The sequence below is a fragment of the Plantactinospora sp. CNZ320 genome, assembly GCF_002846275.1.
Map to the genome: position 1 here is coordinate 1 of NZ_PJMP01000002.1, position 55,375 is coordinate 55,375.

Annotated in this window: 65 protein-coding genes (1 of these 65 cut by a window edge); 9 read left to right on the plus strand and 56 right to left on the minus strand. The window is 71.5% G+C overall.

What is annotated here, in order from left to right; all coding sequences use genetic code 11:
- The 11 genes from CLT71_RS35770 to CLT71_RS36820 all read right to left on the minus strand — a co-directional run.
- On the minus strand, window positions 1–1,358 hold a 1,358-nt coding region (locus CLT71_RS35770), incomplete at its 3' end, for a terminase large subunit (RefSeq protein ID WP_486483765.1).
- Window positions 1,355–1,966, minus strand: coding sequence for a hypothetical protein (locus tag CLT71_RS35775; RefSeq protein WP_101372073.1), 612 nt, complete (start codon window positions 1,964–1,966; stop codon window positions 1,355–1,357). The genes CLT71_RS35770 and CLT71_RS35775, both read right to left, overlap by 4 nt.
- 207 nt (window positions 1,967–2,173) lie before the next feature.
- Entirely contained in the window at window positions 2,174–2,518 is a 345-nt protein-coding gene (locus CLT71_RS35780) for a hypothetical protein (protein WP_101372074.1), read from the minus strand.
- Between the two features lie 141 nt (window positions 2,519–2,659).
- The gene (locus CLT71_RS35785; protein ID WP_101372075.1) at window positions 2,660–2,944 is read right to left on the minus strand and encodes a hypothetical protein; all 285 of its coding nucleotides are present in this window, start codon (window positions 2,942–2,944) and stop codon (window positions 2,660–2,662) included.
- A gap of 34 nt (window positions 2,945–2,978) precedes the next feature.
- Complete coding sequence (locus CLT71_RS35790) at window positions 2,979–3,326, minus strand: hypothetical protein (protein WP_101372076.1); 348 nt, start codon at window positions 3,324–3,326, stop codon at window positions 2,979–2,981.
- On the minus strand, window positions 3,323–3,874 hold the full coding sequence (locus CLT71_RS35795) for a hypothetical protein (protein ID WP_101372077.1): 552 nt from the start codon (window positions 3,872–3,874) through the stop codon (window positions 3,323–3,325). The genes CLT71_RS35790 and CLT71_RS35795 overlap by 4 nt, the downstream gene beginning before the upstream one ends.
- Window positions 3,871–5,001 carry a hypothetical protein gene (locus CLT71_RS35800; RefSeq protein ID WP_101372078.1) on the minus strand — a complete coding sequence of 377 codons (1,131 nt, stop codon included), beginning with the start codon at window positions 4,999–5,001 and terminating at the stop codon, window positions 3,871–3,873. Before CLT71_RS35800 ends, CLT71_RS35795 begins: the two co-directional genes overlap by 4 nt.
- A complete protein-coding gene (locus tag CLT71_RS35805) occupies window positions 4,998–5,375 on the minus strand; it encodes a hypothetical protein (RefSeq protein WP_101372079.1) in 378 nt (125 codons plus the stop codon). Before CLT71_RS35805 ends, CLT71_RS35800 begins: the two co-directional genes overlap by 4 nt.
- On the minus strand, window positions 5,368–6,072 hold the full coding sequence (locus CLT71_RS35810) for a hypothetical protein (RefSeq protein WP_101372080.1): 705 nt from the start codon (window positions 6,070–6,072) through the stop codon (window positions 5,368–5,370). Before CLT71_RS35810 ends, CLT71_RS35805 begins: the two co-directional genes overlap by 8 nt.
- Before the next feature lie 559 nt (window positions 6,073–6,631).
- A complete protein-coding gene (locus CLT71_RS36815) occupies window positions 6,632–7,681 on the minus strand; it encodes a site-specific integrase (RefSeq protein WP_143743841.1) in 1,050 nt (349 codons plus the stop codon).
- 449 nt (window positions 7,682–8,130) lie between these two features.
- Window positions 8,131–8,409, minus strand: coding sequence for a hypothetical protein (locus CLT71_RS36820; RefSeq protein ID WP_143743843.1), 279 nt, complete (start codon window positions 8,407–8,409; stop codon window positions 8,131–8,133).
- Window positions 8,410–8,836: 427 nt separating this feature from the next.
- Between CLT71_RS36820 and CLT71_RS35835 the strand changes: the two genes are divergently transcribed.
- Window positions 8,837–9,580: a GntR family transcriptional regulator gene (locus CLT71_RS35835; RefSeq protein ID WP_143743845.1), complete on the plus strand. Its 744-nt coding sequence runs from the start codon at window positions 8,837–8,839 to the stop codon at window positions 9,578–9,580.
- Window positions 9,577–9,951 carry a hypothetical protein gene (locus CLT71_RS35840; protein ID WP_101372086.1) on the plus strand — a complete coding sequence of 125 codons (375 nt, stop codon included), beginning with the start codon at window positions 9,577–9,579 and terminating at the stop codon, window positions 9,949–9,951. The genes CLT71_RS35835 and CLT71_RS35840 overlap by 4 nt, the downstream gene beginning before the upstream one ends.
- 57 nt (window positions 9,952–10,008) lie before the next feature.
- On the opposite strand, the gene CLT71_RS35845 is transcribed toward CLT71_RS35840, so the two are convergent.
- From CLT71_RS35845 to CLT71_RS35905, 13 genes are all read right to left on the minus strand, one after another.
- Window positions 10,009–10,422, minus strand: a complete 414-nt coding sequence (locus tag CLT71_RS35845; RefSeq protein ID WP_101372087.1) for a hypothetical protein — start codon at window positions 10,420–10,422, stop codon at window positions 10,009–10,011.
- Window positions 10,423–10,436: 14 nt separating this feature from the next.
- On the minus strand, window positions 10,437–11,381 hold the full coding sequence (locus CLT71_RS35850; RefSeq protein ID WP_101372088.1) for a hypothetical protein: 945 nt from the start codon (window positions 11,379–11,381) through the stop codon (window positions 10,437–10,439).
- Window positions 11,382–11,433: 52 nt separating this feature from the next.
- On the minus strand, window positions 11,434–12,123 hold the full coding sequence (locus CLT71_RS35855) for a hypothetical protein (RefSeq protein WP_101372089.1): 690 nt from the start codon (window positions 12,121–12,123) through the stop codon (window positions 11,434–11,436).
- Window positions 12,120–12,566, minus strand: a complete 447-nt coding sequence (locus CLT71_RS37680) for a DUF6283 family protein (RefSeq protein ID WP_199188012.1) — start codon at window positions 12,564–12,566, stop codon at window positions 12,120–12,122. The genes CLT71_RS35855 and CLT71_RS37680 overlap by 4 nt, the downstream gene beginning before the upstream one ends.
- Window positions 12,563–12,913 (minus strand): hypothetical protein, encoded by a 351-nt coding sequence (locus tag CLT71_RS36825; RefSeq protein WP_143743847.1) that lies wholly within the window; start codon window positions 12,911–12,913, stop codon window positions 12,563–12,565. The genes CLT71_RS37680 and CLT71_RS36825 overlap by 4 nt, the downstream gene beginning before the upstream one ends.
- A 67-nt stretch (window positions 12,914–12,980) precedes the next feature.
- Window positions 12,981–13,283 carry a hypothetical protein gene (locus CLT71_RS35870; protein WP_143743849.1) on the minus strand — a complete coding sequence of 101 codons (303 nt, stop codon included), beginning with the start codon at window positions 13,281–13,283 and terminating at the stop codon, window positions 12,981–12,983.
- 20 nt (window positions 13,284–13,303) lie between these two features.
- Complete coding sequence (locus tag CLT71_RS35875) at window positions 13,304–15,598, minus strand: hypothetical protein (protein ID WP_101372091.1); 2,295 nt, start codon at window positions 15,596–15,598, stop codon at window positions 13,304–13,306.
- A 46-nt stretch (window positions 15,599–15,644) separates the two neighbouring features.
- Window positions 15,645–17,906: a hypothetical protein gene (locus CLT71_RS35880; protein WP_143743851.1), complete on the minus strand. Its 2,262-nt coding sequence runs from the start codon at window positions 17,904–17,906 to the stop codon at window positions 15,645–15,647.
- Window positions 17,906–19,441, minus strand: a complete 1,536-nt coding sequence (locus CLT71_RS36830) for a hypothetical protein (protein WP_143743853.1) — start codon at window positions 19,439–19,441, stop codon at window positions 17,906–17,908. Before CLT71_RS36830 ends, CLT71_RS35880 begins: the two co-directional genes overlap by 1 nt.
- Window positions 19,442–19,852: 411 nt before the next feature.
- The gene (locus tag CLT71_RS38470; protein ID WP_486483766.1) at window positions 19,853–21,073 is read right to left on the minus strand and encodes a hypothetical protein; all 1,221 of its coding nucleotides are present in this window, start codon (window positions 21,071–21,073) and stop codon (window positions 19,853–19,855) included.
- 391 nt (window positions 21,074–21,464) lie between these two features.
- On the minus strand, window positions 21,465–22,091 hold the full coding sequence (locus tag CLT71_RS35895) for a hypothetical protein (protein ID WP_101372093.1): 627 nt from the start codon (window positions 22,089–22,091) through the stop codon (window positions 21,465–21,467).
- Entirely contained in the window at window positions 22,084–22,347 is a 264-nt protein-coding gene (locus CLT71_RS35900) for a hypothetical protein (protein WP_101372094.1), read from the minus strand. Before CLT71_RS35900 ends, CLT71_RS35895 begins: the two co-directional genes overlap by 8 nt.
- 98 nt (window positions 22,348–22,445) lie before the next feature.
- Window positions 22,446–23,213 (minus strand): hypothetical protein, encoded by a 768-nt coding sequence (locus CLT71_RS35905; RefSeq protein WP_143743855.1) that lies wholly within the window; start codon window positions 23,211–23,213, stop codon window positions 22,446–22,448.
- A 298-nt stretch (window positions 23,214–23,511) separates the two neighbouring features.
- Between CLT71_RS35905 and CLT71_RS35910 the strand changes: the two genes are divergently transcribed.
- Both CLT71_RS35910 and CLT71_RS37685 read left to right on the plus strand, forming a co-directional pair.
- Window positions 23,512–24,168, plus strand: coding sequence for a ParA family protein (locus CLT71_RS35910; RefSeq protein WP_101372096.1), 657 nt, complete (start codon window positions 23,512–23,514; stop codon window positions 24,166–24,168).
- Window positions 24,165–25,052 (plus strand): hypothetical protein, encoded by an 888-nt coding sequence (locus tag CLT71_RS37685; protein WP_199188013.1) that lies wholly within the window; start codon window positions 24,165–24,167, stop codon window positions 25,050–25,052. The genes CLT71_RS35910 and CLT71_RS37685 overlap by 4 nt, the downstream gene beginning before the upstream one ends.
- 130 nt (window positions 25,053–25,182) lie before the next feature.
- Here the strand turns inward: CLT71_RS37685 and CLT71_RS35920 are convergent, their stop codons facing one another.
- The 10 genes from CLT71_RS35920 to CLT71_RS35960 form a co-directional block, all read right to left on the minus strand.
- Entirely contained in the window at window positions 25,183–25,677 is a 495-nt protein-coding gene (locus CLT71_RS35920; protein ID WP_101372097.1) for a hypothetical protein, read from the minus strand.
- Window positions 25,674–27,065, minus strand: coding sequence for a hypothetical protein (locus CLT71_RS37290; RefSeq protein WP_158242398.1), 1,392 nt, complete (start codon window positions 27,063–27,065; stop codon window positions 25,674–25,676). Before CLT71_RS37290 ends, CLT71_RS35920 begins: the two co-directional genes overlap by 4 nt.
- 199 nt (window positions 27,066–27,264) lie before the next feature.
- Window positions 27,265–27,489 (minus strand): hypothetical protein, encoded by a 225-nt coding sequence (locus CLT71_RS35930; protein ID WP_101372098.1) that lies wholly within the window; start codon window positions 27,487–27,489, stop codon window positions 27,265–27,267.
- Between the two features lie 352 nt (window positions 27,490–27,841).
- Window positions 27,842–28,945, minus strand: coding sequence for a hypothetical protein (locus CLT71_RS37295; RefSeq protein WP_158242399.1), 1,104 nt, complete (start codon window positions 28,943–28,945; stop codon window positions 27,842–27,844).
- A gap of 2 nt (window positions 28,946–28,947) precedes the next feature.
- The gene (locus tag CLT71_RS35940; RefSeq protein WP_101372099.1) at window positions 28,948–29,952 is read right to left on the minus strand and encodes a YqaJ viral recombinase family protein; all 1,005 of its coding nucleotides are present in this window, start codon (window positions 29,950–29,952) and stop codon (window positions 28,948–28,950) included.
- Window positions 29,953–30,100: 148 nt separating this feature from the next.
- Window positions 30,101–30,610, minus strand: a complete 510-nt coding sequence (locus CLT71_RS35945) for a hypothetical protein (RefSeq protein WP_101372100.1) — start codon at window positions 30,608–30,610, stop codon at window positions 30,101–30,103.
- Between the two features lie 141 nt (window positions 30,611–30,751).
- Window positions 30,752–30,943, minus strand: coding sequence for a hypothetical protein (locus CLT71_RS35950; protein WP_101372101.1), 192 nt, complete (start codon window positions 30,941–30,943; stop codon window positions 30,752–30,754).
- Window positions 30,943–31,392 (minus strand): hypothetical protein, encoded by a 450-nt coding sequence (locus CLT71_RS35955; RefSeq protein WP_486483767.1) that lies wholly within the window; start codon window positions 31,390–31,392, stop codon window positions 30,943–30,945. The genes CLT71_RS35950 and CLT71_RS35955 overlap by 1 nt, the downstream gene beginning before the upstream one ends.
- 185 nt (window positions 31,393–31,577) lie before the next feature.
- Window positions 31,578–31,724, minus strand: a complete 147-nt coding sequence (locus CLT71_RS37300) for a hypothetical protein (RefSeq protein WP_158242400.1) — start codon at window positions 31,722–31,724, stop codon at window positions 31,578–31,580.
- Window positions 31,725–31,964: 240 nt separating this feature from the next.
- Entirely contained in the window at window positions 31,965–32,663 is a 699-nt protein-coding gene (locus tag CLT71_RS35960; protein ID WP_101372103.1) for a hypothetical protein, read from the minus strand.
- Between the two features lie 169 nt (window positions 32,664–32,832).
- On the opposite strand from CLT71_RS35960, the gene CLT71_RS35965 reads away from it, so the two are divergent.
- From CLT71_RS35965 to CLT71_RS37305, 5 genes are all read left to right on the plus strand, one after another.
- Window positions 32,833–33,819, plus strand: a complete 987-nt coding sequence (locus tag CLT71_RS35965; protein WP_101372104.1) for a hypothetical protein — start codon at window positions 32,833–32,835, stop codon at window positions 33,817–33,819.
- Window positions 33,820–33,961: 142 nt separating this feature from the next.
- On the plus strand, window positions 33,962–34,318 hold the full coding sequence (locus CLT71_RS35970) for a hypothetical protein (protein WP_143743861.1): 357 nt from the start codon (window positions 33,962–33,964) through the stop codon (window positions 34,316–34,318).
- 751 nt (window positions 34,319–35,069) lie between these two features.
- Entirely contained in the window at window positions 35,070–35,294 is a 225-nt protein-coding gene (locus tag CLT71_RS35975; RefSeq protein ID WP_101372106.1) for a hypothetical protein, read from the plus strand.
- Window positions 35,295–35,442: 148 nt separating this feature from the next.
- Window positions 35,443–35,634, plus strand: coding sequence for a hypothetical protein (locus tag CLT71_RS35980; RefSeq protein ID WP_101372107.1), 192 nt, complete (start codon window positions 35,443–35,445; stop codon window positions 35,632–35,634).
- 122 nt (window positions 35,635–35,756) lie between these two features.
- Window positions 35,757–35,927 carry a hypothetical protein gene (locus tag CLT71_RS37305; RefSeq protein WP_158242401.1) on the plus strand — a complete coding sequence of 57 codons (171 nt, stop codon included), beginning with the start codon at window positions 35,757–35,759 and terminating at the stop codon, window positions 35,925–35,927.
- Window positions 35,928–36,076: 149 nt separating this feature from the next.
- Here the strand turns inward: CLT71_RS37305 and CLT71_RS38475 are convergent, their stop codons facing one another.
- The 22 genes from CLT71_RS38475 to CLT71_RS36845 all read right to left on the minus strand — a co-directional run.
- On the minus strand, window positions 36,077–36,463 hold the full coding sequence (locus CLT71_RS38475; RefSeq protein WP_486483768.1) for a hypothetical protein: 387 nt from the start codon (window positions 36,461–36,463) through the stop codon (window positions 36,077–36,079).
- Between the two features lie 52 nt (window positions 36,464–36,515).
- Window positions 36,516–37,085, minus strand: coding sequence for a hypothetical protein (locus tag CLT71_RS37310; protein ID WP_158242402.1), 570 nt, complete (start codon window positions 37,083–37,085; stop codon window positions 36,516–36,518).
- A 22-nt stretch (window positions 37,086–37,107) separates the two neighbouring features.
- Window positions 37,108–37,431 carry a hypothetical protein gene (locus CLT71_RS35995; protein ID WP_101372108.1) on the minus strand — a complete coding sequence of 108 codons (324 nt, stop codon included), beginning with the start codon at window positions 37,429–37,431 and terminating at the stop codon, window positions 37,108–37,110.
- Window positions 37,432–37,482: 51 nt separating this feature from the next.
- Complete coding sequence (locus CLT71_RS36000) at window positions 37,483–38,475, minus strand: peptidoglycan recognition protein family protein (protein ID WP_101372109.1); 993 nt, start codon at window positions 38,473–38,475, stop codon at window positions 37,483–37,485.
- Window positions 38,450–38,752: a hypothetical protein gene (locus tag CLT71_RS36005; protein WP_143743863.1), complete on the minus strand. Its 303-nt coding sequence runs from the start codon at window positions 38,750–38,752 to the stop codon at window positions 38,450–38,452. The genes CLT71_RS36000 and CLT71_RS36005 overlap by 26 nt, the downstream gene beginning before the upstream one ends.
- Window positions 38,753–38,784: 32 nt before the next feature.
- Window positions 38,785–40,872, minus strand: coding sequence for a glycosyl hydrolase family 28-related protein (locus tag CLT71_RS36010; RefSeq protein WP_143743865.1), 2,088 nt, complete (start codon window positions 40,870–40,872; stop codon window positions 38,785–38,787).
- 72 nt (window positions 40,873–40,944) lie between these two features.
- A complete protein-coding gene (locus CLT71_RS36015; protein ID WP_143743867.1) occupies window positions 40,945–41,706 on the minus strand; it encodes a hypothetical protein in 762 nt (253 codons plus the stop codon).
- A gap of 183 nt (window positions 41,707–41,889) precedes the next feature.
- The gene (locus tag CLT71_RS36020) at window positions 41,890–43,050 is read right to left on the minus strand and encodes a Gp37-like protein (RefSeq protein WP_101372113.1); all 1,161 of its coding nucleotides are present in this window, start codon (window positions 43,048–43,050) and stop codon (window positions 41,890–41,892) included.
- A gap of 8 nt (window positions 43,051–43,058) precedes the next feature.
- Window positions 43,059–44,021: a phage tail family protein gene (locus CLT71_RS36025; RefSeq protein ID WP_143743869.1), complete on the minus strand. Its 963-nt coding sequence runs from the start codon at window positions 44,019–44,021 to the stop codon at window positions 43,059–43,061.
- Window positions 44,022–48,200 (minus strand): hypothetical protein, encoded by a 4,179-nt coding sequence (locus tag CLT71_RS36030; protein WP_158242403.1) that lies wholly within the window; start codon window positions 48,198–48,200, stop codon window positions 44,022–44,024.
- Window positions 48,201–48,235: 35 nt separating this feature from the next.
- Window positions 48,236–48,460, minus strand: a complete 225-nt coding sequence (locus CLT71_RS36040; RefSeq protein WP_143743872.1) for a hypothetical protein — start codon at window positions 48,458–48,460, stop codon at window positions 48,236–48,238.
- Between the two features lie 212 nt (window positions 48,461–48,672).
- A complete protein-coding gene (locus CLT71_RS38480; protein ID WP_486483769.1) occupies window positions 48,673–49,362 on the minus strand; it encodes a DUF2510 domain-containing protein in 690 nt (229 codons plus the stop codon).
- Between the two features lie 33 nt (window positions 49,363–49,395).
- Window positions 49,396–49,938, minus strand: a complete 543-nt coding sequence (locus CLT71_RS36050) for a phage tail tube protein (RefSeq protein WP_143743874.1) — start codon at window positions 49,936–49,938, stop codon at window positions 49,396–49,398.
- A gap of 162 nt (window positions 49,939–50,100) precedes the next feature.
- Window positions 50,101–50,577: a hypothetical protein gene (locus CLT71_RS36055; protein ID WP_101372119.1), complete on the minus strand. Its 477-nt coding sequence runs from the start codon at window positions 50,575–50,577 to the stop codon at window positions 50,101–50,103.
- An 8-nt stretch (window positions 50,578–50,585) separates the two neighbouring features.
- Complete coding sequence (locus CLT71_RS36060) at window positions 50,586–50,939, minus strand: hypothetical protein (RefSeq protein WP_101372120.1); 354 nt, start codon at window positions 50,937–50,939, stop codon at window positions 50,586–50,588.
- A 23-nt stretch (window positions 50,940–50,962) separates the two neighbouring features.
- Complete coding sequence (locus tag CLT71_RS36065; protein WP_101372121.1) at window positions 50,963–51,307, minus strand: hypothetical protein; 345 nt, start codon at window positions 51,305–51,307, stop codon at window positions 50,963–50,965.
- A complete protein-coding gene (locus CLT71_RS36070; protein WP_101372122.1) occupies window positions 51,307–51,969 on the minus strand; it encodes a hypothetical protein in 663 nt (220 codons plus the stop codon). Before CLT71_RS36070 ends, CLT71_RS36065 begins: the two co-directional genes overlap by 1 nt.
- Window positions 51,969–52,367, minus strand: coding sequence for a hypothetical protein (locus CLT71_RS36075; RefSeq protein ID WP_101372123.1), 399 nt, complete (start codon window positions 52,365–52,367; stop codon window positions 51,969–51,971). The genes CLT71_RS36070 and CLT71_RS36075 overlap by 1 nt, the downstream gene beginning before the upstream one ends.
- A 103-nt stretch (window positions 52,368–52,470) precedes the next feature.
- The gene (locus CLT71_RS36080) at window positions 52,471–52,863 is read right to left on the minus strand and encodes a hypothetical protein (RefSeq protein ID WP_101372124.1); all 393 of its coding nucleotides are present in this window, start codon (window positions 52,861–52,863) and stop codon (window positions 52,471–52,473) included.
- A gap of 11 nt (window positions 52,864–52,874) precedes the next feature.
- On the minus strand, window positions 52,875–53,711 hold the full coding sequence (locus tag CLT71_RS36085; protein WP_101372125.1) for a hypothetical protein: 837 nt from the start codon (window positions 53,709–53,711) through the stop codon (window positions 52,875–52,877).
- Window positions 53,712–53,797: 86 nt separating this feature from the next.
- Complete coding sequence (locus tag CLT71_RS36090; RefSeq protein ID WP_101372126.1) at window positions 53,798–54,703, minus strand: major capsid protein; 906 nt, start codon at window positions 54,701–54,703, stop codon at window positions 53,798–53,800.
- Window positions 54,704–54,723: 20 nt separating this feature from the next.
- On the minus strand, window positions 54,724–55,375 hold the 3' portion of the coding sequence (locus CLT71_RS36845) for a hypothetical protein (RefSeq protein WP_143743876.1). The gene runs 59 nt beyond the window's last position; only the last 652 of its 711 coding nucleotides appear in the window; the start codon falls outside the window, past its right edge; the stop codon is at window positions 54,724–54,726.

Consider the following 55,375-nt stretch of genomic DNA (forward strand, 5'->3'; position numbering starts at 1 on the left):
TCGGTGGTGTAGATGCCGTACCGCAGCGCGTCCAGGCTGTGATCGTCGGCCTTGATCGGCACGTCGTCGCCTTTCTGCGCCTTCTTGTCGTCCCAGGCGTAGCCGGGGAACTCGTCGATCAGCGCCCGGCATGACCGGTGGACCAGCAGCCGGCCCGTGGCCAGCAGTGACGCCACGGTTCGGATCCCGTCGAGCACCGAGTTACGGGCCCGGGTCGGAAGGATCACCCCGCCGTCGTTCAGTTCGGTGATGAACGACGCGGCCGACGGGTCGACGCACGTCCATTCCGGACTGACGCCACGGTGTTGCCGGGGCCGGCCGGTCAGCGGATCCGGGCCCGGGCTCGCCCCGGGGATCGGCACGTCGGCGAGCCATGCGGTGAGCGCGTCGGCGTACTGCCGGTCGGTCCGCTGCCGCAGCGTGCGGCGGGAGTCGTACCGGTACTCACTGACCACGTACAGCCGCCGGTCGACTCCCAGGCCGATCAGCACGGCAGCGAACGGGTTCGACGTGCCGTAGTCGACGCCGACGGACAGCCACCGCTCGATCAGCGGCAACTCGTGATCATCGACAATGTGCCGATCTTCGTCCCACATGTCATAGATCGCGCCTTCGGCGGCAACCCACAAGCCGAGAATGAACCGCTTATAGAACAAACCGGTAAATTGGGCTTTGTAGTTGGCCTTCTTCGCCGCCGACAGCACCGGGTTGTCATCGATCGTGAAGTGCCAGTGCCGCAGGTTCATCGCCGGCTCGTCGGCCCGCAGCAGGTAGTCCCGCCGCAGGTAGTGAGCCGGGTTGTCCGGGTTCGTCGTCGCAAAGATCTTCGCCGCGTCGACGCTCGTACGGCCGAGAAGCTGCACCCAGAACTCACGTGGGACTAGCGTCGCCTCGTCGACGTACGCGCCGACACAGGTCAGGCCACGCAACCGCGACTCTGACCGGGCGTCGTTCGCGCCGATCACGTCGACGACCCGGCCGAGGATGACCGCGACGTTCGCGCCCGGCGTGTAGTGCACTTCCGACGCGAGCGCGCCGAAGATCGCCGGGTCGGTGAGCACCGAGAACACGTTGCGGTTGAGCGTGTCTTTCGTCCGGCCGATCATGACGAGCCGGCCACCGGTCGGCGCGGTGCGGATGTAGAGCAGCCACCGCAGCAGCGACGCCACAGTCTTGCCGGACCGGATCGCCCCGGTCCACAGGTTGATCTGCGCCCGGGACTGGCGGATGGACGCGATCTGCGCCGGCGACAGCCGGGGCGCTTCGGCGGTAATCACCGGCTGGACGCGGGTGGTCGACCGGGGCCGGCCCGGTTGTACCGGGTGCCGGGCCGCCGCCGTGGTGGTGGCGGCCGTCACTGCCCGCCCCCGTCGATCGGCGGCGGGGTGTACCCGTCGTCGTCGCCCGGCTCGCCGGCGAGCTGCTCCGGCGTCGGCAGCGGCACCGGATAGCCGTCGTCGATGTCGGCCTCTCCGTCCGGGTGCAGACCGAGTCCGTAGACCAGGGCGTCGACGAGACTCAGCGCGCGCTGGTCGGCACCGTCCTTCGTGTCGAACCGGATCAGCGCCATGTGCTTATCGGCGGCGATCCCGGCGGCGGTGAGCGCCTGCCGGACCTCGGACAGCGGCGGCTCGTCCAGCTCGACCCGGTGCACGTCGTCTTTCGTCGCGACGTAGTACACGTATCGGGCGGTCGCCCGGGCGGCGATGTGCTCGGCGAGGTCGAGCATCGTTTGCGCGAGCCGGCCGCGCTGCGCCGCCATGTCGGCGACCCTCGCCCGCGTCGCGTTTTTGGTCTGGGCACGTGCGAACGCGTCCGGCAGGCCGATGTCCTTGGCGATGCGGCGCACGGTGGACGGGCTGACGCCGTGGTCGGCGGCGATGCCGCGACAGGAGGCGGTGCCGTTGCCGTCGCGTATGGCCTGCTCGATCGCGGCGCGGCGGTCGGGGTCGAGTGCTGCGGGCATGACGGTTCCACCCCCTGTGCAGCGTTTGGGGGCAGCGTTGGCCGTCGAGGTCGTGTGGCTTCGTGGCGCGGCCCGGTGCCCGACCGGGACAGCTCCCCGGCGCCTGGCCGGGTGCCGGATACGACGCAGCGCCCGGTGGTCGTTGGACACACTGCGGGCGCTGCGGATGGCGTTGGATTGACAGTTTGGTACGTGCGTGCCAACCCGTCAAGCTGCTACGGGTTCGGGCGGGTCGTGTCGTGTGGTGCGGGGTTGGCGGCCTCGGTGGCGGCCGACGCGGGCGCGGCGGGTGGCGGTTTCGACGCGGACGACGTCGTGCCAGCGGTAGACGTTTTCCGGGCCGCTGGTGCCTCTGGCCCGGGCGGGCTGGTCGGGGTCGATGTCGGCGGGTACGTGGTAGCCGAGGGCGGCGGCGAGTTCCCCGACGGTGACGGGGCGGATCTTCTCGCTGGCGACCCAGGTTCGGAGTAGGCCGGGGGTGATGTCGCCGTAGCCGGGTTCGTGGCGGATTTCTGAGGCGGTGAGGTAGCGGACGCCGTCGCGCTCGATCATGTTGCTGTCCCCCGTTGTGACTGTGTGTTACGGGTTTGCGGGGTGGTGCGGTGTTGGGCCGGTGATCCCGGCATCGAAACTGAGCGGTAACCGTGCAGGTTTCATGTTTGGTGGCTGTGTGTTATATCGACGGTCACGGTTCTAGTCGTGGTTGGGTGGGACGAGCGAGATAGCGGCGACCGGGGCGACCGGCGGGCGGCTGCCGCGCTCCAGCCATTCGGCGAACTGTTCGGCGACCGCGATCACGGCGCTGACCTGGTCCCCGTCGCTGGCGATCGCTGGCGGCCGGGGCGGGGCGCCTCTGCCCGGGGTGTAGGTCGCGTACGGGGCGCTGGGCCCGTCAACGACGAGTGTGGTCGCCATCTCCAGGGCGTGCATGCGGATGGCGAGGACCCGATCGGGCTGGTCGGTGGGGTGGTCGGTCATGCGGGGGCCTTCCTGTACCTGCGGGGGTGGATGGTCAGCGGCGTCGGCGTCGGCGCCGGCGGTGTCGGCTGTGCTGGCGGGGCCGGTAGAGGCGGTGCGCGTCCTGGATCCGGGCGGCCCGGTCGCGTAGGTGTCGGGATCGGAGCGGCAGGCCGCACAGGATCCGGATCGCGACGTGGGTCAGCAGGGATGCGCGGGTTACGCGGATCACGGCTCGGCGGCGGTAGAAGCCTCCCGGGGGCAGCTCGTCGGCCGGCGTCTCGGCGGGGAACCGCGGCCCGGGGTCGCCGGTGTATCCGACGTCGACGAACTCGCGGCCGACGTCGAGCGTCGTGGGCGGGTCGGCGCCGACGGGGCCGGCCCACACCCGGCCGGCGCTCACCGGTCGGCGCCGACGGTCGGCGCCGGCTCACCGGCGTGGAACCACGGCGGGCAGCACGGCCGCAGGTCCGGCAGCGCGGTAATCGCCTGCTCGGCCAGCCGGCGGATCCGGTCGGCCATCGGGTCGACGTCGGCGGCGGCGGCTTCGGTGACCAGTTCGTCGTATCCGGCTGTCGTGCGAACGTCGTACAGGGTCGGCTCCGCCCGTCCGGTGACCGACGCCGGCACCACCACCACGATCCGTACGGCGAAGTTGGGGAAGGTGAGGTTTACCGCCTGGAGGTTGTAGGCGGCGGCGGCGTCGCCGTCGAGGTGGTGCCCGCACGGGTGCAGGGTGAGCCGGTCGAGGTCCGGCGCACCGGCGACCGGACGCGGGGCGAGGCCGACGACGCCGGCAACCTGACTGGCCCGGGCGCGGAACCGGCCGACCGCCGGATCGGCACCGCCGAGCGGCTCATACTCGCCACCCTGGTCAAGGTCGGTCGTCTGGACCGGTCTTCCGCAGTCGGGACAGTCCGGAAATACATAGTTCGGGTTGCTCGATGTCACTGGTTGGGGTCCTTTCTCCGACGGCGGCGCGGTGGCGTGGCCTGCGGTTTCTTGTCGAGTTCAGCGGCCCGCCGGTCGTAGTCCCGGTTCATGGCGTGCGCTTCGGCGAGCACCTTCGGCCAGTCCCAGCGGCGGGTACCGGGCAGGGTCACACCGAGTCGCGCGGCGAGCCCGTCGGGGCCGTCCCAGCGGCGGGCCGGCCACACGTGCCGCCGACCCTCGCGGCGGGCGGTGCCGATCCCGCACGGGCATCCCCAGCCCAGGCAGTAGCAGTCGGGGCCCAGGCAGCGGATCGACCACTCCCGGCGTTTCGGTGAAGACACTTCCGCGTGCAGTTCCCGCGATCCGCACACCGGGCACTCTGGCGGGGTCGGGCCCGGAATCTGCCGCCGGTCGCGGCCGGCACCGGCCGCCGCTTCCGCCCGGTCGGCGGCCTCGTTGAGGACCGTTTCGACACCGGCGGCGGTCTCGACGTTGACGACGTCGACCAGGCCGACGAGGAGATCCAGGGACAGGCCGACGAGGAGATCGGTACGGTCGCAGCCGCACCAGCCGGCGGCGTAGCAGCCCGGGCAGCGGTTGCCGGTCGGCACCCGTCCGAGGTAGCAGCGGGGGCAGGCCGGCGGGTCGGCTGGCCACTCCCAGGACCAGCCGGCCGGCCGCTGTGTCACACCGGTGCCGGCGCACCAGTCGCACGGGACCACGACCGCCCGGGCCCGGTCGATGTCGATGTCGACGATCGCTCGGGCCCGGGCGGCGTCACCGGCCGGGCCCGGCCCGTGAACGTGGGTCCACAGCCGGTGGGCCAGGGTGGTGATCGCGTCCGCGATCCGCTGCCGGGCCTCGATGGCGTGCAGACGGGCCGGCGGCGGCCGGTCCCGGCCGGGCGCCATCCGCATACGGATCGACGCGGCGGCGGCGGCCCGGTCGGCGGCGAGCTGCTCGGCGAGCTGGCCAGCACGGCGGGCGGCGTCACGCGGCGGCGGCCGGTCAGCGGCCGGGCCGACCGGGCCCGGGATCCGGGCGTCGCCGAGCCACGACCACGCGGCCCGGAACCGGCCAGCGGCGGCGTGGACGTCGTCGGCCAGCCCGTCGGAGTACCCCCGGTCGGCGGCCGGCGCGGTCACCGGTGCGTCCGACCGACACGGCGGCGAATCAGCAGGCCACCCGTTCGTACATGTGTCCACACGTCACCGCCGGCGGATCGGAGCCGGAGCAGCGTGTCGGGGTCCGGGGCGTACCACTCCCAGCCGGGGTCGACCGGTACCCACGCCGGCCAGTCGGCGGGCCGGCCGATGGACCGGGCCCGGCCCACCTGGTCGACCGGCACGGCGGCGCAGCAGTCGGCGCGGCAGCCGATGACGGCCGGTACCCGGCCCTGGTCGACGTCGACGGTGATGGTGTAGCCGCCGCCCCGGTCGCACCGGTACGCGTCCAGCCGGCCGGCCTGAGGGGTGCGGTAGTGGCGGGGGTTGCGGCGCAGCCGGATCCGGTTACCCATCGACGCGTCCGGTCGCGCGCTGCCCGGCGCCGTACAGGCTGGCGAGGTACTGCCGCATCTGCGGTGCCAGGTGGGCGATCATCGCGGCCAGGACGTCGTCGACGGCCGACGGTGCGTCGACGGGCCGCCCGCCGACGAACCGGGCCCGGGCGGCCGTCGGTGCCGTCTCCGGTGGGGTGCAGCCACGGTAGGACCGGGGGGTGATGTCCCGCGACGGGACCGGCACCAGGCCGGCGGCCTTCGCCGCCGCGATCACCGCGGCGACTTCCTCCGGCCGGTCGTCCGGGTCGTACGCCAGGCCCCGAAACTGCTGGGCGATCACCTGCATGTCGGCGAGCAGGCCCGGGTTGATGTCGACCGGCGCCGGCGCCGGGGCGAGGTGGGCGGGGATGTCGCCGACCAGCAGCCCGGACAGGGTGTTGACGGTCTCAGCGAGCCGGATCCGGGTCTCCTCCTGGTCGACGCCGGCGTTACGCAGCGCGGCGTCGGCGACGGCCAGGACGTCGAGCAGCAGCAGCGCCGCATCCCGGATCCGGCCCGCGTGCAGCTCGACCATGCCGGCGGCGGCGTGCCAGACGTTGGCGGCCGGGCCGGTGCTGTCGCCGGCGCGGTCGGCTTCGGCGCGCATCGCGGCGGCCAGGCCGGCGATCGCACGCGGACCGGTGGGAGTGGTGGGTGGGGCGATGGTGGCGGTCACGGCGACGTGTCCTCTCGGGAGGGTTGCGGGGGTACGGTGCAGCGCCGGCCGGGCCGGCGCGGTTCCTCGGTGCGGAAGGCGGGGCAGGCGCAGCAGGACCACACGAGCCGACCAGCCTGAATCGCGGCGTGCCAGTGGTGCCGGCACCAGGTGACGTCGACGAGTCCGGCCCATGCGGCGCGGACGATGCCGAACAGTACGGCGATCGCGGCGTGGCCGGCGACGGCCAGCGAAAAGATCCGCTGGCCGGGCCGGTGCTTCCTGTGTCGACCTGCGCCGCTACCGGTGGACACGGAACGACCCGCCACGCCGGTACGGCGGTGGCGGGTCGACGGGCCCGGACATGCGGGCCGGGTGGATGGTGCGGACAGCCTCAACGGCGGCAGGGTGCATCGTGCGCTCCTGTAGGTAGTTCCCGATACCTACGACCACCCCGGCGGGTCACCGGCCGGGGTTGTGCCTCCCCGACCGGAACGCCTGTGCGAGCGTTCACCCGGCGGCGCGGTGTTCGATCACTGTAGCGCGCAACAGCCCGCCTGCCAGCGCGGAACCGGTGTGATCAGATGACCGGACGGTCAGGACGGGTCGCCGCTTCGATCTGCAACCGTTCGGCGCGTATCAGGTAGCCGGTCAGGGTCGCCGAGTTCGTCGACAGGCCGGCCTCGTCGGCGAGTTGGTCGATCGGCAGCCCGTTGACGCGGTTGCGGACGATCCCAGCGATCCGCAGCGACCGGAACTGGAACCGGCCGGGGTCGGTCACGCCGGCGCGGACCAGCATCGCGAGCAGGACATCCCACAGGCTTGCCTCGTTCATGCGGCCGTCGTCGGGCATCCCGCCGGCGCAGCGGTCGATGCCGCCAACGTTGCCGTTGCGGTCGATACCGCGTACCAGCCACGCCGCCCCGCCCTCGCCGCGTTCCTTCAGGTAGCGGATCCATTCGGCGGCCGCTTCGACCGGGCAGAGTTCGGGTCGGTGCTCGCCGGCAATCGTCCAGTGCGGAACCGTCACGTCCCTGTCTGGTATGCCGGTGCGGTGGTGCGGCACCTGGACGATCGACACGCCCGACCGGCCGATCGAGATTTGCCGGAGGCGGATCGACACCAGTTGTTTCCCGGTGAGCATGCCGGCGTAGGCGAGCAGCAGCACACAGGCATCGCGGCGGCCTCGGACGGTCGCCCGGTCGAGAGAGGCCAGGATGTTGATCGCTTCGCCGAGCTGCAACGCGTCGACGCGTCGTGGTTTCCAGCCGGCTCGGGCGAGGCTAGCCTGATGATCCTGTAGCACAGCGAGCGCGGGCACACCGTCGGGAACCGGTTGCCCATGCAGGCGATGCCACGCCCGTACCGACGCGATTTCGCGTTTGATGGTCGCGGGTGCCTTGCCCTGTTGTGCCAGGTGGCCGGCGTACAGGGCGAGGGTTTCGGAGGTGGCGGGGATGGCGGTCCAGCCTTCACCAGCAGCCCACGCCCGGAACTTGCCCCACCCGTCGGCGTACTTCTCGGCCGTCGACGCTGACCAGCGGTCGAGGACTTTCCGGGCTCGGACCGGTGTCGTTAGCGACAGGTCCAGGACAGAGATCACTCGCGCGTGGCCCATCGGAGCGGGCATTCCGGTTACCTCCTGATGTTGACCGGGGCAGCCTAACCCGTGGGAATAGCGGTTCCTAGGGGTTAGCGGCGACGGACACGCCTCCCGGCCTGCTGATATTTATTTTGGTGACTGGCTATTTTCCATGCAGGGTCACTGCCTAGCTCCGATGACGGGAGGGGCCGTGACTGTGCGTTACGTCTGGTGTCGGTTCAGGCCGCGCTCGGCTGACCGACGCACGATCAGTTCCGCCGTGGTGAGGAGCCAGCAGCCGCGACGGCTGCGGCGGAGCCAGCCGAAGCCGGTGGGGCGGCGGGCGATGGCGCAGAAATGGCACGTCGCGGGGTCATGTGATCGGCTGATGGCGTGGGCGGTGTCGATCACGTGTGCCTCTTTGGCGGCGTGGGCCGCCGCCGCGTCCACTTCGGATGTTGACGGTCGGGCCGGTGGTGGCGTCCGTCTCTCGCGGGTCACTGTGCTGGTCCGGGTGGCGTGGCCGGGCCGGGGATCGGCACGGTGGGGACGGCCGGCGCTGGTGGCGGCGGTGTGACGGGGCCGCCGAGGTCGGGCAGGTAGTGGCGGCCGGGCTCGGGTGGGAGTTCGGCGGCCAGGGCGAGCACGCGGATACGCGCGGCGTCCTGTTCGGCCTGCTGGATCTGAGCGCCGATGGCTTCGCCGTACTCGCGTAGCGCGTTGGCGTGGGCCGCGTCTATGGCTGCTCGTAGTCGTTGGGGCCAGTCCCACAGCATGTCGTCGACTCCCCTTGCCGGGCCGGTACCGGTGGGGCGGAGGGGGCGGCGGGCGAACACCACGAACGACGCCGCCGCTCCCCTCCGCGTCAGACTGCGGACGGTTCCGGCCGGCTCGTGGGGGGGCCTGGCCGGGACCGGCCGCAGCCAGTCTCGGGTGAGTGGCCGGGAGGGTGCCGCGCGGCTCGCACGGGGGTGCTGGTATCCCGCTCGCTGCCTAGGGGCCGTACGACGCGCGGCACCTTCCCGGGGCTTGTCTGGCTTGGCCACTGGTGCGACTGATCAGCCAAGCCGTACGATGAGACTAGAGTCGATGTGACGCGCGCAACAAGCGTCGACACGCAATGTATTCTGGTACGTACCAGGCGTACCGGGCAGACCATGCGAACCAGGCAGCCAGGCAGCCAGGGAGCCAGGGAGACCTACAGTGACTACTGCATTGCATGTCGATGTTGCTGATCAGCTCCGGCGCGCGATCGCCGACATGAAGCCGGGCGACCGGCTGCCGAGTGAGCCGGACCTCGCCGAGCGCCTCAAGGTGTCGCGGTACACGATCCGGACCGCGCTGACCACACTGGCCGACGAAGGGCTCATTCTGCCGCAGCCGGGTCGGGGTTGGCGGGTTCGTGAGCAGCACACGATGGTCTGGGTCGCCTCGCAGCCGGAACGTAACGAGGTCGTCGACGTCTCGCCGGCGGATGGCTGGTCGATGCAGATTCGGAGCCAGGGCGGCACGCCTCGGGAGGAGATCGCGGCAGAGCTGCTCCTCGCTGACGAACAGCACGCGGCGATGTTCGATGTTCCGGTGGGTGAGCCGTTGATCGTGCGGCGACGTCGGCGGTACGCCGACGAGCGGCTGCACGCGACCGCTGACACTTTGTTTCGGCGCTCGGACGTGACCGGGTCGCCGATCGAGCTACCCGCCGACATCCTGCCCGGCACGTACGCGGTCCTGGAGGAACGCGGGATCGGGTGGCGTACCTACCGGGACACGATGCGGTGGCGGCCAGCGAGCGTCGCCGAGCGGAATCTCTACAAGTGCGGCCCGGGGGTGGCCGTCGTAAGGCATCTGCGGATCCGGAAGACCGCAGAGGATCGGGTGGTAGCGGTGACGATCACGACACTGCCCGGCGATCGGAACGAAATCATCTACGAGGGAGTGTGGCAGTGAGGACCGAAGCGCACACGGGGACGCTGGTCGGCGAGTTAGTCACCGAATCGCACCGCACCGGCGACCACGCCGGTGACATCGGCTACGGGCTCCGGTTCGCGCCCGTGGGCCGGCCGGCCCGTAACGACGGGTGGAATCGGGCGTGGCTGAGTCGGGGCGAGGTGCGGCGGCTGGAGCACGACGGCACCGGCTGGCACATCACCGCCGATGGGTGGACCGACGGGCACGTGTACCGGCTGGCGGAGCCGCTTGACGGGCAGCTCGTCGACACGCTCCCGACGGCGGACGGCGAGGTCAGGTTGGAGCGCGGGCGGGTGTACGAGATCCGCGAGGTAGCGCCGATGGGCGAGTTTGGCCTCTACGTGCTCTGACCAGTACAGACAGACGGGCCCGGCCTGGGGAACGCCTCCCCCGGGCCGGGCCCGTCTCTACTGCTCGTCGCGGATCGTGATGATCTCGCGGGTCGGGTCGGTCGGGTCCGGGATGCGGATGAGCCGGTCGGGGTCGACCAGCCTTCCGGGGCCGAACTCTCCCGACTCGATCAGGTCCGCGATCCGCTGCGCGGCCGTCTCTTCTCCGCCGGCGACCGGTCGCTCTGCGACGTACTGCTCCATCTCGGCCACGGTGGCGGGCGTGATCCCGGCGGCGATCTGCGGCTCGGCCTCCTCCGGAAGGTAGCCGAGCCGGGCCCAAGCCGCCGCGACCGGTGCGGTGGCCTCGGGGCGTGTCAGCGACAGCAGGAACCAGCGAGCGCCGATGTCGGCGGTGCGGAGCTGGGTCGTGCTGGCGCGGTAGGTGTGCCAGTAGATGAGCCATTGTCGGGTGAGTGGCTGCTTGTCCATGCGGTCTCTCCCGGTCAGCGGCGGCCGTCGCGGATCTGGTAGATCCGGGCCTCGGATAGGTCGGCGTCGTCGGCAAGGGCCGACACGGGCACGTCGACGGCGTACGCGCGGCGGATCAGGTCATCCCGTCGCTTCGGCAGAGCCGCGATCAGGGCCGTGACGCGGCGGATCTCGGCGCGGAGGGTGCTCGGCTGCGTCATCCATTCGGCGTGCTGCTCCAGGGCCCGGCGGGCCGCTTCCCGCAGCACCGGTACGCCGTTGTACGCCTCGTCGCGGGGGGTGTAGGTGCCGGTCACGGCTCCGAGGCCGACCTGTTCGGGGCGGCCGGATCCGGGGGTGGAGGTCGTCGACCGGTCCCAGCGGATCGTGTCGGCCGGCCACTCCATGCGCGGGAAGGTGCTTTCGGTGGCCACGGCGTCGGGCAGGTAGTCGGCTCCGGTACCGGTCATCGGCTGCCACAGCACGTGCACGCCGTCGTCGTCCACGGTGGCGTCGAGAATGAGCGCGTCGAGCTTCTGCGTGTGCCAGCCGCCGTCGGCGAGCTGGTACGTGGCGGTGATCTGGTGGATGGAGCCCGGTCGGGGCAGGGTGATCGTGCTGGTCATGTTGGGATCCTTAGTCTTCGTCGTCGAAGTCGGGTTCGGTTCGCAGCATCCGTCCGTGCAGGGCAGGGAGTCGCCGCCGACCGAGCGCGCGAAGCGGTCGCCCTGGTAGGTGCGATGCGCCTCGGGGGCGTGATAGATGGCGATCTCGGCGGCGGCGGCCTGGTAAAGCGCCGTCGCGTACCCGTTGCCCTGGTGCTCGGCGGGGGTCTCGACCTGCACGATTTCGCCGGTCGCGGTCGACACCCACAGCTCGGAGACGGTGACACCGTCGATCGTGAGGGACCAGCGGTGACAGGGCTTGTCGTGGTCGCTGTATCGGGCGATGTCCCGGGTGATGGTGAACGTCTCCGCCATACACCCATCCTATAGCCCGCTATAGATTTGTCTCAAGCGCGCTATAGAGTGGTCAGTCGCGATCTTTGCCGAGCACGGCGGCGGCCCGCTGGAGCCAGACCAGCCGATCGACCTGGTGGCCATACCAAGCCTGCGCGGCGGCCTGCTCGTCGAGGCCGATAGCCCGGGCCTGATCCCTGTAGAGCCGGTACGCGAGCGGCTCATGCTGTACGTCGATCCGATCCCGGTAGTCGTCGAGCATGCTGATAGCCCGCTGCACCGGGTCGGGCTCGTCGGGCGACACGCCGTGACTGGCGGTCAGGTGGACGGACAGCAGACCGATCCGGTACGCGGCCGTCGACACGCCGGCCGGGTCGATCCCAACCGCGATCGCGACCGCGTCCAGCAGAACCCGCCGGTTCGTCCGGTCGAACGCGGCGACCACCCGGCCGAGCGTCACCGGACGTTCGTCGGCGAGGGAACAGGCGACGTCGACGACGTGCCCGGCTTCCGACTCAGCGGCCAGGCCGGCGGTCTCGGTGGCGAGATCCCGCCACTGGATATAGACACTGCCGCCCTTCCCGAACAGGTGCCGCCGGACCTGCGGCAGGTTGAGCAGGTCGCCGCGGTTGTAGCTGGTGAGGATGTGCACGGCCGCGCGGTGGCCGTCGTGGTCGTCCTGGACGGCTTCGCGGAGCAGCTCGGCGAGCTGGCCGGCCGGCAGGTCGCGTACGTCCTCCCGGCCGGTTGCCGGGGCGGTCACGGCTGCGCTCCGTCGCTCGGATCGTGTCGGCGGGCCTGCCGGGCGGCCATCTCGTCGTACGAGTCGAACAGCGGCGGCCAGTCCGGACCGGGTCGCATCGCCTCGCGTGGGAGTGCGCCGGTCGCAAGCATGAGGCGGATCCGTAGGTGATCGTTCGCGGCGCCGGACGCGAGCCAGCCGGCGCACGCGTACTCCGCCCCTTCCGGCGACTTGTGGCAGGCGAACATCGGCGTTTCCAGACCTGCATGCGTGATCTCGGCCGCCTGGGCGATCGCGGCCTCGGGGTCGGTGTGGTCGATCGGCGGCGGCCGGAACGGCGCGGACGTCGCGGCCAGGTGGTCGTACCGGTCGGCCGGGAACTGGCCGGGCTCGACGTCCTGCCGCCACGGACACTCGACGCACGGGCGGCGGGCCCGGGGCAGCTTCTCGGCCCGGCCGGTCATCGGGTCGGCTCCGGCCGAAGCTGCGCGGCGTCACGGTCGCAGCCGTGGCACGGGCCGCCGACCGGGTAGCCGTGCCCGCAGTGGCCGGCGTCGACGGCGGCGGTGTGTAGCCGGGCGAGGACGGCGGCCAGGTCGACGCCGGCGCGGCGGATCTGGCCGGCGGCCCGCTGCGCTCGGAGGCCGTCGACGGGACGGGCCTGCCGGCGGAATGCGTCGCTGTCGTGCAGCGCGGTAATCCGCTCGGCGACCTGGTGGGCGGCGACCGCGATCCGGTGCGCTTCGGCGAGGAAAGCCGTGGTGGTGGTGTCGTTGGTGACCGGCGTCAGGCCGAGCGCCGTGGTGGGCATGCGGGGTCTCCTCAGGGGTGCGGGGGTACAGCGGCCAGCGGACGGGCGCCTGACGGTCTGGTTCAGGCTAGGCGGTGGTCAATGTTTGGGCTACATGTTGTGTCGTCGGTGTGACAGCGATGGGGACCAGGTCGACGTACACCCGTTCCTCGCGGACGGCCAGGGGGCGGCCGTCGACGAGGTGGCCGGCGATGCTGGTGTGACCGGTGCTCGATCCGAGGATCGGTGAGACGGCGGTGACCCGGTACCGCTGGGCGGTACCGGTCAACCCGTTCTCGATGATCGGTGTCTCGCCGATCCGGGGTACGCGGCCGATCTGCGTGCACAGCTCGCCGCCGTCTACCCGATAGATGATCTCTGTCATGTCCACGATGGGTGTCCTTTCCGGACTTACCGCCAGTGGCGGGGGGTGTAGAGGAGAGCGCCGCGACCGCCGGCGGGGCGGACGAGTTGCCGCGCGTCTACCAGCTTGTTACACCATCCGTACGTCGTCGCGCGGTCGGGCATCAGGTCGCGCTGCGCCAGCGCGGCGTTGATGCCGGGCACGTCGATTCCGGCGGGGCCGGCGGCGTCGACGATCTCGACGATGGCCGGGGACACCGTCTCGAAGGTGATCGGGCGGCGGACCTCGACAATCGGGACCTGCGGCGCCGGCGGCGTGGTTCCGGTCGCCTCGCCGACGACCTGGGCGGCCCGGGCGGCGAGTTCCGCGCCGTTGACGTCGACGATCGCTTGGAACGCGGCGTCCGGGTCGACGGCGTCCTGTGCGAACGGGTTGTTTCGGAGGCGGTCGGTCAGGCCGAGGGTGTCGGCGGTCGTCTGTCGCGCCACGGTGGCCACCGGTGCGGCCGGTGCGGCCGGGGTGGCGGGTCGGTGGACGTACCAGCGGGTCAGCGGCCGGGCCGGGAGACGGCCGTACATCCACGCGGTGCGGTCGGGGTCGGTCCACCGGTCGCCGTAGCCGAATTGGGCGATCGCGGCGGCGGTGCCGGCGTCGCAGGTCGGCCGGTATTGGGTGTGCTCCCGCACCGCTTCCAGGATCAGGGCGTCGCGTTCCTCGTGCTTGCCGACGAACCAGATCTTGCCGGGCTCGCCGTCGCCGTAGCCGAATCCCTCGATGACGACGCTGCCGGGGTACTCCAGGGTGCCGGCCAGCGCGATGACCTCGGAGCTGGAGCCTTGGAGTACCTCGCCGGCCTCCGACGTCGACGCGACCGGCAGGATGATCCGGCCGCCGAACTGGGCTTTGGCGTCACCCGACGCGCCTTGGGTGACGGTGCCGCGCTGGTTAGCGGTCCAGAACCACACTCCCTCGCCGCCGCCGAGGCAGACACCCTGCGTCAGCAGGTTGGAGAGCTGCCCCGAGGTGGGGTCGTGGTCGTTGGACAGGGTGCTACCGGCGGCGTTCCCGACGACCTGCGACAGCTCGTCGGCGAAAACGAGGATCGCCGGGTGTTCGGGGGTGGCTCGCCACGACGAGCCGCCGAGGAGGCCGGGGCGGATCTTCGCGGCGTGGATCGCCGCCATCAGCATCCGCTCGTACTCGGTGCGCTCGATCGCCACCCAGTCGAACAGCGGCTTGGCGAGCGGCCGGCCGGTGTACGGGTCGGTGACCCGGTCGAGGTAGGGCCGCAGCCAGGATCGGACGGTTCGGCCGCCCTTGCCGTCGTACACCCACAGTAGGACGTCTTCACAGCGGGAAACCTGGTAGATCAGGACGTCGAGCAGGCTTGACTTGCCCTTACGGGTCTGCCCGACGATCATGGCGTGAATCTCGGCGAGGGTCAGGTAAATCAGGTCGCCGTCTGCGAATTCGCCAATCGGGAATGCATCGTGGATGGATAGCGGGCTGTGCTCGGCCGGGAGTTTGATCGTGTGCCGCAGAATGTCCCGAACGTCGAGACTGATGAATACCTCGGTGGTGATTTCCCGGCCCTCGCGGGTACGGGCCCGCTTCACCCGGACAGCGCCGGGCCGCAGCCCCCGGCCCTTGACCTCTTGCAGCCGCCGCCCGAACACCACTTCCAGCTTTGCCACGCAACCGCGCACGGTGTCGAACGTCGACGAGCCGTCATCGGGCAGCCGGAAATGGAGGCTGAAGCCGGCCCGGGTCGGGATCCGGTCGATGAACTCCAGGTTCTTCGCACCGGCGAGCGCCAGCATTCCTTCCCACCGGGCCCGCTCGCGTTCTTCCTCGGTCGGCTCCGGCTCCGGCTCCGGCTCCGGCTCGGGTTCGGGGTCGGATCCGTACTGGATTTCGTATTCGTGGTCGATCTGCGTCTGGCGGGTGACCCACCACAGCACGGTGTAGACGCCGAGCAGGATCAGCCAGCACAGCCACGCGACCGGCCCCGACCACAGCCCGTCGACGCCGGTCACGACCGTGGTCCACACGCCGAGCAGGAACCCACAGGTCACCATGTAGCCGCGCGCCATCGGGCTGTAGAAACGGCCGGCGGTCACCGCGGCGCCGAGCCCGGCCAGCAGCAGCGTGACGACGGCGCCGACCAGCCAGAGCCAGCCGGCGGCGACGGTCAGCAGGCCGTACCGGCGGGCCTCGTGCGCGGCGACAGCGGCCACGGCGGCGGATGCCCAGGCGATGACCGGGGGCAGCCACGCGTGGGCCGTCCACGGCCGTCCAAGGACGGTCAGCGGTTCGTACGTGTCGTCGGTGTCGCGGGCCATGGCGGGGTGTCCTCCGTCAGCGGGGGGGGTGGCGGGGGTGGTCGGGTCAGACGTTGGTGACGTCGGCCCACTGCTCGTTTACGCGGGGCGCCCGGCGACGCATGACGTCGTGCGGGTTACGGCGCTCGTAGCCGGCGGCCAGCTCGGCGGCCTGGTCGGCGAGGTGCGCGTACCGGCCGGCGAACGCGTAGTAGTAGTCATGGGTGCGGACGTCGATCGGGTAGGCGGTGACGAGGTGCTCGGCAAACGTCATCATGTGCTCTGCCCGTAGCACCATCGCGGGGCCGAGCGTCTCCAAGAACGCCATGAGGTCGGCGACCGCGTCGTCATCGGCGGCGAAGTCGGCACCGGGGTCGTAGGCGCCGAAGTAGACGCGGTACGCCTCCGACATCGCGGCGTGGTGCTCGTGCATGACGTCGCCACCGTCGATGGTGGGGCCGGTGACGGCGCCGCGTCGGACGACGTCGGCCTTTTCCTCGTGCACGCGCGGGTTTTCGTGCCGGTCGATGTCGCCCTTGTGCAGGTCCCGGTACGCCTGGTGCAGCCCGTGGGCGGGTGCGGCCATCTCCCGGTAGGCGCGGGTGAAGTTGTGGAAGTACTCGTGCACCAGGACGGCGCCGGGGAACGACGCGGCGAGCCGGTCGGCCAGGCCGTCGATGATCTCGGCCCGGTTCGTCAGGGCGGCCGGCTGCGACCGTAGGTACCGCTCCAGGTCCGGGATCGACCGGGGTTGGAAGCCGGCGACGTACACCGCTGAGATCTCGTTGACCCGGTCCAGGACCGGATGAAGGACGACGTTCGGGGACATGCGGGGTGCTCCTGTCTGTGCTGGCGCCGGCCGGGGCCGGGTGGTCGCCGGGGTGGGTCGGATGAGTCGGGACGGTTCCGGGCGGTGCAGGGTGCCGAGCGGCGGATCGGTGTCGCGCTCGTCGTCGTGCTCGTCGACGGGCGTGGTCGGCCGCCGTGGCGGGGCGGCGCGGTGGCGGGGCGCGGTGGCGGGTGCCCAGACCCAGCCAGCAAGTGTCGACCGGAAGAACGTGGCGACGGCGGCGACCGCGGCGACCCAGAACGCGGCCCAGGCGGCCCGCTGGCCGTGCGCGACCGCCAGGCGGCGCAGCTCGCGGTACCAGCCGGGGGTGAGTCGTGCGAGCAGGGCCCGCCATGCGGCGGGGGCGCCGTACGCGGCCAGCCAGCGGCGGCGGATGTACGCCCAGCGGGCGATCCGGCGGCCGGGAAGCACGATGGTGCGGTGGTACAGCCAGTCGATCGGCCGGATCGTGAGCGTGTAGGTGAGGTTCGCGACCCGCTGTGCGAGGTTGGACCACCACACGTCGAGCTGCCAGGTGTCGCGGCCGACCGCGCGGGCCGCCCGGCCGGCGGCGGCGGCGCCGCGTCCCATGGCGACGGCGCCGCGACCGGTGACCCGGGCGGCCCGGCCCAGGCCACGGGCGGCGCGGCGGATGCGGCCGGGGCTCGTCGACTGGCCGTGGCCGTGCATGGCTGCGCGGCGGGCTGCTGCCCGGGCCTGTCCGGGCGTGCGGCGGCCGAACAGGCCGCCGAGCAGGCCGCCGACGCGGCGGGGCCGACCGCCGCCGAAGACGGCGCCACCGGAGCGGGCGCGGCCAGCTCGCGGCAGACCGGTCCCGCCGGCACGGCGGCCGGTGCCGCCGCGTCCGGTCTTCGGAAGGCCGCCGGACCGGGCGGCGGCGACGCGTCGGCCGCCGCCGGCGGACAGGCCGCGTCGGCCGCCGCCGGTGCCGCCGAGTTTCGGTAGCCGGAGCCCGCCGCCCCGGCCGGGGCGGCGGCCGGTGCTGGAGAGGCCGCCCCGGCCGCCCCGGCCGCCCCGGCCGCTGCCGAGCCGGCGGCCGGGGCGGTCGGTGCGGAGGATTCGGCGGCCGGCGAGGTACAGCACGACGCCGCCGGCGGTGGACACCGCGAGGACGATCGGGCCGAGGAAGTGCAGGACGACGCCGGCGCCGAGGCCGCCGAGGACCAGGGTGGTCGCGCGTTGGGTGGCGCGGCCGGCCGGGGCGGGCTGCTCCGGCCGGGGCGGCTCGTCGACGTCGTCCAGGTCGTCGACGTCGGCGGGGTCGACGTCGACGGCCGGGGCGGGGCGGGGCGCGGCCGGGGCGGCCGGGGTGGGGCGTTCGACGGCCGGGCGGGCGGCCGGGGCGGCCCGGCCGCTGCTCCGGCCGGGGCGGCGGCCGGGCGCGGGTTCGGGGCGCGGTGGTGGAGTCACCGCGACCCGCTCGGCCGCGCCGTCGTACGTCACCGCGTACGCGTCCTCTTTGATGTCGGGGCGGTTCATCACGCCTCCCGGGCGTCGTCGGTCGGGGCGGCGCTGGTGGCCGTCCACGGCACCGTGTCGGGGCCTTCAAGCGCTGCCTTGATCGTTTCCCGGCGGGTGCCGGTGGCTTGCTCGATCTTTCGGAGGCTGAGCCGGCGATCCTGGAGTGCCTGCCGGAACTCCTCCCATGAGGCGTAGGTGGTGCGGTACTGCTCGACGATCTTTGTCAGGGCGGCGATCCGGGCCCGGCGGGCTTGCGTGATCTGGGAGACGTTCGACCGCTCGACCGGGGCGGGGCGGGGCGGGGCCGACCGGGGCGGGGCGGGGCGGACCGGGGCGGGACGGACCGGGGCGGGACGCTCGGCCGGAGCGGACCGGGGCGGGGCGGGGCGCTCGACCACCGGGGCGGGGTGCTCGGCCACCGGGGCAGCCGGGGCGACCGGGGCGGGGTGCTCGGCCACCGGGGCAGCCGGGGCGGCCGGGGCAGCCGGGGCGGCCGGGGCGAGGTGCGCGGGCAGCAGGCCGGGCAGGACGTAGTCCCCGATGCCGGACAGCGCGCGATCCTGCGCAGCCCGGACGGGGCCGCGTACCGACCAGCGGCGCCACCAGCCACGGTCGCGGGTCAGGGTCCGGTACGCCCACCGGGCGTCGTCGCTGATCTCGATACCGAGCAGGCCACCGACCCGCCATGCACCGAACGTCTCTTGCGGGCTACCGATGATCGGCAGCCAGTCGACCAGCGGGAACACGGGCCGGCGGCTGCCGTCGCCGGCGGCGCCGCGCACGAGCCGCTCTGCCCACTTGAGCGCGCTGTGCAGGATCATCGGGCCGATCAGGGACATGACCGGCAGGAACCAGGCCGCGTCACCGGGGGCGCCCGGGCGGCTGCCGTATGAATGGGTGGCGTACGCCGTGGCGCCGGCGAACAGCCACACGTAAAGCCGGAAAACTCCGGCCTTGGTGTGCGTGACAGCGCTGTAGACGCAGATCAGGACGCAGACGGCGGCCGACGCGTCCAGGGCGAGGAATGCGAACCAGGCCCATCCGGCGGAGAGGCCCAGGCCGGCGGCAGGGCTGTCCGTCCGGGCCCAGGCGATGACCTCGTGGGCGGAGAGCGCCGGCGGGGCTGCGATCACGAAGGCGAGGCCGACCCCCACGGTGACGAGCAGGGCCCCGAGTGCGAAGCGAGCGACCGGGCCGCGGTTCAGGGTGAGCTTGCCCCACTGTTCCGCGACGCCGGGGCGGGGCGGGGCGGGGCGCTCGACCACCGGGGCGACCGGGGCGGCCGGGGCGGGGCGCTCGACCGGGGCGGCCGGGGCGGGGCGCTCGACCGGGGCGGCCGGGGCGGGGCGCTCGACCGGTGCGACCGGGGCGGGGCGGCGAGTCCGGGGAAGCCACTGCCGGAGAAACAGCCGCCCCGGGGCGGGGCGCTCGACCGGGGCGGGGCGCTCGACCGGGGCGCGCTCGACCGGGGCGGGGCGCTCGGCCACCGGGGCGGCCGGGCGAAGCGGCGACACGGCCGGCTCGCGACGCGCGGGCGGGGCGAGGTTATCCACGGTGCTTCTCTCCTTCTGGACGTCCAGGGCGCCAGCACGCCCGGGAGTGAGTACACGCTACACCGCTGACAATCTTTGGGCTACATGTTGTGTACCAGGCGGGCCGGGGCGGCGAGCGTGAATGGCCTTTCGGCGTGCCGAGCGAGTCACCCGGTACGGGCCCGACGGGCCGGATGGCGACCCCGCGCGCCGCCTACTGAGCGTGAGATCGGTCGTTGTTGTCGTCGTTGTTGTTGTCGCGGTAGATGGGGTGCCGAATCGCCTTATGCAGGTTGGATAGGGCCCGTAGGGAGTGGCAACAACAACGACAACAACAACCAGTTACGTGACTGTCAGTGTTGTTCGTCTGGCGCCCGGACAGCACTCCGCCCCCCGACCATCGGCCGGGGGGCGAAAGTTCGGGGCGGTGAGCTACCGGCGGGCCGCCGCGTGCCCGTCGCGGTCGTCCTGCTCGGCCAGGCAGCGCGGGCAGGTCACGACGGCACGGTCACTCTCTACCGGCCCGGACGGGACGTGCACCGGCAGTCCGCATGCGGTCACGCCCTCGCCGGGGTGGCGCGCGTAGTGCGTCGGCTCGCCGCAGTCCGTGTCGGCGCCGTCGCCCTCGATCTGCCGCACGACATCGGCGAACGTCGCGTAACCCCGCTCCGGCACGATCGGGCCGCCGTGGCGGCGGGTGCCGCGCCAGCCGTAGCCGTCGCACTCGGCGGCCAAGCCGAGGTAGTCGCCGGCGTCGTTGTAGACGCGGATCGTCGCTGCGGCGCTGCGGCGGCTGTGGCTGAGGCGGTACCGGGTGCAGTTGTCGTCAATGCTCAGGCCCATGGCGCGGGCCAGGATGCGGCCGGCGATCGCGCCGGTCGGGTCGGACGTGGCGGAGACCTGCGACCAGGTGGGCGCGATGGTGATCGAGTGGCGCCGCTCCCAGCCGCAGCCGCTCCGCTGCTCCGCCTCCCAGGTGTACCGGCTGGCTTCGACGTAGATCTCCCCGTCGGACCGGACGGTGATCGAGAAGGCGTAGCGGTTGCCGTTGATCGTCCGAGTCCATGACCGGGTCTGCGCGTGGCCGCGAAGCTTGAGCCAGGATCCGCCGGCAACGGTGCCCCGGGGCCCGACGGTGAACCGGACGGCCTGTGCCTGCTGGTCGGGGTGGGCCGGGGCGGCCTGCTCGACGAGCGGGGCGACCGGGGCGGGACGGTTGCGGGGACGCTGCGGGCATGCCTGGCAGAACACGCCGTAGATCGAGCGCTCGACCTTCGCCGCCGTGAGCTGAGGACTGCCGCCCAGCGGAATCGATCGACGGCACGCCGCGTGCGGGGCGTCGGCCGGACCGGCAACCAGGTGGTACGTCAGGCTGTACGTCCCCGCCTTGCGGGCGTACATCGCCGGCGCCTGCTCGACCGGGGCGGCCTGCTCGACCGGGGCGGCCTGCTCGACCGGGGCGGCCTGCTCGACCGGGGCGGCCTGCTCGACCGGGGCGGCCTGCTCGACCGGGGCGGCCTGCTCGACCGGGGCGGCCTGCTCGACCGGGGCGGCCTGCTCGACCGGGGCGGCCTGCTCGACCGGGGCGGCCGGGGCCGGCGCCTGGCCGTCAATCTCGGCCAGCGCGGAACGACCCTCGTTGGTGATTCGCACTCGCTGGAAGCAGGGCTCCGTCCCACGCCGCCCGGCCAGAGGTCGCGCGCACGTCACAGGCTGCCCGTATTCAGCGGTTGCGCACGGCTCACACCGCGCGACCCTTTCCAGCATTCCGGACCGCACGAGCGCGTCTGCGCTGTGCGGGTGGAAGCCGCCGCCCTGGCCCGCGTGGCCGTTCGCCTCGCCGCCCTTGGCGACTACGAATCGGAGCGTGTTGACCTGTGCGGGGGACAGCTTGCGGCTGCTCGGCATCGGTGCCTCCTGTGTCGTCGTTCCGTGGTGTCATCAGACTAGACCGATCACAATCTTTGGTCAACATGATGTTGCGCAAAGATTCGGGGCGGGTGGAAACCCGCAGGTCCCCACCCGCCCCCCCGGGGCGAACGATCTATCGGCGCCGGCGGAGCCGCTGCCGGTCCGCGTGCGCGGCCACCATCACCGCGACCAGCACGACGACACCGGCGGCGAGCAGCGACAGCAGCGACCACTGTTGAGCCCGCGCGAGTTCGCCGGACAGCATCACGGCCGGGACGATCGCCAACGCGGCGGCGATGAACCGCCGCCGTAGCCGCCGGTCCAGGTCGCGCGGGTCGATCGGTTCCGGGACGATCGTCGGCAGGCTCTCCGGCAGCGGCCCGTACCGGTTGACCCACCACCCGGTAAGCAGCGCGAAGTCACGCGGGTCCAGCAGGTCGACCACCAGAACCGCGAAGCCGATATCGGTAGCCGACGCAGGCAGAAGGCGCCGCACCGACCGACCCGGCCCGTCGACGCCGACCACCTGATCGTCTCCGTTGCCTCGCTCCAGTACCCGGCCCGTGCCGTAGGCGAGCGCCATTGCGTACGCGGCGACTCGCCGGTACCGGCCGGACTGTGCCCGTAGGTAGCCGGTGCGCATGACGTCGCGCTGCACCTCGTCGAGCGCGGCGGCCTGGTCGACCAGCTCGATATAGGCGGCGAGGATCGCGGCCGGTGCCGGCGCTGGCCGGTGCTCGTCGATCCGGCGGTTACGCATCGCGCGGCCCCCGCCGGGCGGTGCTGCACAACGCGGCGGCGAGCGCGACCGCAGCGGCGGCCACCGTGGCGATGATCGCGGCGAGCTGGACCGTGCCGACGGTGCGGAACACGACGGCCAGGCCGACCGGGACGGGCGCGACGGCGGCGGCGGCGGATCGGAGCAAGGTCTGTCGCCAGCGGTCGGCGGGCGGGGCGGCGACCGCTACGGCGGAGGGGCGCCGGACGAGCGTGCCCGGCGGGTTGACGGACGGCATAGGGGGTGTCCCTTCTGGTATCGCCCGGGTGCCAGCACACCCGGGCAGGTTGGAACCAGAGTAGACACCATGCCGTAATTGGTCTACATGTTGTTCACTTATCTATGTGCGGTGTTCGGTTCGGTCAGGTCGGCGGCGGTGGCCGGATCGGCGGCGTCGGCGATGCCGGTCAACCAGGGCAGCACCACCGGTGCCCGGATGGTGTGTTCGGCGCCGGCGGCGCGTAGCCGGTAGGCGCGGGCCCGGGCCGCTTCGGTCGCGTCGAGCGGGGCGAGCAGCTCGACTAGACCTCGCTCGTGTGCCAGGGCGACAGCGCGAACCCGAGTGATGCCGGCGGGCTCGGGTGGGGCGTGTGCCGGCGGGGCGACCGGGGCGCCTTCCCGGTCGACGGCGGGCACGCTGCGGACGTCCCAGCGACGGCCGAGCCCGGCCATCATCTGATCTGCCATCTTGAGCGATAGCGAGCCAGCCCGGCCGAACCGGAGCGCCGCGGCGATCGCGCCACGGGTGCGGCCGGTTCGTTCGGCGAGCTTGACGACGCCGATCCCGGCCTGCTCCATGGCGTACCGAATCTGCATCCGGCATTGATCCTCCAGCGACGGTGTAACCAGGACTGACCGGATGTCGGCGAGCTGGTCGGCGTCGCCGGCCGGCCGGGGTTGCTCGGCGAGCTGGCGGCCGATGGTGTAGCCGTCGTGCCATGCCTGCATCCCGTCGAGTGGGTACACGCGGCGGTGGCGGGTGGTCTCGACGACGTACCCGGATCCGTCGCCGGCCTGCCCGTGGTACCGGTAGGCGCCGGCGTTGTCGTCGGCGGTCAGTGCCCGCACAAGCCGAGTTGCCGGCGGCTCGGCGGTGCCTGTCATCTGGCCACCGATGGGGTTGGCGGGGCGGTGGTGGACCGTTCGGGCGTGGGAAGCGCCGACTTGATCACGGATTGCACCCTCTCTAGCTGTCGTTCGTGGCTCGCTCACATTACGGCCCTGCCCTGGTCAGGACATGAATGGTGCGCCGAAACGTCGCCTACCAGCGGTAAACGATGGTCTGCGGCTTCGTGACGCGCGGTGACTGTCGGCGGGGTGGGTGGACCGGGCGTGGCCTGGTCAAGGACGATGCGCGCAGGAAATCTGTTCACCCCCGCGCAGGTACGAAAGGACGTAGCTAATGAAATTGACCATTGGCGGCCTAAAGGGTGGTATCGGTAAAACCACCTCTGCCGCCTTCATCGCCTCGGTGCTGGCCGAGGATGGGCCGACGCTCGCGATCGACGCCGACCCGCAGTCACAATCGCTGTGGGACTGGTACAACCTCGCGACCAACGCCGGCGAGGAGATCGCGTGGCAGTGTCAGCCGTGGTCGACGAACGACCTTGCCGACCGGGTCCGCGCCGTCGAGTCGCAATATCGACACATTGTGATCGATGTCGGCGGTGAGACGGCAAGGATGTTCCGGACGGCACTCACGGTCGCAAACGAGTTGATCATCCCGTCCAGGCCAAACAGGATCGAGATTCGGCGTCTGCCGGGCACCTTGGACGCGGCGGCCGAGGTGCAGCAGTTGACGCAGCGGCCGGTGTATCCCCGGGTCATGCTCGTGTCCGTCAACTCGGCCGCATCGGACGAGGCGGAGGTACGAAAGGCGTTCGACCAGGGGATTCCGAACGATAACGGCGACCTGGTGCAGATTCCTTGCATGAAGGCTCACATCCGTCAGGGTGTGCTGTACTCCCGCGCGTTCGGTCATGATCCACGGCCGGAGTTCGGGGATTACGTTGCTGCGGTCGCGGAGATCCGAGCGGACGTCGAGGAAGCGGCGGCATGAGCACTGGGAAGGCGTCGAGGTCGAAGCCGAGGCGGGCCAGCGCGGCGGACTTCACGTTTCGACAGTCAACACCGGTCTACCGCGACACTCCCCCGGGCCCCGTCGCAGACCCGGCCGCAGACCCGGGCACGGACGCCGGCACCGGCACGGACGCCGGCACCGGCACGGACGCCGGCACCGGCACGGACGCCGGCACCGGCACGGGCACCGGCACCGGCCCGGGCACGGACGCCGGCACCGGCACCGGCACGGGCACGGACGCCGGCACCGGCACGGGCACTGGCACGGACGCCGGCACCGGCACGGGCACTGGCCCGGGCACGGGCACTGGCACGGGCACCGGCACCGGCCCGGGCACGGACGCCGGCACCGGCACGGACGCCGGCACCGGCACGGGCACTGGCACGGACGCCGGCACCGGCACGGGCACGGGCACTGGCACTGGCACGGGCACCGGCACCGGCCCGGGCACGGACGCCGGCACCGGCACCGGCACGGGCACTGGCACGGACGCCGGCACCGGCACGGGCACAGGCACGGGCACGGGCACGGGCACGGGCACGGACGCCGGCACCGGCACGGGCACAGGCACGGGCGCGCGCCCGGGCGCGCGCGCGTATACGCGCCCGAGCCGGCGCGCGCAACGCGGCGCGCAGCCCGGCGACGGCCCGGACCCGGACGTGATCGCGGCTGCCAACCGCGACGTCGACCTAGCCGCACGCGGGTACGCCGCGATCGCCGGGAAGGTCGCAGAGCGACTCGGCGAGCTGGCCGCCGCCGTGTCGGCAGCGCGAAAAGTCGGCGTTGACGGACGGCAGCTCCACGCCGCGCTGATCATCGCGGGTGTCGACGACGCGACGATCACGGAGGTGCTCGCCGAGTAGCCCGGCCCCGACCAACAGCACGGCCCGGCTTCCCGTCGCTTGTGGCGAGTGGGAAGCCGGGCCGGGTGCTGTCTGCGCGGGGTGGGCGCGGCCGACGAAAGGAACGACCGTCAAACCCTACCATCGACCGTCATTGGTCAACATGCATGGCCCGCCGAAGCGCGGGCTGCCAGCGGGCGACGGCCTCCGACATGCAGCCGGGGCACAGCGGCGACCCGCCGGGGCCGAAGCGGTCCGGGTGGTAGCTCCAGCACTTCGCGCACCGGCCGGCCTGTGTGTCCTGCCGGATCGGTGGCAGTTCGGCCCGGGGGTCGGCCCGGGCCTTGACGTCGACGTACAGGCCGGGGTTGGGGCAGGTCGTCCAGTGGACGTCGTACCGGGGCCGGTCGGCCCGGTCGCGGCCGGGCACGTACGCCCGGGCCGACCAGGTGCCGTCACGCGGGGCGCGGTCGAGCACCACCAGCCCGTCGGGGTTCCGGGCGGCGTTGACCGGGATCCGGACACCGGCGTACGACGGCACCCACCGGATCCCACCCTGGCAGCCGTACGCGTTGCAGCCCTGCACCAGGTAGAGCGGTTCGGCGCCGACCGTGCCGGGCGGCCGGGGTACCGGGGCGGCGGTCATGACGCGGAAGCCAGGTCAGCGCCGGCCAGCTCTGCCGGCGGGGGTACGGCCGGCGCCGGGTGGGCGAGTTCGGCGACGGCCTGATTCAGCGCGGCGAGTCCCCGACGGCCGGGCTTGACGTCGCGTCGGTTGCGGCTCGCCGCTGCCCGGGCGACGGCGCGGGCGACGGCTTGCGGGTCAACGGCCCGGCCGGGAGCTTCCGGGGCGTCGGCGACGTCGGCCACGTCGGCCACGTCGGCCGCGTCGGCGGCGTCGAGCGGCGTCGCGAGTCGGGCGGCTTCGCCGTCGTCGACGGGCCGGCCGGGGACGTACGGCGGCGGGGCCGGCGGGCGAGGGCGCGGCGGCGGCGGCGGAGCGCCGAGATTGGTGATCCGATGCCGGAGGGTGCCGTACACCGTGTCGACGTCCTCCATGGATGGCGACAGCGCGTCGACCAGGTGCGCGCGGTGCCATCCGGCGTCGAGGCGTTCGACGACCAGGGCGACGAGCCGCTGTCGCAGCTTGCCGCCGACGCGTCGGGCCGGCCGAACGTGGGCGGCGGCCTGGACCTCGTCCAGGACCCGCCCCGCGATCGCCTCGGATGATTCGCCGGCCGAGTCGTCGAGGAGATCAGCGGAGTGGCTCCGTTGACCGGCCTCAGGCGTCGCTGGAGCGCCCGGCGGGGGTTCTTGAGGGGTTCCGGATGGGTCCGAGAATTCTCCCCCTCCTCCGTCCACCGTGCCGGGGTTGTCGGGTGACTGCCGGTCGGGCCCTGGGTGGTGGTGTTTCTGATCTTCTGGTTCTTCTAAAAGCTGGTTCTTCTCTTCCTTATATAGGAGCCCTGAATCACCAAGCCCTGGTTCACCAAGCCCTGAATCACCATGCCCTGAGTGACCGGGCCCTGAAAATCCGGGCGTGGTCTGACCTGCGGTTTTCCTGGAACCTCGTCCATGCCCTGAAAATCCGGGCGTGGTCTGACCTGCGGTTTTCTTGGCTTCGCGAGGTTTCTTCGGTTGCAGTCGGTCGCGTTCCTCCGGCGGCAGCGGGTCGTGGTAGAACCCGATTTCGTAGAAGAGTTGACCGCCGATCGACCGGCCGTCGTCGTCGAAGGTGCCGGCCGGGTAGTGGCTCTGCTCCATGGTCATGAAACCGCGCTCGCGCAGCTCACGGCGAATCGCCTCGTGCTTGTCGCGGCCGACCTCGGACAGCCACCCCTCGATCTTGTCCAGGGTGGTATCCCATGCGTCCTTACACCCGAGACCGGCACCGAGGATGAGCCGCGAGTATCCGCTCAGTCCCGCATAGACGCCCGTGCCTCGGTGCAGGTCTTGCGACAGGATCGTGTACCGGTCTTCGAGGTTGCGCCGGTGCACACGTACGCGGACGGAACTAGGGGTTTTCCTGCCCATGATGTTGTTGCCTCGCTCGCTCGGTGCGTGGCGAGCGGGCCAGGCGGTACACTGACCGCAGGACCCGCGCGCATAAGTGTTTGCCTCACTCGTGGTGCTGGTTTCGACGCTGCCGGCTGGTTAGCCCCGTGACCGGTCGTCGATGGTGGTCCGTATCGGCCCGTCGCGCGGGAACGCGGCGGGCCGAGGTCTTTCCCGGCTAGGACGCGCGGGCGAGCTGGTCGGCGTCGGGGATCCCCTCGCGGCTCGCGGCCTCCAGGATCAGCGTTCGGAGCACCGCGGCATCGGATAGCCCACGACCACGGCGGTTGAGGTACGCCGTCCACAGGTCGTGCTCGTCAGGGCTGAGAGTCGTCTTGGCCTCGTGGATTCGGCGGGGGCGGGTTGACCGCCGCGAGCGCTTCGGCCGAGGTGCTGCGTCCATGGGGGTGATCCCTCCCGGGATTGATCACGTATAACTTGGCCCAACTTAGCCGTTCGGTGTCCTGCTGTCGATCTTCCCGGCGTCGTCGGCGTGTCGGCTGTGCCGGTATGCTCGACCGTGCCCCGTGCGATCGTGCCGACGCTCGCCGTGGCGTGTTGGTGTGCGCTTGCTCGTTGTGCCAGTTAGCGCCCTTTACGCGGCCGGTGGTTCCCAAACCTGACCCGGTCTGCGGCACGCCTGGTGAGATCCACAGTCGCCGGAACCGGGCCCGGCCGATCGATCTGATCGGCCGGGCCCGGTGCCTTTCCGGGGTGCCTACTCGCCGCCGGCGGCGGGGAGCTGGGCCGGCTGGTCAGCCACGACGGCCACCCTCCGGACGCGTCTCGGTCGGCGTCGACCGGCCGGGCGCCTCGTCGGCGGCGACCACCACGGCGTCGGCCGGCGGCGTCGCCTGGTACGCGGCCGGCGGCGGCCCGTCCGGCTCGGCGCCGGCGCGCGGTTCGACGACGGACGACACCCGGGCGGTCGCCGGGTCGAACTTCATCACGTGCGTGAGCAGCCATTCCAGGTCGAATTCCCGGCCGAAACGCTCCGGGGTGACCTCGACGGCCCGGCCGCCGCCCCGACCGTTCGGGCCCGGCGGCTGGATCCCGCCCCCCACCCGCCGCAGGCCGGTGATCGTCGGGTGGTGGTCGACGGAGAGCCGAACCGTCGCCGTCGTCGAGTACGGCAACATCCGTTGACACTCGATCTTGTAGATGCGGTTCTTCGTCGGCTGCCCGTTGACCATCTCGACGACGTCCTTTGCCCGGGCGGTCGCGACGACGACGGCCGGCATCGTGACGCACCGGGTGACCAGCCGTTGATGCCGCTTGTTCGCCGGCGTCCAGTACACGGGGTGCGTGTCGGGCTCGTCGTTCGGGTCCTGCTCCAGCTTGGCCCGGTTCGCCGGCGCCGACCGGGCCCGGTTCTCGGCCCACTCGGACAGCAGCTCCCAAATCTTCGTCATGGACTCGATGATGAACAGGATCGGCTTTTCGCCGGCGTCGATCGCGGCCTGGGCCTGCTCGGCCGCATACTCGACGCATCCCCAGATCTGGTGCCACGTCCCGTCGTGCGGCAGCACCTCGAAGTCCGGGTTCAGTGCGCCGAACTCGTCGACGTCCTCCCCGACGGCCAGGACCAGCACGCGGGAGAACATCGACGACGCGGACAGATTGAACACGGCCGTCGACTTGCCGGAGTACTCGCCGCCCTCGACGAGGATGAACGGCCAGCGGGTGCCGCCGAGCGGCTTACGCGGCACCGGCCGATACTGCGGCAGCGGATCGCGGCGGGCCAGGGCCCGGCGGGCCGGCGTCTCGCCGGCGGGCGGCTCGCTGGCCCCGTGCAGCCAGTCGTCGTCAGCGACCGGCCGGGCCTTCGCCGGGGCGGGTGCGGTTGCGGTAGAGGTCATGATCAGTCCTTCGGTGGTTTGCCGAAACGTCGGTGCTTCTGGTCTCCGTAGGGCGTCCACGCCAGCACGGGCACGCCCTGGTCGGTTGCGGTCACCGCGCCGAGCAGGCCGGCGCGGAACTCGTTTTCAATCAAGTTGATCTCTTCTTGCGGCTCCTTCGTCAGCTTGTTGATCTCCGAGATTCGGGCCTTCAACTCGGCCCGGCGGGCGGCGAGCTTCGCCGACCCGGGAATCTCGGCCGTCTTCGCGAGCTGGCCGGCCGGCCGGCTCGAAGCCTTGAGCGCCTTCGTGGTGGCGTCGGACGCGTCGACGTCCGGCGGCATCCCTTCGGCGACGTGCCACCACCACCAGCGGGCCGCCCGGGTGACGATCCACGACAGCCGCGCCTCATGGCGGTCGACCCGCCACCAGCGAAGCCCGTCAGTGCAGCCGTCGGCGACGACGTACCAGTGCGGGCAGCCGGTCACGGCCATGCACCATTCGGCTTGGACGACGGCGTGCACGGCCGGCCCGTACTTCCAGTGCTCGCCCCAGTCGTCGGGGTCGGGCGCTTTGAACTCGACGCCGCCGCCGTCGCTGGTGAACCGGTCCGGGTTGCAGCGCATCCAACCCGGCACCGTTGAGTCGGTCACCGGGTCGTACTCGGGTACCGCCCACGTACCTGTCTTGCGCAGTGCAAGGCCGGTTTCGTCGGCGAACCACTGCGCGAGCATCAGCTCTGCGTACCGGCCCCGGGTCATCATCGGCGTCTCGTCGACCGGCGGCCGGGCGCCCGTCTTGGTCAGCCACAACCCGTACTCCGTCTCCCAGTTGACGAGTCCGAGGATCGCCGCGATGTCCGACCCGCCGATCCCGTCGAGCCGGGCATCCCGCCACCGGTCATACATCGTTCGGGCCGCGTCGGCCGGCAGGATCTCCACCGCGTCGACCGGCACAGGCCAGCCACCGTCAGCGACGGTCGCCAGCGCAGCCGGTGACGGGGTATGGTGTCCGGTCAAGAGGTTCATTGACGTGACTCTCCGCGCTCGTCGTGGGTGTCCTGTCGGTGTTTCCTTCTGGTAGATGCGCCTCCGGTCCAAGGCACGCACCCTTCGCGGGTGCAGACGTCCAGCAACGTCGCCGCGGATACCGGGGGCGTGTCGTTTCTCAGACCGCCTATCCCGCGTCCGTGTCGGCCGGCTTCGGCATACGCGGGCCGAGCTTGCCCGGGCCGGGCTTCGGCCGGCCGCCGGGCGTGGGAAAGAAATCCTCGTCGGTGCGACCCCACCGGGCGAGCCAGCGGCGGACGTCACCGGCGCGATAGAGCGGCTGGTCGGACCCGCGACCGCCGGTGTCACCGGGCCGCTTGACGTCGGCGGTCGCCTCGTTCGCCGGCGGGATCATCGTCATGGGGCCCTGAGGCTGGCCGTTGAGGTAGTTGTTTCGGAGCCGGTTGTACGCGGCCCGGGACGGGTAGCCGCCAGCCTTGATGACCTTCGCTGCGCTCCACAGCGCGTCGTCGCCGGCGAGCCGGTCGCGGCGGAGCTGGCGCGACCGTTCCGGCAGGGCGGCGACGGCTACACGGGACATGTCCGCGAGCTGCGCAAGCGACGCCTGCTGGATCCGGTCGTGCACCTCCTCCGTGCTCATGTCGCCGATCTGATCGGCGGTCAGCGTGGCTGTCACTGGTCTACTCCTCCGGTTGTTGACGGGTGATGCCGTCGGATGCGTTCACGGTAGGCAGACCACAAACTTTAGTCAACATGTTGTTGCGCATGTGTTGGCCGCCGACGGAACCGGCTGTGTCCCGCCGGCGGCCCCTTGCGACTACCGGGTCAGTACGGCGGCGCCGACCACCGCGCCGACAACGAGCGCGGCGAGCACGACCAGGCCGACCGCGCGGGCGAGCGCGTCGACGACCTCGCCGAGCCACTCGACCACGTCTTGCCAGAACAGGCCGACACCGAGGCCGGCGGCTGTGCCCGCGACGGCGACCGCGACCCATTCGACGGTGCCCATCACCGCAGGCCCGTAGCGGTCGGGTCCAGCACCGTCACGATGACGACGACCAGGCCGCCGGGCCCGTACCGGGGGCGGGCGACCGGCTCGCCGATCGTGATGTGTTCCCCGTCCAGGTGCTCATCCGAGTCGTCGACCAGCAGCCCGTACCCGGGTGCGATCCCGGCCGGTACGGTCCGCCGGCCGCCGCCCGGCGCCGACCGCATGATCGGCTTCGGCGGGCCGAGCCCGTCAACGACCGGCTTGGTCGTGGCCCGGTAGTTCAGCCGGTCGCGGTGCGCCCGGTCGCAGAAGTGGAGCACGATGTCGATCCGGACTCGTAGCAGCCCTTTCGGGAGTCGGGTCGGCCGGCCGCCGGGCGTCGAGGCCGGGCCGCGCCATGCCTGCGCGGCCTGGCAGGCAGCGGCCCGCCATGCCCGTTTCTGAGACCAGTGCCCGGCCTGGTTCATCGACAGGATCGGCACCCCTGGTGGAGGGATCCGCAGTTCGTATCGGGTGCCCGGCGGCGGCTGTGTCGCTGGCCGAGAGGGTGACGTACCCATGGTGACCTTTCGCAGCAGGGAAGGCTGTCCACGTGGGGCGGCGACCGCCTACCCCGCCGGTCGGGCGGGGTAGGCGGTCGCCGCCCGATTCGCTACCGGGACTCCGGCCGGCGCTCGCCGGCGCGGTCCGCTGCGCGGGCCAGCTCGCTTCGCTCGAAGTCGTCCGAGAGGCGGCGAAGCTGCGCGGTCATCAGGTCGGGTACGGGCGCGTGCGGCGGCGGTGTGGGGTTGCTGTCCATCGGTCCTCCTGGCTGTCGCGGCCCAGCAGCCACGACGATTGATCGGAAAGTCCACGCTACCCCTACCCAAATCTTTGGGCAACATGTTGTTGCTTGTTCCGTCGCCATTCGGCCGCCGACGGAACGCGGAACGGCGGAAGAACGGAACGGCGGAAGAACGGCGACCGGCGACGAAAGCGCGGAACAACGAACGGGCCCCGACCGGGTGTACCGGTCGGGGCCCGTCAGGCGTCCGAAACTCTACTCTCGGCAGCAGGTAAGGCAGCAGTCGACGTCGCCGGACCCTCCGCACCGGTCGCCACCGGTCGGCAACGCCACCTCTGCGCACCGGTTGTACGGCCGGTGCCCGCACTCGGCCGGCTCCGGCAGCCCGCAAAACCTGTGCCGGGCCGGGTCCGGGCACGGCTGGCCGATCATCCCCTGCCCGTACGTGTAGCACTCCGCGCACACGTCCAGGTGGCCGAGCCGGCCCGTCGACGTCACCACGGCGATTACACCACCGCAGACGCAACGGGCGTCGGCGTCGTCGCCCAGGCCGAGCCCGGCGAGCCGCATGTGGATGGCAAGCAACCGCTGTCCCTCGCCCCGCTCGACGATCGGGCCCCACGCCGCCGCGTACGCGGCGGTCCGGAACCGGGCCAGCAGCCCGCCGGCCGTCTGCCGCCGCGCGTCGTCGAGGCGGCCGGTCAGCATGGTCTGACCGGTCGGGATCAGCTCGATCGTCCACGTGGTGCCGTCGTCATCGTTGCGGACGTAGCGCCACAACCCGTCGGCGCTGGTCGCCTCCCAGACCTCCGGCCGGGTGACGCCGCCGGGGTCGGTGACCGGCCGGACGTACGTGGGGCGGTTGGTGGTGGTCCCGAGCGGTGTCAACGGTCCCAGCGGGCGAGGTGCAGGCAGCCGGGCGCCGCGCGGCAGCACGGTGTACGTGGTCGTCACGGTGGTTTCCTCCTGGTCTGTCGGGCCCAGCAGCCCGACGTGATCAACCTAACCCGCCCCAAATCTTTACGCAACATGTTGTTGATTAAACCCATGCCTCGGGTTAGCGTGATGGCATCTGTTCCCGCAGAGAGTGAGGCAACCCTTGACCGAAACGATCATTGGCGGTGTGCGCGCGTACGGCGACGAGGCGCCACGCCCCGAGCGGTGGGCGGCAGTCATCACGATGCCTGTCGATCCGGATCCGACCGTGCCCGCGCTGGTGCGCCGCGTCGGCCCGTACAGCAACAGCGTCACCGCGCACAACGCCTGTTACCGGCTCGCCTGGCTGGCCGGCACCGCCGCGCCGGCCGGGACGACCATCGAACTCGCCTTGTACGACCCGACGCAGCCGCACCTGTCGCCCCGGCCGGCGCTGGCTACCGAGGAACTCGCCGAGGAACTGCGCCGAGAGCCGGCATCGGATGGCTTCTACAACTTCCCGTCCCTGTATCACCGGCTGCTGCTCACCCACGGGGAGTCGGCCGCCGAGGAGGCGTGGCGGGCGGTGCGCAGCTACGTCAGCGCCGAGGAGGAGGCGGCGGCGGAACGGCGGAAAAAGGCCGACAGCGAAGCGGTGCGGCTCGCCCCGTACCGGGCCGAGATCGCCCGGGCGGCGGCGGCCCGCCGTACGCTGGTCGCCGCGCCGATCCTCAACGCCGCCGCCGCCATGTTCGCCGACCTGCTCGACGTCTCCGACCGGCACGGCGCGGCCCGGGACCTCTGGCCGCGCGTGGCGAATCTGCCGATGGCCTGCCTCATGCTGGCCGAAGACGCGATCGTGGGCGGCAGCGGCCCGGACGGCGCCGACCCGGCGGCGATCCGGCTGGTAACCGAGGTGGTCGAGAGGTGCCACGCACGGGGTATCCGGGTCCGGTGGAGCGGCTCCAGCGCGTTGATCGCCCGGCCGGGTGGTGGGCATCAGCCCGGCCCGACCGGGCCCCTGGCGCTCGCGCTCGGTACGCGAGGCTGGCGGTTGAGCCTGCACGAGTCGTCGGCGGAGCCGGCCGCGATCCTGGCGACGTACGACGAGGCGGGCGCCGCCGCCGTCGTCGACGTCCTGGCGGCCCTGCTCGCCGGAGAGGTCCCCGACCCGTTCGGCGGCCGACTCGGCTGAGCAGCAGTCTCGGGGCCCCGGTCGATTCGCTCGACCGGGGCCCCAATCTTTGGGCAACATGTTGTTGACTAAAGATGCTGTGAAGGTTAGTCTGATCTCGTTCGGGGCGACGCTGGCGCCCCAACGGACCAGGGGAGACGCCATGAAGGTTGAAATGAGCGAAGCGCAGTACGACGCGATGACGGCGGTACTCAACCGCCGGGGTAACACCGTGATCCGGTACACCGACGCGACCGTCTCCACCATGCTCGCCATGAAGCGGCGCAACTGGGTCGACCTCGTGTGGATCACGACGGACGGAAAGCGCCGGATCCTCTCGGCCAAGGTCCGCCCGCAGGGCCTCGCCGCCTACGACCGCGAGACCGTGCGCCGCGAGGCCGAGGAGAAGCGCCGGGCCCGTCTGGCGGCGGTGCTGGCCACGACCGGCAAGCCGTCGCTGACCGCGCAGGTCGACGCGTTCTCGCTGGTCAAGACGCGCGAACTCGCAATCCCGTTCTGATCGGCGAGACAGTGCGGCCGGGGTGACACCCCGGCCGCACTGTCGTTTCTGGCCTGACCCCCGAACGGCCTACAAGCCCCGTCGGCGGGACCGGGCTAAAAGTTGGGTTAAGTTTGGCGCCGACCAGCGCGGAAGCGCCGTTCGTGGGGGGTACGCTCACGCCACGCGGCCGGGCGCCGCCGACTCCCATGGCGGCTGGACCGCCGGGCCAAGGTGGTACCGCTCGCGTTACCCGTTCGACGTCGATGTCACGTGGACCGCTGTCGTAGCCCCGGCAGCGGAGGCCGCGCGCTGGTGCGCGCGGCCTCCGGCCCCCCGGGCGATCGCGACAGCCCGTCTCGCGGCCGGTGTCGCGATCGACGGCGGCGGGGGCGAGGTTGCCGTTAGCCCCGTGCGCCTGCCCCCGCCGCCTGCCCCCTCAAACCGTCTGTGGTCGGCTCGGCCGGCTGTCCGCCCGCCGGTCGCCTGTGCGCGCCACGAACGCTAACCCGCCGGCCGGCCGGCTCGTTAGTGTCTGTCTGGTCACTACTCGATCATCCCAAACGTCGTCATATCGGCGATTGCGCATCGTCTATGACGGTCTGCGCAGGTACCGGCCCGTGCCGGCCGACACTGTTTCACCCGGATGGATCGCTGGAAGGCCCGTTGCCGCAACAACTATTTTCAACTTTGGTACACAACATGTTGCCTAAAGATGGGTTGGCGGTTAGGCTCAATACAACACCACGGACACGAGCAAGGGAGCAGCGACATGCAGGCGATGCAGGCGAACATCTTCGGCGAGCTGACCGACGTCACCCCGGCCGCCCGGCCGGCGAAGCCCGTCAAGCCGGCCCGGCCCGCCGCCGAACCGCTGACCCTGTTCGCGCTCGAAGGCGACCAGTTCGCCGGCCAGACCGTCGCACTCGGCCACGGCTGGGATATGGCGATCGCCGCCCCCGGAACCGAGGTCCGCAGCAACGTCACCGCCATCTGAGCGGTACCAACCCACCGAGAGGAGGTGCACGCCAACAAGACGGGCGCGGCCAGCGGTCCACATCCGCCAGCCGCGCCCGCCGCCTACCAACACCCGGGACCGCCGCCGCAAACGGCATCCCGGGCCGATCGGAAGTGGAGCCCCGATCATGTCCAGTTTCCCAGACCTCGCCGCACGCTGGCGGGCAGCCACCGAAGCGGCCCGCACCGGCAGCCGCGACGCCCAACGCGAAGCCGAGCAACTCGCCCGCGAGCTGCACGACTCGCCCGAGGTAGCACACGCACGGCGCGTCATCGCGAGCGCCGGCAACGGCGGCCGACCCCCGGCCGGACTGTCCTAACCCGACCCGCACCACCCCGCCCCGCTGGTCACCACGCCAGCGGGGCGCACTCTTTTCGCCGTCCGGCCGCTACCGTGTGCCGCAGACACATACGAGCGCGTACCGCTGGGAAAGGGCAGACCATGACCACCGACACCCCGACGGCCGGTACCCGCCGGCACGCTGCCGGCGCACTGTACCGACCAGGCCGGGCACGCCGGCTGTCCCTGCTCGGCCACGGCCTACGCGGCGCCGCGGTGCTCCTCGCCGCTACAGCCGCACTCGTCATCGCGTGGGTACTGACCATCCGGTGACAGCCGGCGACGGAGTCTGAAACGACGGAAGGATGCCCGCACCCCCCGGCGGGGAGGTACGGGCATCCGAGGCGAACAGTCCGGGGAGACATTCGGGGTGGGGCGGACCGTCCACCACGCCACCCGCTAGGGGTCGGGCGGCGAGCTGCTCATTCCGTGCGGATACCGCCGCCCGGCAGCAGCACCCGTACCGCCTCGTCCGGCGCCGCGTACACCGGCCGGCCCTTGACCAGGCCGAGCGCCAGCAGCAGCCGGCCGACGCGCGGCCACCGCCGCTCGACGAGCCGGACCAGCGTGTAATAGCCGGCGATCGCGGCACCGGTGGCGAGCACAACCAGGGTGCTCGACGCATCCTCGGGGATCACGATGTTCCAGTTCGCCGCCGCCCACGCGATCGCGGCACCGACAGCGACCGGCACCCACGTACGGATCGTCGACTCGGCGACACCGGGCGGCAGGAACCGGGACAGCAGCCGCACGAGGAACCCGCGCGGGTCCTGCGACGGGTCAGGAGCATCTAGATACGGGTCGGACATGGGGAGACCTCCAGTCACGCGTTTCCGGCCACCAGCGCGGCGGCCAGCAGGGTTAGAGCACGCATCCGAGTAGCGGCAGGCACAGATCCACGCCGCCGGGTGGCGATGACGCCGGCGGCCCGGTCGGACCGGGCGGCCCGGTCGGACCCGGCCGGCCCGGTGGCCCGGGCCGACCCGCCGCCGGCGGCCGTGGCGCCGGCGGCGGCCTGGTCGTCGTCGACGAGCTGCCCGGCCGCCGCTGCGTCGGCGACGTCGACGACGGCCCACCACCGTCCGCCGGCGACGTCGACGACGGACGGGGCGCGGGTGGGGCGGTGCAGCCGTACCGGGCGCGGAGCTGCTCGACCACCGCGTCACGCGGCACCCGGTCGGCCAGCACGCACACGTCACGCCGCTGGCCGGCGTCGACCTCTGCCCGGGCGGCCCGCCGCTCCGCTAGGTCGGCCTCCAGCGCGCCGATCCGCCGCTCGGTGTGCGCGTTAGCGGCCGTCTCGGCGAGCGTGTACGCGATCCACGCACCGGCAGCAGCGCAGATCAGCGGCAGCAGCGCGTACAGCGCCAGGATCCGCGAGAGCTGCCGTCGCGGCCGGTGGATCAAGAGTCCCGGCTCATCGGACAGCACGGGGTATGGGGTGGTGGGCGGGTCACTTGGCACGGGGTTTCTCCGGTTGCAGGTCGTCAGGGTCGAGGCCCTTACCGATGACGGCCAGGCGCAGAAGGTGGTACATCTCTCGATACCTGTCCCGCTCCGCCGTCATCGCGTCGAGCCGCGTCTCAGCGGCGGTTAGCCGCTCGTCGATCCGTCGGTCGAAATCGGCCTCTCGCTGCGCGTCGGCCGACCGGAGTACGCCACGCGAGCCGAGCCACGCGGCGATGGCCGACGAGACCAGGGCGATGACGGCGGCGACAATCGTGGACGTTGGTATCTGCTCGCCGGCCCCCGCCGCGATCCAGTCCGCCAGCCACACCCGATGTACCTCCTACCGGTACCGACGGCGGGCCCCCGTGGCCACGCCGCGTCAGGCCGGATCCGGCCCGGCCTGCACCCCGGCCGCACCGGCCGCACCGGCCGCCGCGTACATGGCCAGCTCGCGGGCGATCGCCTCGCCGATCTGGTCGGCCTGCGCCTCGGGTCCGAGGTGCTCGACAACGCTCGCGGCGAGCCCGGGCGCGATCTCGCCGAGGTGCGCCAGCAGCGCCGCCCGGGTCTGGTCACCCTGAGCCCGGATCTCGGCCATGACCGCCTCGTGATCGCCGCCGGCGTTGACGGCGGCGAGGATCGCCGCCTGCCCGGTCCGGATCTCGCCGAGCAGCGCGGCCAGACGGCTGACCTGCTCCCATGTGTACTCGGCGAGCGCCCGCTGACTCACGTTGCCCCAACCGCCGGACTTGGCCCACGCGCCGACTCCCGCCGACTGGAACGGCTGCGCGGTCCGCAGACCGTCGACTACCTGCTCTTTACTCACACCGGGCCCCTTACTGATCATGTCGGCGACGTCGCGCCGGAAGGTGTTCATATTGAAACTGGGATCGGTTTTCACTGATGCGTGGCCGTAGCCGCCCGGCTGGTGTTCCTTGTGGCCGGCGACGCCCCACCCGGTGCGCTTCTTCAAGGCCGCGACGCCGCGCACGTAGGAGTCGTACTGCCGATCGGTCCACGGCTCGCCTAGGGCGTGCTGCGCCTCGATCCCGAGCAGGCCAGTGTTGCCGACCCCCTTGAACGGGCCGGCCCAGCCGGTACGGACGTGGTTGCACCGCCCGGCCGCGATCACGTGCCAATGACCCGTCCTAGACAGGTAGAGCTGCGCGATTGGCGGCGGTGCCGTTTGCGACCCGTTCAGCAGTACGTGGATCTCACCGGCGTCAGTCGAGCGGATCGACCCCCGCGTCTCGTGACACATGATGCCGCGCGGCTCGAACGTCGCCGACCCGCGCGTCTTCCACCCGCTGACCTCGTGCACGGTCAGCCCGGCGGCCCGCAGGCAGTCAGCCAGCCACGTCTGTCGGCCCATCGCCGCCTCCCCCCATGATCGGTGTCGCGGTGTACCGCGACGGGTCGCCCGGGTCCTGGACGACGTCGTACCCCTCCGGACCGGTGACCGGCCCGTACGTGATGTGCGGGGCGACCTGCGTTGACGCCTGCCAGGTAATCGGGGTGGCCAGCGCCGTCAGGGAGCCCGAGAACGTCACCGGCCGTTGCTCCGTGCCCGGTCCGGTGACCTGCACCTGCAACCCGATGACCTCATGCGGCAAATAGACAGATTTGTCGAAAACGATGAGTACGTTCACGTGCGGGTCCTGTTCCGGGATCGATACGGGCATCAGGGAGCGACCGCCGCCCAGAACGCGAACCCAATCGTCGCGTTGCTGCCCGGAGTGAGCGGGCTAGGCAGACTCGTCCGCCCGGTTCCGTTCGTCGCGAACCGGTAGCGGCCCGGCGTCGACAGTCCGAGGTTGGCCAGCGGCCCGGTCAGTTCGCTGCTCCGGTAGATCGTCGGCGGCGTGCTGGCGTTGAACAGGAACGCGACCCAGTACATGCCCCGGGTCAAGACGACCTCGGTAAACGAGGTCGTCTTGACGCCGGTCGTCGTGATCACCGAGTCGACACCGACCGCCGCGAGTCGCACCCCGGCCGAGTTGTACAGGCCGACGAAGTTCTGCCCAGCGGTCACCCCGGCGGCGGCGGTGAAAACCCCCCAGTAGATGCGTGTGCACGGCGCCGCGTCGTCGGGCACGTACACCGCCGCCAGGTACAGAGTCCCGCCGACCGTCACCCGACCGGCGCCGATCAGCGCCGGATCGCAGGTCCACGCGATCACGTCATGCGCCGCCCGTGGGGTCGGCACCCCGACCACCGGCCCCGACAGAGCGAGCCCGGCCCGGGACTCCGACACCGGAGCGTTGAACGGGCCCGACACCAGCGTCACCGCCGAGCCCCGATGTACCAGCCCCAGCGTGCCCGTCTGCGCCCACGGCTGCACCGCAGAATGGATGTAGCCGGACGCCACGACCACATGGCCCGCGTCGGCGATGTCGACGCCACGCTCAGGGCTGAGTACTCCCGTGCCGTCGTCCTCCACCCCGGGCAGCACCGTCAGCCCGTCGACCAGCACAGGGCTTTCTCCCCACACGGTCAGCGCCGCCAGCTCGTTACCGCCAACGCCGCCGTACAGACCGTCGCGGCGTAGCGTCACGTTCGACAGGTGGATCGGTGCGTTCCCCTCGCTGTCGATCGATATGCCGTACGTGAAGCTGCCGTCGGTTGAGCATCCCGACAGCGACAGCCCGGCGCCGCCGTACGTGCCGGTGACCTCGAAGCCGTAGCCGCCGGACCGTTCGGCGTGACACCCGACCAGCCGCGAGCCGACCGAGTCCAGCAGGTAAAAGCCCGTGTTGTCCGGCCGGACCGCCCGACAGTTGATCAACGTCATGGCGGAGGTGCTGCCGAGGTTGAACCCGTCCATTTCGGCGTCGATGACCGTGCAGTTCGTGATGGTCCAGCGCGACGGCTGGTGCACAGAGTCGTCGATCCGCGTGTGCTGGCCGAAGTAGAACCCGTCATAGGCCGTGCCCACCACGGTGACCGAGTCGATGACGACGCCGGTCACAGAACCCCGGCCGGTGATGCCGTCGCAGTTCGCCGCCGACGCGTTGAGCGTCACGTCGACCAGCCGCGCCCCCGTGTGCTCGACGGCGTACCCGCCGATCTCCCGGTCGACGAGCGCGACCATGCCCCGCGAGTCGGATCCGTCCGAGTCGTCCCAGGAGGCCAGGGCGACGATGACGGACGGCGTCCCGTCGACGGCGGAGCCGCCGACGTGCGAGCCCCGCAGCGTGACCGACGGCGGCAACAGCAGCGGCTCCGTGACCGCGTACCGGCCCGGCGGCAGGAACACCACCCCGCCGGCCGAACACGCGTTCAGCGCCGCCTGGATCGCTCCGGCGTCGTCGGTGACCCCGTCACCGGCGGCACCGAAAGCGCGGACGGACAGCCAGCCGAGCGCCGTCCCGGTCACCCCGCCGACCGTCAGCGGCCCCGGCATGCTCACCGCATCGCCGAACGTTGCCGGCCCGCCGACGTCGAGCGACCCATTGACTTGCAGCGGCCCGTCGATGATCTCCTCGGACGACACCACGGCGATCGCCGTCAGCAGCACCCGGGGCCCGCCCTGCGCCGAAATCCAGAGTTCCTTGACCCAGTCAGGGCCGGCGAACCGGGGAATCTGGCCGTACGCGTCGTCGCCGGTCTCGTCGGCCGAAACAATCTCGGTGACCGGTGCGCCCGTGTCGTCGAGCAGGTCAACGATCTGCGTACCGCCGACCTTCGCCGTGTACGCCCTGATGGTGATGCCGCCGACGACGACCGCCGCCCGGCCGGTGATCTGGTTGGGCACCTCGCCGACCACCACGTTCGCGCCATGCGCGAGCGTCCAATCGGCGGGCCCTCCGCCGAACCAATACCGCGTCACAGATCCCCCTGGTCAGCCGTTGGTCGGGTACGTAATCGCGGCGAGCATCACGTGTTTTCCGTACGCAACACCGGTTGCGAAGTTCCCGTGAATGACACCGTTTGTGTGGATAGTGACGTCGCAGGTTCCGCCGCCCTGGACGACACCGACCGTCCACGTCTGTTGAGTCGGCCGGTACCCGGCCGGAATCACACCGACCTGCACCGACGAGCCGGCGGGAAGGTTGATCGTCGGGCGAGAGAACGTCAGCGTCAGGGCCGCGAAACCGTTGCGGCGATAGACCCGGTTGATGATCCCTTCCCAGTTCGTGCCGAGCGCGACGTTTGCCGGTCCGACGTCCTCCCCGATCGTCAGCCAGCGGGTACCGTCCGACACCGACACCCGTTGCGCGGTCGGCGTATCCGGGTTGACCTCGATCGCGATCAGGGCAGGCTGCGGCGGCGGCAGCGACCCGTACGGCACCACCACCGGCGGCCGGCCGGCGTACCGGGCCACCGGCTTGACGTCCGACGGCAGGATCGTCGACACGCCGCTCCCGACTCGGACCTCCGCGATCGGGATCTCCCAAATCCCGTCGCCGGCGGCCTCCGAATCCGGCTGCTGGACCGGCGTCGGCGCCGCGCCGCCCGGGCTACCGGCCCGGACCTTCATCGTGGCCGACCAGTCGGACCGATCGAGCCGCAGCACCACCAGATCGACCCGGGTAGCGCCCGAGTTCGCGCCGATCGACAGAGTCAGCCCGTTCTCGTCGGTGCGCCAGCCGTGGCCGCGCACCGCGCCGGCGACGTTCGGCCGTACCTTGACGTGCATCCCGGTCGCGTCGGCGTACACCGGCGTCGTCGACGTCGGATAGCCGTACAGCCCGTCACCGGTGAGCGTCGCCATGAGCTGCTCAAACTGGATATCGTCGACCGCGCGCCCGGTGGCCGGTAGCGGCCAAGACGTTTCACCCATGGGTTAGTTCCTCTCCTGCCGGCCGAGCCGGCGCATCAGTTCGCGGACCAGCGCGACGAGCGTGGTATCGGTGGTCGGCTCGCCGGCGCCGATCGTCGGCGTCACCACCGCCCCCTCATTCGGGGTTGCCTGCACCCGGACGGCCGTGACCCGGTCGACGAGCGTCACGCCGCTGGCCAGCTCGACCGGGACCAGGTCGCCGAGTTCGTAATGGAGCCCGTACCGGACGCCGCCGGCGTCGATCGCCGTCGCGGTCAGCCCGGTCTTGGCCGCCTTGTCGGCGAGCGCCTCATCGCCGTACAGCTCCAGCCCGGCCGCGGAGTCGACCCCGGACTGGTTGACGAACATCTCCATTCGCCGGTACGGGCTGGTCGCGGCCCGCTCGACGAGCAGCCGGCCGGCGCCCTCACCCGCGCCGCCGACGATTGCGACCGTCGCGACCGGGGCGGTCGGATCCGTCGACAGGGCCCGCAGGTTCCCGCGCGACCGCCCAAACCGGGCATTGTTGCGGACCAGCGGCGCCGCGACCTCGAACAGCAGCGACCCGGCCCCGGTGTCCCGGATCCGGAACGTCAGGTCACCGCCGACAGTCGCGCAGTACCGCAGCACGTCCAGCAGCGGATCGAAGCGAGTGGTGACGTCGATGAGCCCGCCGACGCCGGCGGCCGGGCCGAGCGCCAGCTCTTGCACCCGCCGTACCGGCAGCGCGCCCGGACCGGCGTTCAGGTTGACGAGCTGCCGCATCACGGTCTCGGCGTTGATGCTCGTGACCGTGTACGCGTCGACGTCCTGGTCGGCCGCGTCCGTCGCCGGGTCCGGGTAGGTGATCCGCTCGCCGAGATAGGCGAGGTTGTCGGCAAACCCGATATTGACCATGCCCGGGCCGGCGTCCTCGCCCGGCTCGGCTGACCACCGGTACGCGCCCGGCCGCTCGATTGGTCCGGAGATCAGCACCCGCCCCGGGGCGAGTGGTGTTGGCTGCTGCACCACCTGGATCCGGTGGTTGGGCTCGGCTACTGCGGTGAGGATGTCGCGGCGGGCCGGTAGTTGCACCACTCCGGACCCGACCGCGTTGTGCCGCAGGACGACGTCGAGACTTGTCCACGGCAGCGGGTGGGTAGCCGGCCGCAGGTCCGGCGCAGTGATCAGGACGACGTACGACACCGGCCCCCCTACGCGGTCTCATAGAGGCCGTAAAACTCGGCGTACAGGCTGGTCTGGCCGGGCTCGGCGCCGGTGACGGTGAACGCGACTTGTGACGGGCCCGGGTCGAGCGGCCACAGCACCGACGTGGTCCAGTCGACGGCGCCCGCCCACGTCGAGCCGTCCGGGCCGATCACCGCCCCGGTCTCGGTCTCGATCACGATGGTCTCGCCGGCGCCAAGCGCCGCGCCGTGGTGGGCGAAGATGTCGAGCGTCCACGACTCGCCGCGCCGGTGGTTGACCGCGATGACCTCGGTCGCCGGGCCGGTGACCGTCCAGACTGGCCACGCCAGCACCCCGCCGGGGTTGACCACCACCGTGCTTCCGAGGCTCTGCGAGCTGGACACGGTCGGGAACGGGGCCAGGAACGATGACGGTTCTTCCGACGCCGACCGGATGATCGGTGTCGGGGACGGGTCGCGCCAGTACCCGTCAGGGCACCACAGGGTCAACGCGGCCAGGTCCCACCGGATCCCGGCCGCCGGCTGGCCCTCGTACCCGTCTTGGAAGAAGGCGAGGATCTCCCGAGCGGTTCCGTCCGGGCGACCGACCCGAAACCGGCCGGGCCGGCCGCTGTGAAACGTGCTTTTGAACGCGTCGGCGAGCCGCCGCCACCTGCCGAGAAACTCGGCATGGTTACGACCTTCCACGAACAGCGGAAGGATGATCACCTTCGGTTCCGCCTGCTGGTGGTGCAGGTCGGCGCCGCCCCGAGCCCTGGGCAGTGTGACCAGGGAGATCGGGGCGGCGCCGAGCCCGGACGGGCCTGGTGATGGCGAGAACCAGCCGGCGTCGAGCCGCGTAAGGGGAATCTCCTCGTTGTACGGCGTGATCCACGACAGCGACGGATAGTCGGCCGGTACCACCGGTGGCGGCGGCGGGCCGGGCGGGATTTCCGGGATCGACAACAACGAGCCGATAGCGACCGGCATCTATTCCTGCCTTCCGATTCGCGACAGCATGTCGTGCTTCGCGGTGATGCCCTGTAGCTGCCGCTCGTCCAGCGTCGCCACCCGGGGATAGATGTTGTACGTCGTCGACGAGCCTGCCGACCCGCCGCCGCCGGACAGCCGGGCCTGGATCCGATCCCAGTCCGGACCGGTCAGGATCCGCTCAGGCCGGCCGGTGCCGTTGTAGGCGACCGTCAGACCCGGCAGCAACCAGCCGCCGGAGTCGTACACCGCGTGACCCATCCGGGCGAAGTCGCCGACCGGCGTGGCGTCCCGGCCGACGACCACCCCGTCACTACCCCGCGACTCGAAGCCGAGCCCGGCGAGGTTCGCTGCGGTGTGCCCCACCGACCCGCCGCCGCGCTCGCCGGCGTGCGCCCACCCGGCGGTGAGCAGTCCCCACCCCGGGCCGGGGAAGAATGGCGCCTGGTTGTGGGTGGTGAACACCCGCGAGTGCGGCGACCGGCCCCTCATCAGGTTGTAGACGGCGCCGACCATGCCGGAGCAGTCGTAGCCGCCCGGGCCGACACCGGCCCACACGTACGGTTTCCCGTCCTGCTGCCGGATCCACTGCTGGATCCCGGCCGTCCGCTCCGACACCGGCCCCTGGTAGCCACCCGAGAAGACATCGGTGACCTTCTCGCGGATCGCGTCGATCACCGTGCCGAGCGCCGACCGGGCGAACCCGGTCACGACGTCGCGTAGCGCCCCGCCGCCGGGGATCTTCCCGATCAGGTCGACGACCTGCGACCGCACCCAGCCGATCGGGTCGGTAAGCGTGTTCCACACACTGGAGATCCGGCCGACGAACCCGCCATCGGCGAAGGCGAGCCCTTCGGAGCCGTCACCCGGCCGGCCGACCTGCGGCCCGGCTGTCCGCGTCTTGCCGATCAGCCAGTCGAAGAACGAGACACCCATCCGGGCCACGATGTGCGCCGGGATGACGTACTCCCCGTTGGACAGCCGGGCCAAGATCGAATCTGTGCGCGGCCCGCCCGGGCCGGTGACGAACCCACCAGTCGCGAACCCCTGCGGCAGCGGAATCTGTACGTTGTCGGGCTTGACCCCGAACATGCTGGCGATCTTGTTATAGGCGGCGAGCAAGCCCTGATTCAGTACCGTCTGCACGACGAACCTGACGGGAACCTTGGCGACGTCCTGCACCGCCCGCCAAGCGGTCTCGATGGCCGAGACACCACGGCGGAACGCCGGCGCCACCCAGGTTTCGATGAATCCGCCGAACGCCTCGAACACCGGCCGGATCAGGCTTTCCCACACGAACGACACCACCGAGGCGATGCCCCGAAACGCCGGTTCGATCGCGTTCCGCCATAGCCAGCTCGCGACGGCGCCGACCGCCCGGAACGCGATTTGCCACAGGCCGAAGATCACTTGCACGGCGGCCCACGCAATCGAAATCGCGAGTTGGATCCCCTGAAACGCGGGGACGACGACACTCCGCCACAGCGCCATGATCACCGGCATGACAAAGTTCGTGATCACGGCCGAGACGGCGTTGAAGACCGGCTCAGTGACGTTGGTCCACCACCACATCACGACGGCGGCAATCGCGTTGAATGCCGGCATCCAGACCTCGACCCACAGCCACGTCACCACGGCGGCGACGGCCGCGATCGCCGCGGCGATCGCGGTGAACGTCGGCATCAAGATCGTTTGCCAGAGCCAGACGGCCGCGACTCCCACGGCGTCGAGCGCCGTCGTGACGACCTGCCGGAAGCCCTCGAACCGGTTCCACGCGAACACCACGGCGGCGACCAGGGCGACGACGCCGGCGACGATCAGCGCCAGCGGCCCGCCGGCCGCCAGGGCCAGCGCGGCACCGATCGCACCGATCCCGCCGACGATCAGCGCCAGCCACGACGGGTCGAGCGCCGCCAGCCATGACAGCGTGGCGTTGGCGATATCGAGGATGATCGCTCCGAGTGGGGCGAACACGATCCCGAGCCGGATAGCGAACAAGATCAGGTTGCCGATCAAGGCCAGGACGTCGGGCCCGGTCTCGATCACGTAGTCGATGAAGGACTCGAAGCCCTCACTACCGGCGAGCCCGGCGGCCCACTCGGCGAAGCTGTCCGCCATGTCGGCCAGCCCGTCGCCCATCTGCTGCGACAGCGGCATGAAGGCAACCATCAGCGACGCGAACCCACGCGCCAGCCCACCGATGATGTCGCCGAAGGTCTGGAACGCCGGCCCGGCGAACCGGCCGAGCAGGTCGAAGAAGTCGACCCAGAACGGCGCGGTCAGCGCGGCCCCGGCCCGGGCGAACAGGTCACCGATCGCGGTAGACACCCGACTGACGAACAAGATCACAAGCGGGAGCACAGGTAGGAAGGCTTCGATGCCCTCCTGGACGCCGGGCAGTAGCCCGGCCTCCGCCGCCTGCCGCACAAGCCGGAACTCATCACGGAGCCCGACCAGGAACAACGCGAACTCGCGACCCGCCGGCGACAGCCCGGAAAGCGCTTCCTTCACCCGGTCGACGGCGGCGACACCGGCCGCCCCCGTCTGCTGGTGCGCCTGCGCCATCGACCGCTGAGCGTTGATCACGGCCTGCTGCGCCTGCGCGATCGAAAACGCCGCTTGCCGCTCCTGCGTCGCCTGGTTCGCCCGGGCCTCCGCAACGGCCCGCTGCGCGGCGGCGACCCGCTCGTCAGCCTCGGCGATCCGCTCCCGGGCCGCCCGTACCTGCTCCGACCCCTCGATCCCGGCCCGGTTCGCCGCCTCCTGCTCGGCGGTCAGCCGCTCCTGCCGGATCCGGAGATCCTCGACCTGCTGCACCGCCTGGTCGTAGTTGAGCTGCGCCCGCTCCCGCTCCAGATCCGTCGCCGTCGGGTCGGCGAGCACGTCGTCGAGCCGGGCCCGCGCCTCCTCCAGGTTGAGCAGCGCCCCCCGCTGCGCGAGCGCACCGTTAGCGACCGCCGACGCGAGATCCTCTTGAGCCCGGCGGGCGTCTTCCTGCGCCCGGGTCAGGTCCGCCCGGGCCCGGGCCGCCGCCTCCTCCGCATCGCGTAGCTGGTCGACCGCCTGCCGCACCTGCTCCGCCGACCGGCGGACCTGGTCGGCCGCGTTCGCCCGCGTGTTCGCCAACGACCTTTCGGCGGATTCGACCTGCGACGCCGCCGACGCTATCCGGGCCTGCTGGCCGGCCAGACTGGCCGCTGACCGGCCCGCCTGCCCCTGCGCCTGGTTGAGCGCTTGTACCGCCCCGAGCACGCCGGAGAACGCCAGCACGAGCACGCCGATACCGGCGACGCCGGCGATCGCGGCCGGGCCGATCGCGGCGAGGCCGGCCGCCGCCGCTGCCGCAGCCGGAACGATGACCGGTCCGATCAGCGCGGCGACGGAGAGTAGGACCTGAATCCCGCCGGCGGACGCGACCGACGCCGCACCCATCGCGGCGAGGTTCGCCATCGCACCCTGAGTATTTACATCGACGTCGATCTCAACGTCTTGTGCTCCGACAGCCCGGGCAGTGGCCGCGACCGTCGTCAGCCCGGTCTGCGCCGCCGTGGTGTCGGCGGTGACCCGCACGTTCGCGTCGGTGCGGGCCAGGGCCGCCGCCTCCCGCTGCAATCCCTGAATCTCAGTCTTGAGACGTGTGATCTGGGCACCGGCGGCGATCGCGTCGACGTGGAGCGGAATTTCCCCGCCCGCCTCCCGCACCCGCTCAACCTCGCGGGCCAGGGTGGAGAGCTGCTGCCGCAACACCTGGATACGGCCGAGCGCCTCCTCATCGGCGACGTCGATGTCTATGTTCTGGTCGCGTAGCTCGACGAGCTGGGCCCGGATCGCCGCGACCTTGCGATCCAACGCCGACGAGTCGGCGTCGATCTCGACGTCGGGCATGTTCGCGAGCGCGGCCTCAACCCGGGTACGGAGGCTACGGCCGAGCGCGGCGCCGATGTCCTGCCCGGTCCGGACGGCGGCGGCCTGCGCCGGCCGGCCGCCGGCCTGGACGCCGTCGCGGGCGGCGCCGGTCATCTGAGTGACGACCGGCGCCGCCATCTGCCGGCCGATGTCCCGGCCCACCGCGTCGGCGGCCGGGAGCACCTGCGCCCGCAGACGCGGATAGAAATCGCGGGCGTCGGGCTCGACGTCGAGCGCGACAGCACCGGCGATCGCCACGTCGGGACTGGTCATAGTGCCTTCTCCCCCGAGTGGCGTTGTGGAGTTGTTCAGCGCTGCTGTTTCGCCTGGCGGCGGCGGGCCTCACGTTCGGCCCGCTCGGCCTCCAGATCGGCGACGACCGGGGCGGACACCTCGGCCTCTATCTCGGCGATGTCGCCGGCCCCGAGCACCCCGGGCCGACGCCACCGCGCCGGCTCTTTCGGGCTCCCACCGGCGGCCTTCCCGACCACATAGATCAACTGGTCGAGCCGCTCGCCGATCTCGGCGAGCATCTCGTGAGTGCGGGAGTGTGGCCCCCACCCCCGCACCGGCGCCGCTTCCATCGCGGCGGCGAGGGTGCGGGGGTCGATCTCGTCGCGCTGCGCCGTCTTCGTCCGCGACTCCGGCGGTAGCTGCTCGATCAGGTTCAGCAGCCGCCGGTGGGTGAGCCAGCCCGGGCCGCCGCCGGGCAGGTACAGGTCTCGGACGTCGATCTGCCGGTCGGCTAGGTCCGCTTCGACCTGCGGGCCATATCTCTGTAGGAGCGCATCGACCGCCCGGATTTTCCCTGGTCCTGCCCGGTGACCCGCCGGTACTCGTTGAACATGTCGTTCACGTTGCCCATGGTCGGGGCGAGCCGTACCCAGACCTCGTCATAGTCCGGCTCGACCAGGCACCCTTGCGCCCACGACTCGTAGTCGCCGACCCGAAGATCCGCGTTCGCGTCGGTGGGCCAGTCACGCGGATCCAAGATGTGGACCACGTCGGTGCCGTTCTTCCCGGTCAGCCGTACCGCGACCGCGCCATCGGGAAGCACCCGCTCCGGCGGCACGTCCTCGATCGGATGCGGCTCGCCGACGTACCCCGCACCGTCCCAGTACCGTCGGATGGTCGGATCGGCCGGGTCGGGGTACCAGCCGGGCGGCGGGCCGGCCAGGCTCACCGGGGACGGCTGGACGAGCTGCTGCCGCTGGCCGGCTTCGGCCTGGACGTCGTCGACCCACTCGCCGTCGTCGCCGTCGTCGCCGGCGTCGGCCTGGGCGTCGTCGCCGGCCGGCGGCGGCGGGGCGGCGAGCCGGTCGGCCTGCTGCGCGGCGGCGGTCTGCTGGTAGATGTCCGGCGGCACCTCCCGGTACCGGACGGGGCCCGGTTCGGTGTCGACGGGCTGGCCGTGGGCGGGCACGGGCACAGTCATGGTTGGTTCCTTCCTAGGTTGGGGTTACGGGTCTTACGGGCCTTCCGGGTCTTCCGGGTCGGCGAGCGCGGCCAGGACGTAATGCCAGGTGATAGCCACGTTGTCGGAGCCGGGGTAGGCGGTCAGGGTGACGCCGTACGTGACCGGATCCGACTTCTTGATCGCGAACTCGCGGCGGCCGGTGACTTCCATCTGCGGGACCACGGCCCGGATCCGGTTCGGTCCGTCCACCAGGTCGAAAACCCCGCTGATGATCTCGACTCGTGGCTCACCTTCGTCGATGGAGAATGCGCCGGTCGCGTCCGGCTCGATCGAGCCGAGCGGCAGCCGGTGGTATACCTCCAGCGGCGTCGGCCCGGACTCCAGAAAGACGATCTCGAATGTGACTTCGGACGACGTCACGAGCTTGCGTACCGGCGAGTTCGACCCGAACGCGTTGATCGTCGCGGTGGCCTCGTCGACGGCCTTTTTCAGACCGTCCTCGGAGCACCAGCCGGCGTCGGCGAAGGCGGCATCGAGGTTGGAGCCGGTGCCGGTCGCGGCGGTCGGCAGCGTCGTCCCGGTCGGGGCGAACATCGCCAGCGCGGATCCGCCGGAGCCGCCGCCCTTCACACCGGCCAAGATCAAATCACGGTTGCCCACGGTTGCGGGATCCTTCCTACGGGTACGGCAAAGGGCCCCAACCGGACTGGTTGAGGCCCTGGGGAACGGGTCACGCGGGGCGGGCGCGCTACCGACCTAGTGAGACTTGATGACGAGTTGATAGGCGGCACCGATCCGCCGCACCGTCGGATTGACGTCGTACGGGCGCGGCGACGGCCGAGAGAACGTCGACACCTCCGACACCGTGGCGTCAGCGGTCGACCAGCCAGGCAGCCGGAACAGCAACGCGGCCCGGATCAGCCGGGCGAAGTCCTGCGCGCCTTCGCGGTCCGGGTTCCCGTCCGCGTCGCCCGGCCAGTACAGGTCAACGTCGATGTTCACCTGGTCCTGTGCCGGGTTCCTCTCAGTGCCACCGAATCCCTCGACGTGCACGAACGGCCGGCGGCTGTCGAGCAGGGCTTGCAGCTCGTCGGCCTGCGGCAGCTCGTTCGCGACCAGTAGATCGGCGATCCCGGCGAACGACCCGGCCAGCCAGTCGATCAACAGCGCTTCGGCGTCGGCGTACCGCAGAGCGGCCAACTCGTCGACGTCGAGCGGCGGCACCGTCGCCACGGCCGGCCCTACGGGGCGAGCGTGTCGTCGCCGGGCGGGGTGTACGGGCCAAGCGGCGTGTTCGGCGGCATGATCTTGACTCGGTTCTCCCGCGCCAGCTCTCGCGCCTGCCGCGACGGCATGTCGACCACCGTCCCGACCAACTCCGGCTCGGCCGGGTTGAACAGCCACAGCGCCCGGACGTAGCCCGGCGGCGGCGGCGAGACGCTCTGCGCCCCGACGTCGCCGGCCTGCTCGACGGCGGCCTGCCGACCTGCCGGCTCGGCCTGCTTCTGGACGCTCTGCGCCCCGACGTCGCCGGCCTGCTCGACGGCGGCCTGCCGACCTGCCGGCTCGGCCTGCTTCTGCTGCTTATCGGCCACTCTGGGCCCCCTTCTCTCCATGATCACCTGTTGAGCGCGTCAGCGACCCGGCCAAGAATCCGCTGACGTTTGATCTCCCTCGCGGCGCCGGTCCGCTTGTCGATCCACCGGCGGCCGAACTCCAGCGCGACGGCATAGGGATAGCCGGCCTCACTGGTCGCGTCGTTGATCAGCCGCGCGTACGCACGACCGTTACGGACACCGGCGACGACCCGAAACCGCCGTTTGTAGTTCCCGGTCCGCTCCGGAGCGATGACCAGCGCGTACGCGTGTCCCTGCTCCATCCGGTCGCGGAGCGCCTGCACCATCGGCGGCGCCGACAACGCCACGTCAAGCCCGGACTGATAGGCGACGAGCCGGGACGGCATCAGCCGGCGACCCTGTGCGCGATGACCCGCACCCCACCTTCGGCGCCGGTCATCGGATCCCGCTCGGCCTTCGGCCGCCCGTCGACCTCGTACGTCAGTCCCCGGACCTGTAGCCGGTCCAGCGCGGTGACCTCCGTACCGGGCGGCAACATGACCTCGATCGAGTCGGTGATGGTCGACCCGCCCGACTCGGCCCGCTCGTCGCTGGACAGGACCCGCACCGCAGCTCCGCCTACCTCGACCGACTCGGTCCGGTACCGGGTGTTGTTGTACCGGTCCGTCCCGTCCGGGATCCGGTGCAGGATCACGACCAGTTCACCGCCGAGTGGGGCCCCGTACGACGGGGCGGGGACGGCTAGACCGATCTCGGTGTGGTCCGGTGTCGGTAGCCCGCCGCTGGTGTGCTTCGCGACGGCCTGGGCGAACCCCTTGCGCCCGTCGGGCAGCGTGATCAGCGACCCCTCGGGGCAGTGCACGCTGAGCTGCGTCACGATCGTGACGGTCACGTACCGGCCGGTCCCGGCCTGCGTCCGGCCGCCTGACAGCTTCTCGGCGATCGCGCACCGCACCCCGGGCACCGGCGGCCCGTAGACGCCCCACACGCCCGCGTACGGCTCGATCGTGATCCGGTGGCGCAGCAGGAACGACGGTATGCGGCCCATCAGTGGTAGGGCCCCATCCCGAGCAGACCGGCGTCACGAAGGTGCCGCCGCGCCTGGTGGCCCCACCGGTCCGGCTCCGAGCCCTTGTTACCGGAGCTACGCCAGCCGAGCGAGACACCGGCGATGCTCGCCGACTGCAACATACGGGCGCCGTCGGTGCCGGTCTCCTCCCACCAGCCGACGACGGCGCACGTCGCGAGCGCGAGCGCCCGTTGCACCTTGGATTCGGTCGGCATTCCGTCGTCGTCGACGTCGTACACCGCGCATTCGAGCAGGTCATCGACGGCGGCGGACGCGTCGGCCAGGAGGCGGGGTATCTCGGACTCGTCGGCGACGTCGACGGGGTAGGCGGCGAGATCCTCGGCTGTCGCGTACGTGTGCCGGGTGTACGGCGGCATCCATGCCCCCTTTCGAGTGACCAGAACTCGAGTTCTGGGTGGGTGAGGTGGGGCCGGCCGGCCCCCCGCCGGGTCCAGCCGACCCCACGCCATACCGCCCCGGTCAGGCCGGGGCGTTGTACTCGACGTCGACTTGGATCGACACGTACGTCGGCGTACCCGAGACGGCGGCGAGTTCCAACGTCAGCGACCCGCCGGCGGCGATCGCCGTGTTCTGGAGCGTCGTGCTGCTCGCCCACGACGCGTTACCGGCCGGCAGGTCGCTAGCCAGCACGTCACCGCCGGCCGTGGCCGCGTTGACTGACGCCGTCGTGCCGCCGGCCCGGTAGCCACGGACCGCGGTGACGGTCGCCGCCCGGGGTGCCCGCCACACCACGAACGAGCCGGCGGCCGTCGGGCCGGGCAGCGTCAGGTTGACCGTGTGAGTGCGGTACGGGGCGCCTGGCACCTCGCCGGCCTGCCCGTCGAACGTGTGGACCTTGTATCCGGATCCCATGTCGTGCCCCCTCAGCTACCCGAGCCCGCGCGGCGGCCGGTGGTCTTCCGCCCGGCCGCCTTGCCCGGCTTCGTCTGCCCGTCCTGTTCGCTGCTGGCGGCCGGGGCCGGGCTGCTCTTGTCGTCCTGCCCGTCCGCGCCGTCCTGCTCGCCGCTGGCCGGGTTTCCGGCGTCGCCCTGCCCGCTGTCCTGCTCCCGGCTGTCGCCGCCGCTCTGCGTGCCGCTGGTGCCCTTCTGCGGGTCGCCCTGGTCCTGGCCGCCGTCGGAGTCGTCGGCGTCGCCCTGGTCCTGCTCGGCCGGCGTCGGCTCGGCCGGGTCCTGCGGCGGCGTCCGCCCCTCCCGGATCGCGGCGAGCTGCTCCGGACTGCCCGCTACCCGGTTCGGGTCGAGCACCCCGCGCGGGTCCGGGTGCTGCGCCTCGTACGCGGCGACCGCCGCCAGCTCCGCATCCGTGCGCGGGTGGATCTTCGGATCGTCGCCGATCTGGATGTCGCGCACGCCGTGGCGGGACAGGACCCCGACCCCGCCGTTTTCGCCGGCGAGCCGCATCCGCTCGTTGACCACGAATCCGGCCGGTGACTCGGTCGACGTCGCCGCCACGCCGGCGGCCCGTGCCGCTTCCTCGCCGGATACCTCGGTGCGGCGTGCGTGGATCCGCGCGGACGCCTCGACGGCCTCCTGTGCGGCCCGCGCCTGCCGGGCCTGGTCGATCATGTGCGGCGGCACCTGGTCGACCTCGACACGGACGAAGTTCGGCCGGGCTTCCAGGTCCGGCGACGGACCCGACAAGACGTACAGCTCTCCGGTGTTGCTGTTGCGATACGCGGCGAACCCGCTGGTATCGGTCATGATCGCTCCCTGATCTCGATCTTGGGGGTGGGGGTGGGACAGGACCGCGCGGCCAACCCGACCGGCTGGCCGCGCGGTGGTCGGGATCAGGAACCGAGCGGGCCCCGGATCAGTACGGCGCGGTTCGCGTCGAGCGTCTTGCAGCCGTACAGCACGTCGATCGACACGACATCCTGCTTCTTGTCCATGTCGTACCCGTAGATCACCCGCAGGCCGTACCCCTTGTAGGACGCGATCGCGGCGTTCGACGCGCCACGCGGCAGCGCCAGGGGCCGCACCGCGAGCGCGAACGCGGTCCGGTGGAACGCCACCCCGACCTCGGTGGTCGGAATCCCCGTGCCCGGCGTCGGGATCGTGATGTTATTCGTCTCGTACGGGTCGAACCCGTACAGGCGACGGCCGAGCGACGCCTCTTGCAACCCCTGGGTGTCGCCCCGGGCGTCGGCCCGGCTGAGCAGGTCATTCTTGAGCCACTCCGCGGCCATCGTGGGGCCGACGACGGCGTACCGCTGCGACGGCGGAACGGACTGCTTCGTCAGTTCCCGGCCGGCGGCGACCATCGCCCGGGGGTCGTTCCACAACTCGCCGGAGGTGGTGCCGACGGTCGTCACGATGTCGGACCGCAGCGCCAGCAGGTCGCGATCGATCTTCTGCGAGATCGCTTCCATCGCCGGCGCGAGAAGCCGCTCAGAAAAGTCGGTGATCTTGAGCGTGAGATCTTCCGACGTCACCGCGAAAGAAACGTCGGCGAAGTGGTTGAGCGTCATCGGGATACCGGACTCGGTCGCGTCCTGGACCGTGATTCCGGCCGCCCGGTTGTACTCGTGCGCGACGAACCTCGCCGGCTTCCGGATCGTGATCGTGTCACCGACCGCGCCCGCAAAGGTGTCTTCGTAGTCGCGGTGCACGAGCGACGCCATGATGGTCGTCTCGTACAGGTTCGCCAGCGCAGCCTGAGCGATGACGTCAGGCGTGAGCAGGGTGTTTGCCATGGTTGATTGCTCCTGGGCGGTCAGCCCGGGCTGTCACTGCGTCGCTTGCGAAACTCAGCCCGGAAATCGTCGACGGTTGACGGTTCGGTGCTTTCCGCGCTGCTCCCGGCTGCGAAGTCGCCACCACTCGGGACCGGCGGCAGCACCGGGGGCGCCTGGCCCGCCGGCTGTTCCGCCTTGAAGTACGAATCGGTCTCGACAGCCGTCCCGATGGCTGCCGCGACCTTGGCCGCGAAATCCGGCGCGCTCGGGTCGAGCGAGTCGATTCCGCGCATGAATTGACGGCTGTCCGTCAGCCGTTTCGGATTCGCGCCGTGCTCCGACGCGTTCTGCCAAATCGCCAACTCCCGGGCCATCGCGACCCGGTCGGCGGTCTGGCTCGTGAGTTGATCCGTCAGGATCCGAATCTGTTCCTCCGGCGCCGGGCCGCTCTCGCCGTCGGTGTCGTCCGGCACGTCCGGCATGAGCCCGGTCGCCTTGAGCAGCGACGCGACCCACTCCTGTCGCTGCTCCTCGAACCGCTGCGCGGCCCGCTCCTCGGCCGTCTTGGCCTCGACGCGACGGTCTCCGTTCTCGGTCCGCAACTGCTTGATGTAGTCGCGGATCTCGGCCGGGAACTCGTCGAGCGACCGCTCTGCCGGTGGCTTCGTGCCCCCGGCCGGCTGCGCGCCC

What these genes read in the sequence shown, in the direction of transcription:
- CLT71_RS35780 (WP_101372074.1), bottom strand. Translation starts at nt 2,518, where the DNA reads ATGATCGAGCGCGACGGCGTCCGCTACCTCACCGCCTCAGAAATCCGC.
- CLT71_RS35880 (WP_143743851.1), bottom strand. Translation starts at nt 17,906, where the DNA reads ATGAACCGCCCCGACATCAAAGAGGACGCGTACGCGGTGACGTACGAC.
- CLT71_RS35980 (WP_101372107.1), top strand. Translation starts at nt 35,443, where the DNA reads ATGTCCAGTTTCCCAGACCTCGCCGCACGCTGGCGGGCAGCCACCGAA.
- CLT71_RS36085 (WP_101372125.1), bottom strand. Translation starts at nt 53,711, where the DNA reads ATGACCGATACCAGCGGGTTCGCCGCGTATCGCAACAGCAACACCGGA.
- CLT71_RS35845 (WP_101372087.1), bottom strand. Translation starts at nt 10,422, where the DNA reads ATGGACAAGCAGCCACTCACCCGACAATGGCTCATCTACTGGCACACC.
- CLT71_RS36050 (WP_143743874.1), bottom strand. Translation starts at nt 49,938, where the DNA reads ATGTTCGCCCCGACCGGGACGACGCTGCCGACCGCCGCGACCGGCACC.
- CLT71_RS37295 (WP_158242399.1), bottom strand. Translation starts at nt 28,945, where the DNA reads ATGACCTCTACCGCAACCGCACCCGCCCCGGCGAAGGCCCGGCCGGTC.
- CLT71_RS37685 (WP_199188013.1), top strand. Translation starts at nt 24,165, where the DNA reads ATGAGCACTGGGAAGGCGTCGAGGTCGAAGCCGAGGCGGGCCAGCGCG.
- CLT71_RS37300 (WP_158242400.1), bottom strand. Translation starts at nt 31,724, where the DNA reads ATGGACAGCAACCCCACACCGCCGCCGCACGCGCCCGTACCCGACCTG.
- CLT71_RS35950 (WP_101372101.1), bottom strand. Translation starts at nt 30,943, where the DNA reads ATGGGCACCGTCGAATGGGTCGCGGTCGCCGTCGCGGGCACAGCCGCC.
- CLT71_RS35805 (WP_101372079.1), bottom strand. Translation starts at nt 5,375, where the DNA reads ATGGGTAACCGGATCCGGCTGCGCCGCAACCCCCGCCACTACCGCACC.
- CLT71_RS35850 (WP_101372088.1), bottom strand. Translation starts at nt 11,381, where the DNA reads ATGGCGGAGACGTTCACCATCACCCGGGACATCGCCCGATACAGCGAC.
- CLT71_RS36825 (WP_143743847.1), bottom strand. Translation starts at nt 12,913, where the DNA reads ATGCCCACCACGGCGCTCGGCCTGACGCCGGTCACCAACGACACCACC.
- CLT71_RS36040 (WP_143743872.1), bottom strand. Translation starts at nt 48,460, where the DNA reads ATGCTCGCCGAGATCGGCGAGCGGCTCGACCAGTTGATCTATGTGGTC.
- CLT71_RS38475 (WP_486483768.1), bottom strand. Translation starts at nt 36,463, where the DNA reads ATGTCCGACCCGTATCTAGATGCTCCTGACCCGTCGCAGGACCCGCGC.
- CLT71_RS35970 (WP_143743861.1), top strand. Translation starts at nt 33,962, where the DNA reads ATGAAGGTTGAAATGAGCGAAGCGCAGTACGACGCGATGACGGCGGTA.
- CLT71_RS38480 (WP_486483769.1), bottom strand. Translation starts at nt 49,362, where the DNA reads ATGACTGTGCCCGTGCCCGCCCACGGCCAGCCCGTCGACACCGAACCG.
- CLT71_RS37305 (WP_158242401.1), top strand. Translation starts at nt 35,757, where the DNA reads ATGACCACCGACACCCCGACGGCCGGTACCCGCCGGCACGCTGCCGGC.
- CLT71_RS36820 (WP_143743843.1), bottom strand. Translation starts at nt 8,409, where the DNA reads ATGCTGTGGGACTGGCCCCAACGACTACGAGCAGCCATAGACGCGGCC.
- CLT71_RS36075 (WP_101372123.1), bottom strand. Translation starts at nt 52,367, where the DNA reads ATGCCGCCGTACACCCGGCACACGTACGCGACAGCCGAGGATCTCGCC.
- CLT71_RS36000 (WP_101372109.1), bottom strand. Translation starts at nt 38,475, where the DNA reads ATGGGCCGACAGACGTGGCTGGCTGACTGCCTGCGGGCCGCCGGGCTG.
- CLT71_RS36070 (WP_101372122.1), bottom strand. Translation starts at nt 51,969, where the DNA reads ATGGGCCGCATACCGTCGTTCCTGCTGCGCCACCGGATCACGATCGAG.
- CLT71_RS35920 (WP_101372097.1), bottom strand. Translation starts at nt 25,677, where the DNA reads ATGACCGCCGCCCCGGTACCCCGGCCGCCCGGCACGGTCGGCGCCGAA.
- CLT71_RS35910 (WP_101372096.1), top strand. Translation starts at nt 23,512, where the DNA reads ATGAAATTGACCATTGGCGGCCTAAAGGGTGGTATCGGTAAAACCACC.
- CLT71_RS36065 (WP_101372121.1), bottom strand. Translation starts at nt 51,307, where the DNA reads ATGCCGTCCCGGCTCGTCGCCTATCAGTCCGGGCTTGACGTGGCGTTG.
- CLT71_RS36030 (WP_158242403.1), bottom strand. Translation starts at nt 48,200, where the DNA reads ATGACCAGTCCCGACGTGGCGATCGCCGGTGCTGTCGCGCTCGACGTC.
- CLT71_RS35900 (WP_101372094.1), bottom strand. Translation starts at nt 22,347, where the DNA reads ATGCCGTCCGTCAACCCGCCGGGCACGCTCGTCCGGCGCCCCTCCGCC.
- CLT71_RS35975 (WP_101372106.1), top strand. Translation starts at nt 35,070, where the DNA reads ATGCAGGCGATGCAGGCGAACATCTTCGGCGAGCTGACCGACGTCACC.
- CLT71_RS36815 (WP_143743841.1), bottom strand. Translation starts at nt 7,681, where the DNA reads ATGCCCGCTCCGATGGGCCACGCGCGAGTGATCTCTGTCCTGGACCTG.
- CLT71_RS36025 (WP_143743869.1), bottom strand. Translation starts at nt 44,021, where the DNA reads ATGCCGGTCGCTATCGGCTCGTTGTTGTCGATCCCGGAAATCCCGCCC.
- CLT71_RS35785 (WP_101372075.1), bottom strand. Translation starts at nt 2,944, where the DNA reads ATGACCGACCACCCCACCGACCAGCCCGATCGGGTCCTCGCCATCCGC.
- CLT71_RS37290 (WP_158242398.1), bottom strand. Translation starts at nt 27,065, where the DNA reads ATGGGCAGGAAAACCCCTAGTTCCGTCCGCGTACGTGTGCACCGGCGC.
- CLT71_RS35905 (WP_143743855.1), bottom strand. Translation starts at nt 23,213, where the DNA reads ATGACAGGCACCGCCGAGCCGCCGGCAACTCGGCTTGTGCGGGCACTG.
- CLT71_RS37680 (WP_199188012.1), bottom strand. Translation starts at nt 12,566, where the DNA reads ATGACCGGCCGGGCCGAGAAGCTGCCCCGGGCCCGCCGCCCGTGCGTC.
- CLT71_RS36080 (WP_101372124.1), bottom strand. Translation starts at nt 52,863, where the DNA reads ATGGGATCCGGATACAAGGTCCACACGTTCGACGGGCAGGCCGGCGAG.
- CLT71_RS35940 (WP_101372099.1), bottom strand. Translation starts at nt 29,952, where the DNA reads ATGAACCTCTTGACCGGACACCATACCCCGTCACCGGCTGCGCTGGCG.
- CLT71_RS35775 (WP_101372073.1), bottom strand. Translation starts at nt 1,966, where the DNA reads ATGCCCGCAGCACTCGACCCCGACCGCCGCGCCGCGATCGAGCAGGCC.
- CLT71_RS35930 (WP_101372098.1), bottom strand. Translation starts at nt 27,489, where the DNA reads ATGGACGCAGCACCTCGGCCGAAGCGCTCGCGGCGGTCAACCCGCCCC.
- CLT71_RS35875 (WP_101372091.1), bottom strand. Translation starts at nt 15,598, where the DNA reads ATGGCCCGCGACACCGACGACACGTACGAACCGCTGACCGTCCTTGGA.
- CLT71_RS35895 (WP_101372093.1), bottom strand. Translation starts at nt 22,091, where the DNA reads ATGCGTAACCGCCGGATCGACGAGCACCGGCCAGCGCCGGCACCGGCC.
- CLT71_RS36090 (WP_101372126.1), bottom strand. Translation starts at nt 54,703, where the DNA reads ATGGCAAACACCCTGCTCACGCCTGACGTCATCGCTCAGGCTGCGCTG.
- CLT71_RS35955 (WP_486483767.1), bottom strand. Translation starts at nt 31,392, where the DNA reads ATGAACCAGGCCGGGCACTGGTCTCAGAAACGGGCATGGCGGGCCGCT.